The organism is Streptomyces sp. cf386, assembly GCF_900103585.1.
GTDB lineage: Bacteria > Actinomycetota > Actinomycetes > Streptomycetales > Streptomycetaceae > Streptomyces.
The window spans coordinates 122,312-179,100 of record NZ_FNHV01000017.1; the positions used below are offsets into that span (position 1 = coordinate 122,312).

Consider the following 56,789-nt stretch of genomic DNA (forward strand, 5'->3'; position numbering starts at 1 on the left):
TCATCGGCCGCGCCGACTGGATCGTATGGCCGACCGCGCACTGGACCCGCCTGCACCATTCGGACGCCTACGCGCGCGTGCCCGCAGCAGAGGAGGGCGTGCATGGGTAACCGTGGCAAGCCCCGCGGCGTGCCCAGCAGCCCCGCCGACAATCTGCTGCCCACCGGCGCCCGGCGCGCCGCCAGCCCCACGGGCGGTCGTACGCGCGCGGAGCGGCGCCAGCTCCAGCGCAAGGTCAAACGGCGCCGCAGGCGCTCGGCGATGAAGGAGATACCCCTTCTCGTCGGTGTCGCGGTCCTCATAGCACTCGTCCTGAAGACCTTCCTCGTCCAGGCCTTCGTGATCCCGTCCGGCTCCATGGAGCAGACGATCCAGGTCGGTGACCGCGTCCTGGTCGACAAGCTCACCCCTTGGTTCGGCTCCAAGCCGCAGCGCGGGGACGTCGTCGTCTTCAAGGACCCCGGCGGCTGGCTCCGGGACGAGCAGACGACGGTGAAGAAGGAGGACCCCGTCGTCGTCAAGCAGGTCAAGCAGGCGCTCACGTTCATCGGCCTGCTGCCGTCAGACGACGAGAAGGACCTCATCAAGCGCGTCGTCGGCGTCGGTGGCGACCGCGTCAAGTGCTGTGACACGCAGGGACGGGTCACCGTCAACGGCGTTCCCCTGAACGAGGACTACCTGTATCCCGGCAACGCCCCCTCCGATGCGCGATTCGACATCACCGTCCCGCAGGGACGGCTGTGGGTGATGGGCGACCACCGGGCCGACTCCGCCGACTCCCGCGTCCATCAGGACCAGGGCTACGGCGGCACGGTCTCCGAGGACGAGGTCGTCGGACGGGCCATGTGGATCGCCTGGCCCCTCGGTCACTGGACCTCCTTGGACGAACCGAAAACGTACGCTTCGGTCTCCGACTCGGCGACCGGGTCGACCGCCTCTGCCCAGCTGTCGCATAGGGTTGCTTCCGACGATTCGAACGGAACGATCCAGCTCCCGAGCCCTGCGGAACTCCCGCTCGTTATGGGAGTGGTGGGCCTGCACCGCGCATGGGGCAGGCAGCGGCACAGAGTAAGGAGTTGGCGTGGGGGATGTGGCGGTTGGCGCACGGTCCGGGCACGACGGCGAGGAGCACCGCGGACGCCCCGTGGACGCTGCCGACCTGGCCGCGGACAGCGCCGTGACCTCAGAGAATGACCCCGGAGCGGCCGGCGGCGGCGGAGCTTCGGGCGGGCGACCCCCGACCGACCCCCAGGAGTCGGGCGGGGCTTCCTCCAAGCCGAAGAAGCAGCGCTCCTTCTGGAAGGAGCTGCCCATCCTGATCGGCATCGCGCTCGTCCTCGCGCTGCTGATCAAGACGTTCCTGGTGCAGGCGTTCTCGATCCCCTCCGACTCGATGCAGAACACCCTCCAGCAGGGTGACCGTGTCCTCGTCGACAAGCTCACCCCCTGGTTCGGCTCGGAGCCCGAGCGCGGCGAGGTCGTCGTCTTCCACGACCCCGCCAACTGGCTGGCGGGAGAGCCCACCCCCGACCCGAACGCGCTGCAGACCTTCCTCAGCTGGATCGGCCTGATGCCGTCCGCCGAGGAGAAGGACCTCATCAAGCGCGTCATCGGCGTCGGCGGTGACACGATCGAGTGCGAAGGCACCGGCCCGCTGAAGGTCAACGGCAAGGCGCTGAGCGAGACGGACTACGTCTACGCCGGCAACACGCCGTGCAGCCAGGACGACCAGGGCGGCCAGTTCAAGGTGAAGGTCCCCGAGGGCTACATCTGGGTCATGGGCGACCACCGGCAGAACTCCCGTGACTCGCGCTACAACCAGTCCGACAAGAACCACGGCATGGTTCCCGTCGACGAGGTCGTCGGCCGTGCCATCGTGATCGCCTGGCCGGTCAACCGTTGGGACAACCTGCCGGTCCCGGGCACCTTCGAGCAGAACCTGAGCGCCCGTTCCGCCGCGCTGACGGTCGCACCGCAGGGACTCGCCCTGGCGGGTGCGGTGCCGCTGGTGCTGTGGCGCCGACAGCGGATCAAGGCGGCGCAGACCCGCTGACGCGCGAGGCGCCTCGGGGTGACCGCCCGAGGCGCGGTCCCGGGGTGGGCGAGGAGCTCACCTCCGGGAAGGCTCGGGAAGCTGCTCGGACGGGGCTTCGGCCAACGGCTGGGGAAAGCTTTGCCGAGCGTGTGACCTCGCGCGCTCGGGAGGGGCTGCCCGGTGTCGGTACCGCCGGGTAGGGTGCGGACCCATGGGTGGCGAGAGCACGATACGTACGGCGCCGCGCGACGGTGGCGCGAGCAGGGGCCCGGCGGGCAGCCGGACCGGACAGCGGTTGTCCGGGCTGGCCGTGGCGCTGGGCCTGGTGCTGTTCCTGGGCGGGTTCGCCTGGGGAGCGGTGATCTACCGGCCGTACACCGTGCCCACCAGTTCGATGGTGCCGACGATCGGCACGGGGGACCGGGTGCTGGCTCAGCGGGTCGACGGCGGTGAGGTGCGCCGTGGTGACGTCGTCGTCTTCACCGACAAGACCTGGGTGACCAATGCACCCGTCGTCAAGCGTGTGGTCGCCGTCGGCGGGGACACGGTCGCCTGCTGCACCGACGGCAAGCTGACCGTCAACGGCAAGCAGATCGACGAACCGTATCTCGCCGGGAACGGTCCGGCCGAGATCCGGAACTTCCCGACGGTGACGGTGCCGAAGAACCGGCTCTTCCTGCTCGGTGACGAGCGCAGCGGCTCCCTGGACTCCACGGCCCACCTGACGGACGCCGCGAGCGGAACCGTCGCACGCAGTGCCGTGTCGGCCCGGGTGGACGCCGTCGTATGGCCCATGAACGGCATGCTGCAGCGCCCCACCGGCTTCGAGGAACTCGGCGCACTGTCGGCGGCGGGGCCGCTGCGGACGATCGTCGCGCTGATCGTGGTGGGCGGTGTGCTGGTCATGGCCGGCGGGGCGTACGGTCCGATCGCAGGCAGGCTGGCCAAGCGCCCGGCGCCGCGGACGGAGCCCGCAGGTGCCCGCTGACTCGGTGGGCGTGGGGCCGTACGGCGAGACAGGGGTGGGGGAGGCCTCCTGCGGAGACTCGTACGACGGTGGGCTGCGCAAGGTCGCGCGTGTGGTGCTGCTCGACCCGCAGGACCGCATACTGCTGCTGCACGGCCATGAGCCTGGGGACCCGGCCGACGACTGGTGGTTCACCCCGGGCGGTGGCGTCGAGGGCGACGAGAGTCGTGCGGAAGCCGCGCTGCGGGAACTCGCCGAGGAGACCGGCATTACGGAGGTCGAACTCGGTCCCGTGCTGTGGCGCCGGATGTGCTCCTTCCCGTTCGCGGGCCGCCGCTGGGACCAGGACGAGTGGTACTACCTGGCCCGTACGACGCAGACGGAGACCAGGGCCGTGGCTCTCACCGAGCTGGAGCGGCGCAGTGTCGCCGGAGCGCGCTGGTGGACGTGTCAGGAACTTGCCCGGGCACATGAGACGGTGTATCCGACCAGACTCGCCGAGCTGCTGCGCACACTGCTCGACGAAGGTCCCCCCGCCGGGCCCGTGACCCTTGACCCCGAAATTGTCTAGGTGCTGACGGGACTGGCGCACAATGGTGGGATCGCACGGCTGAAGGGGAACATGCCATGAGCGCCGAGGACCTCGAGAAGTACGAGACCGAGATGGAGCTCAAGCTCTATCGGGAGTACCGCGATGTCGTCGGTCTGTTCAAGTATGTGATCGAGACCGAGCGGCGCTTCTACCTGACCAATGACTACGAGATGCAGGTGCACTCGGTTCAGGGTGAGGTGTTCTTCGAGGTGTCCATGGCGGATGCCTGGGTGTGGGACATGTACCGGCCGGCGCGGTTCGTGAAGCAGGTCCGGGTGCTCACATTCAAGGACGTGAACATCGAGGAGCTGAACAAGAGCGATCTGGAGCTTCCGGGTGGGTGAGCCGCGCTGAGCTTCACCCGCAGGGGTGAGGAAGATATCCACAATCGCGAACTTGTCCACCAAGATCCAATAGCTCGGTGAGCTGCCCTCAATGTTGGCGCCGGAGGTGGTGCCGACATGAGCACGAGCACGAGCACGAGCGGGAACACGCACGGGGGAAACGCGCGCAGCGCGCTGGGCAGGTACGGAGAGACGCTGGCCGTACGGCGGCTGGTCGAGGCCGGGATGACGGTCCTGGAGCGCAACTGGCGCTGCGGCAGGACGGGCGAGATCGACATCGTGGCGCGGGACGGCGACGTCCTGGTCGTCTGCGAGGTCAAGACACGCAGGACGGGTGCCTTCGAGCATCCGATGGCCGCGGTGACTCCGGAGAAGGCCGAACGCCTGCGGGACCTGGCGGAGCACTGGCTGCACGCCCATGGCGGGGCCCCACCGGGCGGCGTGCGCATCGACCTGGTGGGTGTCGTCCTGCCACAGCGCGGTGCCCCCGTGGTCGAGCACGCGCGGGGGGTGGCCTGACATGGGGTTCGCTCGTACATGCTCGGTGGCCCTCGTGGGCGTCGAGGGGGTTGTGGTCGAGGTTCAGGCGGATCTGGAGCCGGGGGTGGCGGCCTTCACCCTGGTGGGACTGCCGGACAAGAGCCTGTCGGAGAGTCGGGACCGAGTGCGGGCGGCCGTGGTGAACTCAGGCGGTGAGTGGCCGCAGAAGAAGCTCACCGTCGGACTCAGCCCGGCATCGGTGCCCAAGGCGGGCAGCGGCTTCGACCTGGCCGTCGCGTGTGCCGTCCTCGGCGCCGCCGAGCGGATCGATCCACGCGTCCTCGCCGACATCGTGATGATCGGAGAACTCGGGCTGGACGGACGGGTACGGCCGGTCCGGGGCATCCTGCCCGCCGTGCTGGCCGCGGCGGACGCCGGCTATGAGCAGGTGGTCGTCCCGGAGTGCGCCGCGGCCGAGGCCTCGCTGGTGCCGGGCGTGTCCGTGCTGGGCGTGCGCAGCCTGCGCCAGCTGATCGCCGTGCTCACCGACGGACCCGTACCCGACGAGGAACCTGACGAGCAGGGCCGCCCGGATCCGCTGCTGGCGGGTCTTCGCGTGCCGGGGACCGGTGCGGCAACGGGAATGCACAGCATGGGCCCCGCCCAGCCCGACCACGGGCACGACCTCGCCGACGTGGTCGGCCAGATCTCGGCGCGTACCGCAGTGGAGGTCTCCGCGGCGGGTGGGCATCACCTGTTCCTGGAGGGACCGCCCGGTGCAGGCAAGACGATGCTCGCCGAGCGACTGCCGGCCATCCTGCCCCGGCTCGGCAGGGAGGAGTCGCTGGAGGTCACGGCGGTGCACTCCGTGGCGGGGCTGCTGCCTCCGGGCAAGCCCCTGATCGACATCGCCCCCTACTGCGCCCCGCATCACTCGGCGACGATGCAGGCGCTGGTCGGCGGGGGCGCCGGCATCGCACGGCCCGGTGCGGTGTCGCTCTCCCACCGTGGCGTCCTCTTCCTGGACGAGACGCCCGAGTTCAACAGCCAGGCCCTCGACGCCCTGAGGCAGCCCCTGGAAGCCGGCCACGTCGTGATCGCGCGCAGTGCGGGTGTGGTGCGCTTCCCGGCGAAGTTCCTGATGGTGCTCGCGGCCAACCCCTGCCCCTGCGGCCGCTTCTCCCAGACCAACGATCTGTGCGAGTGCCCGCCCTCGTCGATCCGCCGCTATCAGGCCCGCCTTTCCGGGCCACTGCTCGACCGAGTCGACCTCCGGGTCGAGGTGGACCGTGTCACCCGCGCCCAGCTGACGGTGCGCGGCGCCCGGGGCGAGTCCACCGCGACGGTTGCCGATCGAGTGCGGGCGGCCCGGGAGCGCGCGATGGCCCGGCTCGCCGGCACCCCGTGGCGGTCCAACAGCGAGATCCCCGGACGCGAGCTGCGCAGCCGCTGGTATGCCGCGGTCGGCGCCATGGACGAGGCCGAACGGAACCTCGAACGCGGCGTACTGACCGCCCGCGGACTCGACCGCGTCCTGCGCGTCGCCTGGACCGTCGCCGACCTCGTCGGCCATGACCGGCCCGACGCGACGGACGTCGCCCTGGCACTGCAACTGCGCACCGGTGTGCCGCGAGGCGTGCCCATGGCCATCGAGGCGCTCACATGAACGGGACGGAGAATCCTGACGACGAACTACTCGATCGGGTCTTTCTCAGTCGGGTCGTCGAGCCCGGGGACGAGGTCGCCGGGCGGTGGGTGCGGGAGTACGGGGTGGGGGATGTCGCGCGGCGGTTGCGGGACGGGGCGGAGGCCTTGCCGGGGGTGAGTTACAAGCGGTGGGACGGGTTGCGGGCCCGGGCGTTACGGGCCGAGCCCGGTCGGGATCTCGCCGTGGCCCGGGAGGCCGGGGTGAGGTTTCTGCGCCCCGGGGACGTCGAGTGGCCGCAGCAGCTCGATGATCTGGGGGACGCCCGGCCCATCGGGTTGTGGGTGCGCGGTCGGGCCAGTCTGCGGATGTGGGCGTTGCGCTCCGTGGCCGTCGTCGGCGCGCGGGCGTGCACCGAGTACGGGGCTCACATGGCGGCCACCCTCGCCGGCGGGCTCGCCGAGCGGGGGTGGGTGGTCGTGTCCGGCGGCGCCTACGTTCTATAGCGTGAAAGCTGTTGTAGTAGGCGTGTGCTTTTACCTGAAGAGAGCGACGTGGCCGCCAACCCCGTTGGCTGGCATGTGTATCGGTACGACCTGGAACGTCCTGCACTGAGCCTTCCTGAGGGCTTATCCCCGTACGCGCCTGATCTGCGTACGTGGATCGAGAGGCTCGGCGGACGTCACGGACAGCGGTTCCTCCTCGGCCCCGACGGGCTTCCTGATCTCAGGGTGAACGCGTTCTTCGCGTCCCCCACCATGCGGAACCTGACGGACCTGACGAACCGGGACTACGCGTACTCCCTGGGTCTGTGGCTGAACTTCCTGCTGGTGCTGGGCCGGGGCTGGTGGGAGGCGACTGAAGACGACGCGACGGAGTTCCAGTTCTGGCGGCTGACCGACCCGGGGAACGATCAGCGGGTGCAGAAGTCGTCGTTCGCCAAGGACGTGGCGGGCTGCAAGAAGTTCTATAAGTGGGTGGGCAGGCGCTACCAGGTCGTCGACCCCTTCGACGAGTTGGAGTACGAGCGGGGCCGGCGGCAGGAGAACGTGAAGTGGCTCGACCCTGCAGCCATCCGTCGCTGGCGTGACCTGGGGCTACGGGGCCGCGGCCTGGACGGCCGTCGGGACTGTCGCTGGCGGGGCCGCAACGACCAGCGCGACGGCGTGTTCGTGGACGGCCTCTACGGCACCGGCCTGCGGCTCACCTCGTGGGGGAGCGTGGTCCTGCCCGAGCTGCCCCGCATGGCCCCGGGCCGGGGCTACTTCACCTGCTCACTGGCCGACGAGTGCGCCAAGGGCGGAAACGGCTACACCTACTGGATGCCCAGGACGGTGGCGGCTGGGGTGAACGCCTACCGCGAAGGCGCTCGCGCCCGCGCGGTTCGGCGGGCCCAGGAGTCGGGTCTCTACGAGGCGGTCCGCGGGATGCGGGTGGCCCGGCTGCCCCGGCGGGGAGGCGGAGTCGAGATCCCGAATGAGTCGGGCGGCATGGTCAGGAAGGCGTGGAATGACGTCCCGCCGCAGGTCAGGAAGCGGTTGTTCATCGAGACGCGGCAGGGTTTGGAGCCGCTGTCGCTGTGGTTGAACGAGGACGGACTGCCGCGCGACGAGCATGGCTGGCACCACACCTTCGAGGCGGCCAATACGCGCATTGAGGATCTTGGTCTGGAGAACTTCTCCTGCACCGCCCACATGCACCGCCATTCCTTTGCCCTGAAGTGGTACTCCGTCGGCAAGCTTCTCTGGAAGCAGCAACTGGGCCACCTGACGGAGGACGAGACCCGGGACTTCCGTGATCAGTTCGGCGATCACTGGCATCTGGTGCAGACCATGCTCGGTCATCTGAGTGTTGAGACGACGAAGGAGGTCTACCTGGGGCCCTTCAGGAATCTCCAGGTCGAGGTGCTGTTGGCTCACGCGGAAGGCTTCCCGGTGGCCCGCTTCATGGCCGACGCCTTCGCGCGACACCCCCGAGTCCGCACGGATCCGCTGGCGGTGACCCGGTGAGCCCCCGCGGCCGGCGGGCGAGCCTGCCCGCGAAAGGGGGGAAGACCGCCCACGGGCTGATGGACGGTCTGGTCGTCCGGTGCTTCGCCGAGGACGGCAGCGCTTCGCGGGACTATCACTTCGACGTGCTCCAGGCGGCCCCGGAACTCCGGCAGGGCCTGGCAGAGGCGTTCGCCCGGCGCACAGCCCCCGGGGCCGGCCTGACGTCCCTGGAATCGACGAACGCGGCCCACCGGGCGGCAGTGCTCTTCAGCCGCTATCTGGCCGGGCTGGCCTGGCCGCCGAGGCAGATGGCCCACCTCGTTCCAGAGCACCTGGAGGGATTCCTCGACGCTCGCAAGGACAAGACCAGGCGAGCCGGAGAAGAACTTGCCGGGCTCAAGCTGCTGCTCAAGCACGCCGAGGGCCTCGACGAGGCCGTGATCGCGAAGCTGAACGAGAGCCACCCCAGGCGGCAGAGGGGCAAAGAGCCGAAGGAGAGCTACAGCCAGAGGGATCTCAAACGCATCGCCGACGCCGCCCGCACCGACCTTCGCGCTGCGGCCTCCCGGATCCGCAAGAACCGCGAGATCCTGCACCGCTTCCGGCAAGGCGAACTGCCCGACCAGGACCGCCGCCTGGAGCTTTTGGACTGGGTCGATCGATTCGGAGACGTTCCCCGAAGGCACTGCACCACCGGCGCCCACGCCGGCCGGGACATCGCGAGGGCCTGGGTCTCCAAACGCGGTTCGGTGGACGACATCGTCTGCCAGCTCCATCTGTCCGGCATGGAGGTCACCGCCGGGATCATCCTGCTGACCGCGATGACGGGCGAGAACAAGAGCGTGATTCTCAAGACCACGGCCGTCCACCACCGGGCCGACGGCCACACCGGCCGGACACCGACCGCGATCCTGGAGACCAAGAAGCCCCGCCGCGGCCGACGGGCCCACATGAATCTCGCGCTGAGCGACCTGCCGGACTGGATCAGCATCCCCTCCGATCCTGAGCAGCTCTCTGCGCGCGACGAACTGCACACGCCGTTCGGGCTCTACGTCTTGCTGCACGAGTTGGCCTCGCGGTCGCGGGAAGTCGCGGGCACCGACCGACTGCTGATCGGCTGGAGCAGTGCCGGCGGCCGCGGGGCAGGCCGGGGACTGAGGCCGCAGGACCCGGACGGCTGGGTCCAGCGTTGGGCCGCCAGACACGACCTGGCCACGGACAAGGTCGACAAGGACGGCAAACCGGTTCAGCTGAACGTCACGCTGGAACTGCTGCGGCTCACCTACCTCGAACTCCACCAGAAGCCAGTCGCCCACACTGAGAAGACGCTGGCCACCGACTACTTGGCCCGCAACCGCGGCAATCTCACCGAATACCGCAAGGTCGTCGCCGCAGCGCTGGCCGGGGAGGTCGACAAGGCCAGAGCCCGTGGCGTGATGGCTGTCCTCACGCGGGCCGACCTGGAACGGGCGGAGACCGACGCGGAGACAGTCGCGGCCGAGTACGGCATCGACGCGACGACCCTCAAACAGATGATCGCGGGTCAGCTGGACACCGTGATGAACGCCTGCGTCGATCACCGCGGCGGCCCGCATGCTCCGGTCGGCGAGCCATGCCGGGCCTCGTTCATGATCTGCCTGGGCTGCCCTTGCGCCCGCGCGCTGCCCCGCCACCTGCCCATCCAGGTGCTGGTCCACGACCGGCTGGCCGACCGGCGGGCCGAGATAACCCCCCTGGAGTGGACTCAGAGGTTCGCGCTGCCGCACACCCAGCTTGCCGACCTGCTGTCCCGGCACGACGAAGCGGACCTCGAAGACGCCCGGGCAGACGTCACCGACACCGACCGTGACCTGGTGGCACGGTTCCTCAGCAGAGAGCTCGATATCCGATGATCGCTACGTCCCCGTTGCCCGTCGATGCGGACGTGGTCCCCGAGGGCACCGAGTGGCCTGGCCCCGACGCACTGGTGCTGCTGCACAGGGACTTGAGGGCCGAGACTGATCTGGGTCGCCTGTCACGCTTCGCAGACGACCGCTGGGACGTCGATCCTGCCGTCTTCGAGGAGCACATCAGCAGCAGAAGCCTGAACTTCGCTCGAATTCCTGCGGCGTTTCGGCAGGACACGAAGCACTACTTCTGGCAGTTGCTGAACCACTCCAGCCCCGGGATCATGCGGCGCGCGAACGGCGGCCGGCCCGCCATCGCCACCATCCTGTCGGCCTTCAGCCCTTTCAAGGCCTTTCTGGTCTGGCTGCGTCGCCACGACGTGACGTCCTTCGATCAGATCACGCCGCAGCTGCTGGATGCCTACCTGATCGCGGTGGACGAGGCGACGATCAGCATGGATCGCAAATACAGGCGGGTGGCCGAAGTACGGCGTCTTTGGTCAACTCGCGGAGTTCTTCCCGCGCGCATGCGGATGCCAGCCACCCCGCCATGGGGCGGGGCGGACTCCCGAGAGCTCTTCGGGCGGATGCGCGCGGAACGGGAGAACCGAACCCCCCGCATCGGTGAACTGACCATGCAGCACCTGCTGATCTGGGCGGTTCGGTTCATCGAGGACTTCGCGCCGGACATCCTGGCCGCACACGCCGAATACCTTGAACTGCACAGTCAGGACATCGAGCACCGGCGGCTCAAAGAGAAGGTCGAACGGTCGCCGCAGGGCGAGCTCCCCAGCCGGATGTCTGCATACCTGGACCAGCTCCGTGAGCATGGCGGGATGCTGCCGGGAAGAGTCGCGGACGACGGCACCCTGGTGATCGACTGGCGGCACGTCGCCAGGATCCTTTCCTGCGCGGACTCCATCCGGAAGCGTTCAAGCGGCCGGATGGCGATCGATTCGGGCATACCCGTCGCTGACGGCGCCTACCTCGACCCGCCCATCACCGGCCGTCTCGACGGTCGGCCCTGGCGGCAGACCCGCATCACCTACCTCGAGGCTCCGAAGCTCGCGCGGTTGCTGAGCACGGCCTGCTTCATCGCCGTCGCCTACCTAAGCGGCGCTCGCCCGGGAGAAGTGCTGAATCTGCACCGCGGCTGCGTCGAATACGACAAGGAAGGCGACCTGTGGTTGATGCGTGGCCTCTTCTTCAAGAACGCCGTCGACTCGGACGGCAACAAACTGCCCGCAGGCGCCCTCCGCCGTGATCCCTGGGTCATCGTCAAGATCGTGGCCCAGGCCGTCAACGTGCTCGAAAAGCTCCACCCACACCCGCTGCTGTTCCCCAGCAAGATCGAGCCCCACCATCGCCGCTCCAGCTCCACCAAGCGCCATGGCAACGCTCGCACCGACTCGTCCATCGCTCTTGACCTTGCCGCGTTCGTCACCTGGGTCAACGACGAGTGCCGACGGCAGGGCCGCACCGACCACATTCCCCCCGAGGACAACCAGCGGCGCCTCGCAGCCTCACGCTTCCGAAGGACACTGGCCTGGTTCATCAGGCGGCGGCCACGCGGACTGGTGGCCGCCTCGATTCAGTACGGGCACGTCCACACCCGCCTCCTCCAGGGCTATGCGGGCTCCTACGAATCCGGATTCCCGGACGAGTACGCATTCGAAGACTGGCTCTACCGCATCGAGATCCTCTCTGAGGACGCCCAGGCCCTCGATGAAGGCGAACACGTCAGCGGCCCCGCCTCCGACGCCTACCGCCACCGCATCCACGCAGCCACCCGGCAGTTCGCCGGGCACGTCCTCACCAGTGACCGTCAAGCCCTGGATCTGCTGGGCAATCCACTCCTTCAGATCCACCACGGCAAGGGCATGACCTGCGTCCTCGATCCCGCCCAGGCCGCCTGCCGCCTCCGCGGAACCATCGACGACCCGCTCGTCACCCCGGACCTCGACGACTGCCGACCCCAGTGCCGCTGCATCGCCCGCACTGACCGGGACATGCAGGAGGTTCGCCAGGACTACCGCGACCTCGTCGACATGACAGACGACCCGCTGGCCCCATCCATCCGGCACGAACGCGAATTACACGAGCTGGAGCGACTGCGGCGCATCATCACCGCACACGAGACGGAGGAGATCGACCGGTGACCATTACCCGACCCGGCGATGCCGACCCGGTCCGCGACGCGATCCTTGCCGCGATGGACCGGCTCCTCGCCGGCACCCCCTTGCGCTCCACCGGCCGTCTCAGCGTCTCCCAGCTCGCGATCGAAGCCGGCGTCAAACGCTGGCACCTCACCCACCAGCACCTCGACCTCAAAGAACTCTTCCAAGCCCGAGTGAAAGCCCAGGACAGTACCCCCGAGGCCTTCAGCAAGAAGCTCAGCGAGCACGAAGCGCTCAAGAAGAAGTACGACGAACTCCGCCAACACTGTGCTGACCTAGAAGAGCGACTGCGTGTCTATGCCGCTGCGGTCAACCTCCTGGCTCTGGAGAACGCTGCCCTCACCGGCCGCGAGCCGGACGCTCACGTGATCCCCCTGCCCCGGGCACAGGCCACCCTCGGGCCGCGTGAACGCCACAACAGATGACACAAAGGTCCTTATGAGACCGACAATCAGCAGACCAACCGGCTGTTGCTCGCTCTTCCTCATCCAGGGCCGCCCTGACCTGAGGAGATCTCTCTCAGATCGGAAGGTCACCAACAGGTAAAAGATGCGAGATAACCTACGGGGTCGACGGAGCCGCTCACCGGGGTGCCCTGGGAGCCGGTGGGGCCACCGTCGCCGTGCTCGCCTGCGGGGTCGACCGACCCTATCCGCGCGGGCACACCCAGCTGATCAACCGGATCGCGGAACAGGGACTCGTCATCGGTGAGCTGCCGCCCGGCGATCACCCGACGCCCAGCAGATTCATCGTGCGGAACCGGGTGATCGCGGCGCTCACGCGAGGCACGGTCGTCGTCGAGGCCGCCCATCGCAGCGGCTCGCTCGTCACCGCGCGGGCGGCACAACGGCTGGGGCGTCACACGATGGGGGTGCCCGGCCCGGCCACGAGCGGGCTCTCCGCAGGTGCGCACGAGCTCCTGCGCGGGGATGCCGTGCTGGTCACCGACGCCGCGGAGGTCGTCGAACTCGTGGGCGACATAGGAGAGCTGGCGCCCGAGCGGCGTGGCCCGGTCCTCCCGCGCGATCTGCTGGAACCGCGGGCACGCAGAGTCCTGGCCGCACTGCCGGGTCGCCGTGCGGCGCGGGCGGACGAGGTGGCGCGCGAGGCGCAGACCACCGAGGACGACGCGATCGCGAGACTGTACGAACTCCGCTCACTTGGTTACGTCGAACGACACGGCGACGGCTGGAAGTTGACACGCCAGGCGATGATGTCCGTTCGGGCCGGTCGGAGTCGATGCTGACCGAGCGTGTTCGGCCGTACGGGGGAACACGGACGCCCTTGTGAATTCCCCCAGTTGGGGTGTTCGGGTGATCACGTAGAGCGATCGCCGTGCCCCGGTGGGGCGTCCAGCGGAACGTATCTGCGTACGGCTTGTGCTCCGCCCTTCGCGCACCGCGACAGCGCAGTCACGCTACGCTCACGAGGATTCCTGCGCAGACCGGCACCTCGACCCCGCAACAGCACCAGACCGACATCAGACCGACATCAGACGACAGCTCACCCAGGCACCCCCCACTTCACGCCCCACTTCACGGCAGAACGGCACTAGGCAACGAATGCCCCAGCACACCTCCGGGTCCGACCGGGCGGCGGTCCCCCCAGCCGCCCGTGACGGTGGCAGCGTGCGGCCGCCCGCACCCTCGACACTCGACGAGCTGTGGCGGTCGTACAAGGCGACGGGGGACGAGCGACTGCGCGAGCAGCTGATCCTGCACTACTCGCCGCTCGTCAAGTACGTGGCGGGCCGGGTGAGCGTCGGTCTGCCGCCCAATGTGGAGCAGGCGGACTTCGTGTCGTCGGGGGTGTTCGGGCTGATCGACGCGATCGAGAAGTTCGACATCGACCGCGAGATCAAGTTCGAGACCTACGCGATCACGCGGATCCGGGGCGCGATGATCGACGAGCTGCGGGCGCTGGACTGGATTCCGCGGTCGGTGCGGCAGAAGGCACGGAACGTGGAGCGGGCGTACGCCACGCTGGAGGCGCGGTTGCGGCGGACGCCGACCGAGGCCGAGGTGGCCGTCGAGATGGGGATCGCGGTGGACGAACTCCACGCGGTCTTCAGTCAGTTGTCGCTGGCGAACGTGGTGGCGCTGGAGGAGCTGCTGCATGTCGGCGGCGAGGGCGGCGACGGGCTGAGCGTCATGGACACGCTGGAGGACACCGCCGCGGACAATCCGGTGGAGGTGGCCGAGGACCGGGAGCTGCGGAGGTTCCTGGCGCGGGCGATCAACACTCTGCCCGAGCGGGAGAAGACCGTGGTGACGCTGTACTACTACGAGGGGCTCACGCTCGCCGAGATCGGAAACGTGCTGGGCGTGACCGAGAGCCGGGTCAGCCAGATCCACACCAAGTCGGTGCTGCAGTTGCGGGCGAAGCTGGCCGGCTTCGGTCGTTGACCTGGCGGGACGTGTGAGGGGATCCGTGGAGAGACTCCCGTCGGCGCTGGCACGTCCGTAGAGTGGTTGACGTGCCAAGGATTCGAGCGGCCTCCGTGGCCGAGCACCGGTCGATGCAGCGAGCCGCCCTGCTGGACGCGGCTCGATCCCTGTTGTCCGAGGGCGGGACGGAGGCGCTGACCTTCCCGGCTCTCGCCGAGCGGACGGGGCTTGCGCGGTCGTCCGTGTACGAGTACTTCCGGTCGCGGGCCGCCGTGGTCGAGGAGCTGTGCGAGGTCGACTTTCCTGTGTGGGCCGCTGAGGTTTCGGCAGCGATGGAGCGGGAGTCCACAGCCGACGGCAAGGTCGAGGCGTATGTGCGGCGGCAGCTCGCGCTGGTGGGGGACCGGCGGCATCGGGCCGTGGTGGCGATCTCCGCGAGTGAGCTGGATGCCGGAGCTCGGGAGAAGATCCGGGCGGCGCACGGTGGGCTCGTCGCGATGATCGTCGAGGCGCTGGGAGAGATGGGGCACGCGGAGCCCCGACTGGCGGCGATGTTGCTGCAGGGTGTCGTGGATGCGGCTGTGCGGCGGATCGAGTTGGGGGCGGCGGAGGAGCCTGCGGCGATCACCGAGGCGGCTGTTTCGATGGCGCTCAGGGGTGTTCGCGGCTGAGGGGCGTTCGGGAGCCCTGTGTGGGCCGGCGTCTGGGCGGGTGTCGTTTGCCCGCGCTTACCGGGTGCCTCTTCCTGAGGGCTGGAGCCGCCCCGGCGGCACGCCTGCCCGCAGCTGCGCGAGCCACCGTCACGAGGGCAACGGAACCCCCAGAACCGGAAGCAACCTCGACGGCCCCTTCCGCAGCAGCGACGGTGGCAGGAGGGACAGCGGATCCAGGTAGGTCTCGCCTCTCAGCAAGCCCCAGTGCACACACGTGCCGGGGCAGTGCGAGCCCGTCGCCTCCACCGTGCCCAGCACCTCTCCTGCCGCCACCTCGGCACCCTTCGCCACCGCCGCCCGCACCGGCTCATACGTCGTCCGCAACGGCGGATCCCCCGTCCCGGTCAGCTCCACCGACACGACGCCCTTGCCCGCGACCCGGCCCGCGAAGGACACCCGCCCCGCCGCCACCGCCCGTACCGGCGCCCCAGCCGGAGCCGCCAGGTCAACGCCGCGGTGGCCGCGGCCGTACGGCGTCGCCGGGGGCTCCCAGCCACGCAGGACCGGGGGGCGTACACCGACGGGCCAGGCGCGGCCCACGGCCGGAACCGGTCCGTCCGTCCCTGTAGGGGCGGTCGGGGAGGCAGGGTCGGGAGCGGCCGGGGAGTCAGCCGTCGGTAACGCTTCGGTCGCGGCGTCGGCCCAGGTCAGTGGGGCCATTACCGAGAGCGTCAGGCCCAGCAGCAACGCCAGGGCACCTCGCACGCATCGCATCTCTCGCATGCCGCCAACCGTCCCGCACACCCGCCGATCATGGCCGGGACCTGTGGATAACTCCCGGGTTGTGGACAGCGACGTCATCCGGCGCCTCGCGGGTCCCGTACACTTCTTTTGGCGATCCGGGTCACCGGGTCGACTTCGCACGCCCCGACACGACCACCGGAAACGGTCCGTGTCAGCGCCCCTCGGTCCTTCGTGGCACGGCGCATGTGGGCGTCAGGCGTGGGAGCCGTCCGGCTTCCGCGGCACAACCGAGAAATTCAAGGAGAACGGCCATGGCCGTCGTCACGATGCGGGAGCTGCTGGAAAGCGGCGTCCACTTCGGTCACCAGACCCGTCGCTGGAACCCGAAGATGAAGCGCTTCATCTTCACCGAGCGCAACGGCATCTACATCATCGACCTGCTCCAGTCGCTGTCGTACATCGACCGCGCCTACGAGTTCGTCAAGGAGACCGTCGCCCACGGCGGCACGGTCATGTTCGTCGGCACGAAGAAGCAGGCGCAGGAGGCCATCGCCGAGCAGGCCACCCGCGTCGGCATGCCCTTCGTCAACCAGCGCTGGCTGGGCGGCATGCTCACCAACTTCTCGACCGTCTACAAGCGTCTGCAGCGCCTCAAGGAGCTCGAGCAGATCGACTTCGAGGACGTCGCTGCTTCCGGTCTGACCAAGAAGGAGCTTCTCGTGCTCTCGCGCGAGAAGGCCAAGCTGGAGAAGACCCTCGGTGGTATCCGCGAGATGCAGAAGGTGCCCAGCGCCGTCTGGATCGTGGACACCAAGAAGGAGCACATCGCGGTCGGTGAGGCCCGGAAGCTCAACATCCCGGTCGTCGCCATCCTCGACACCAACTGCGACCCCGACGAGGTCGACTACAAGATCCCGGGCAACGACGACGCGATCCGCTCCGTCACCCTGCTCACCCGCGTGATCGCCGACGCCGTCGCCGAGGGCCTCATCGCCCGTTCCGGCGTGGCGACGGAGGGCAAGGGCGAGAAGGCCGCGGGCGAGCCGCTCGCCGAGTGGGAGCGCGACCTGCTCGAGGGCGAGAAGAAGGCCGACGAGGCTCCTGCCGCTGCTGAGGCCCCGGCCGCCGCCGAGGCCCCCGTCGAGGCCCCCGCTGAGGCTGCTGCCGAGGCGCCGGCCGCTGAGGCTCCGGCCGCCGAGGGCGAGCAGGCCTGACACTGTCGGTGTGGACGGCGGGAGCAGTGACATGAGGTCCGCTCCCGCCGTTCACCCGTAGGTCGACGGAAGGTCAGCGGCTCCGGCTACTCCAGGGGCCGTAGACCCCGTAGATCTTCGATCTTCCAGACTTCGAGAAAGATTCACAGACTCATGGCGAACTACACCGCCGCTGACGTCAAGAAGCTCCGTGAGCTCACCGGCGCCGGCATGATGGACTGCAAGAAGGCGCTGGACGAGGCCGAGGGCAACGTCGAGAAGGCTGTCGAGGCGCTCCGGATCAAGGGCCAGAAGGGCGTCGCCAAGCGCGAGGGCCGCTCCGCCGAGAACGGCGCCGTGGTCTCCATCATCGCCGACGACAACGCCTCCGGTGTCCTCGTCGAGCTGAAGTGCGAGACCGACTTCGTCGCCAAGGGTGACAAGTTCCAGGCCGTCGCCACCGCGATCGCCGAGCACGTCGCCAAGACCTCCCCGGCCGACCTCGACGCCCTGCTCGCGTCCGAGATCGAGGCCGGCAAGACCGTCCAGGCGTTCGTGGACGAGGCCAACGCCAACCTCGGCGAGAAGATCGTCCTGGACCGCTTCGCGCAGTACGCCGACGGCTTCGTGACCGCGTACATGCACCGCACGATGCCCGACCTGCCCCCGCAGATCGGTGTCCTGGTCGAGCTCGACAAGCCCAACGCCGAGGTCGCCAAGGGCATCGCCCAGCACATCGCCGCCTTCGCGCCGAAGTACCTCTCCAAGGAGGACGTGCCGGCCGAGGTCGTCGAGTCCGAGCGCCGCGTCGCCGAGGAGACCACCCGCGCCGAGGGCAAGCCCGAGGCCGCCCTGCCGAAGATCGTCGAGGGTCGCCTCAACGGCTTCTTCAAGGACGCCACGCTGCTCGGTCAGCCGTACGCGCTCGACAACAAGAAGTCCGTCCAGAAGATCCTGGACGAGGCCGGTGTCACCCTGAAGCGCTTCACGCGCATCAAGGTCGGCATCTGAGTCCGTGCCGCGACCGGCGCCCCGCCCCTATAAGGTCGAGGGCAGTCGTTGGCGGACGCCGTCACCGCGCACGCGCGCGTGACGGACGACAACAGATCTGACGAGGAGGCCATTGCCGCGCATGGGATGCGAAACACACCCCAACCGGCAATGGCCTTCTTCGTATGTGCACCACGTAACAAAGGCGGGATCTCGATGACCACCAAGGCCCAGAAGAGCGACGACGGCAAAGTACGCGGCCGGTTTCTGCTGAAGCTGTCCGGAGAGGCCTTCTCCGGTGGCGGGGGCCTCGGCGTCGACCCGGACGTGGTGCACAAGATCGCCCGCGAGATCGCGGCCGTCGTGCGCGACGGCGCAGAGGTCGCGGTCGTCATCGGCGGCGGCAATTTCTTCCGCGGTGCCGAGCTCCAGCAGCGCGGCATGGACCGGGCCCGCTCCGACTACATGGGCATGCTCGGCACCGTGATGAACTGCCTCGCCCTCCAGGACTTCCTGGAGAAGGAGGGCATCGACAGCCGGGTCCAGACGGCCATCACCATGGGCCAGGTCGCCGAGCCCTACATCCCGCTGCGCGCCGTACGGCACCTGGAGAAGGGCCGTGTGGTCATCTTCGGCGCCGGTATGGGCATGCCGTACTTCTCCACCGACACCACCGCCGCGCAGCGCGCCCTGGAGATCGACGCCGAGGCGCTGCTGATGGGCAAGAACGGTGTCGACGGGGTCTACGACTCCGACCCCAAGACCAACCCCGACGCGGTCAAGTTCGACTCCCTCGGCTACGGCGAGGTCATCACCCGGGACCTCAAGGTCGCCGACGCGACGGCGATCACCCTGTGCCGCGACAACAAGCTCCCGATCCTCGTCTTCGAGCTTCTGGCGGAGGGCAATATCGCCCGCGCCGTCAATGGTGAGAAGATCGGCACGCTTGTGGGTGAGCAGGGCAGTCAGGGCTGACGCCCGAGAACAACCCCGTCCGGGGGACGGACGGGACGGACCCTGACCGGGGGATGGACAATGTCCTGCCGGTCGGGAACCGTGCAGGAAGAAGACGCGACGCAGCCGGCCGCCGCCCCCACCCTGGAACCGCAGCCGGGCCTTTACTCAAGACACGCAGGAGCAAGTGGTGATCGAAGAGACCCTCCTCGAGGCCGAGGAGAAGATGGAGAAGGCCGTCGTGGTCGCCAAGGAGGACTTCGCCGCGATTCGCACCGGTCGTGCGCACCCGGCGATGTTCAACAAGATCGTGGCCGACTACTACGGCGCGCCGACGCCGATCAACCAGCTGGCTTCGTTCTCCGTGCCGGAGCCGCGCATGGCGGTAGTGACCCCGTTCGACAAGACGGCCCTGCGCAACATCGAGCAGGCGATCCGGGACTCCGACCTGGGCGTCAACCCGAGCAACGACGGCAACATCATCCGAGTGGTGTTTCCGGAGCTGACCGAGGAGCGCCGCCGCGACTACATCAAGGTCGCCAAGAGCAAGGCCGAGGACTCGCGCGTTTCCATCCGCTCCGTCCGCCGCAAGGCCAAGGACGCCATCGACAAGCTGATCAAGGACGGCGAGATCGGTGAGGACGAGGGCCGCCGTGCGGAGAAGGAGCTCGACGACACCACGCACAAGTACGTCGCCCAGGTGGACGAGCTCCTGAAGCACAAGGAAGCGGAGCTGCTCGAGGTCTGATGAACGACTCTTCCTGGGGGGCGCCGCCACAAGCCGGGCATGCCGGACACACCGGGCAGGCCGGGTACTGGGGGACCGCCGCCGAGCGTGGACCTGTCCAGGGGGCTGCCCCGGCGGGTCCCGCGTACGATGCGCCTGAGGCGCACCAGACTCGCCCCATGCCCATCGTGCCCGACGGACCCGCTGTACCTCGATACGGCGACGACCAGGATGACGACCGGGGGGCCGCTCGGCTGAGCGGCCCCTTGTTCCGCGAACAGCAGCCGCACGCGCGGCAGTACGACACGCCGCAGGCGCGGCCCTACGAGGCGGCGCCGCAGAATCCGGAGCCCATGCCCGACGCCCCGCAGCCGGCGCCCCAGCCGCAGAAGAAGAGCGCGGGGCGCGACCTGGGTGCGGCCATAGGGGTCGGTGTCGGGCTCGGTGTGGTGATCGTCGCTTCGCTGTTCGTCGTCAAGGCCGTGTTCGTCGGCGTGGTCGCGGTCGCCGTCGTCGTGGGCCTGTGGGAGCTGACCAAGCGGCTCGAGGAGCGCAAGGGCATCAAGGCGCCCCTCGTACCGCTCGCGCTCGGCGGCGCGGCCATGGTGGTCGCCGGATACGTCCGGGGCGCCGAGGGTGCCTGGGTGTCGATGGCGCTGACCGCGCTGGCCGTACTGGTCTGGCGGATGACGGAACCTCCGGAGGGCTACCTCAAGGACGTCACCGCGGGCGTCTTCGCGGCGTTCTATGTGCCGTTCCTGGCGACGTTCGTCGCGATGATGCTCACCGCCGAGGACGGGGCGTTCCGTGTCCTGACCTTCCTGCTCCTGACGGTCGTCAGCGACACCGGCGCTTATGCCGTCGGCTGGCGCTTCGGCAAGCACAAGCTCGCCCCGCGCATCAGCCCCGGCAAGACCCGCGAGGGCCTGCTCGGCGCGGTGAGCTTCGCGATGGTGGCGGGCGCGCTGTGCATGCACTTCCTGATCGACGACGGCACCTGGTGGCAGGGCCTGCTGCTGGGCCTCGCGGTCGCGGCCAGCGCCACGCTGGGCGACCTCGGCGAGTCGATGATCAAGCGGGACCTGGGCATCAAGGACATGGGCACCTTGCTGCCGGGTCATGGTGGGATCATGGACCGGCTGGACTCCCTGTTGCCGACGGCGCCCGTGGTGTGGCTGCTGTTGGTGCTCTTCGTGGGGTCGGGCTGACGGATCGACCAACGCCAAGGAGCCTCCGCTCTTGCAGAGCGGAGGTTCCTTGGTGTGTGGGACGATTCCCGTGTACGACATCGAATCCACTGAAACAAACTCAAAGGCCGTCAAAGGCACTCAAAGGGGACTCGAAGGGGGTCATCATGACCGCCATCCGAGAAGTCATCGACGTCGACTGCACGCCGGACGAGGTCTACGCGTATGTCACCGACCCGTCCCACCTGTCGGAATGGCAGCTGAGCGCCGTATCCGCGGAGCAACTCGACGAGGGGCCCGTCCACGCCGGCTCCCAGGTGCGGGTAACCCGGCGCATCGGCAACCGCCAGATTCCGATGACCGTGCAGTTCGACGAACTCGACCCACCGCACAGCTGGGATCTGCACGGCATCGACGGTCCCGTCAGGCCCCGCACCCACGGTGAGATCGAGCCGCTCGACGACGGGCGCCGCTCCCGCGTGACGATCGACATCGACTTCGAAGGGCACGGCCTCGGCAAGGTCCTGGTGCCCCTCGTCGTACGCCCACAGGTCCGCAAGGAACTGCCGCGCGACGAGCAACTCCTCAAGGACAGGCTGGAGCGCACGACCGACTAGGCGCCTGCACGTCCGGCACCTACGACGCGCAGACGTCCCTGAATTCCTCGGCCGCGGCGTCGATCCTGCCCGCGTCCGGGTGGGTGTCGCCGTGCAGGATGGCCTTGTTGTAGTCCTCGATCGCCCGGTTCAGCTCGTCGACGGCCTTGCCCACCCTGTCGTCGTCCGTCGTGATATCGATGTCCACCTCGTCGATCCGCTTGCCGGTGAGGCCGTCGGCGATCACGTCGGCCATCGCATCGGCCTGGCGCAGGCAGCCCCGCGCCTTGTCGGCGGAGTCGCAGCCGGTGACAAGCCCGGCGGTGAGTACGACGGCGGCCAGGGCGGTGGCGAGGGTGGCGGTACGGCGTCGGCGATCGGCGGCCATGGAACGGCTCCTTCCAGGAGAGCTGCGGTTGCGGCCAACGATTCCGTTTCACGACCGTTCGTCACGAGGGAGTGATCTCCCTGATCCGGGGTGGAGCGGGCTACACCAGTGGAAAGGCTATTCGCTGCCCGAACCACTGGGGTGCCGCTGCCTCATCCCCTGCTCTATTTCGGCAATGCGCGCTCGCACGATCGGGTCCTGCGTCAAGCGAGGCGGAAGCTTGGTCGAGCTGTTGAACTTGGCGCTCAGTAGCTGCTCGCGGGTGAGATGAATGGTTTGCGAGAAGTCCGCATGTCCTACGGTCGCCGAGGTGATGCTGGCGCCCAGCACGATCGCTCGTCCGACCCTGGCTCCGCTCAAGTCCACCTCGTCAAGGAGCGCTTCGCTCAAGTCCGCTTGGTCGAAACTGACGCCGTCCAGATACGCCCCCCGCAGATCGGCCCCGAAAAGCGAAGCCCGCTCCAGGCAGGAATCCGCCAGATTCGCGCCGGCCAGCCTGGCTTTCAGGAGATCGGCTCCACGCAGGTTCGTACGGCTCAAATTCAGGCGGGCCTCCCCTTCGGTGCCCTCCGGGCGGCGCCCGAGAACTGTCAACGCGGCCTGGACGTCTTCTTCCGGAGACGGCCGAGTCTCGTTCGGGTTCGAACCATCAGGAGCCACTGCGATCTGTGAAGCCGAATCCCTGATGAAGGCCGCGAGGACCTCCACGATCGTTGCGTGATCCTTCTCGCTGTCACGCATGATCCGCTCCAGCGAGTAGATGCCCCCGAGACGCTGGGTGAGGCTGCCGGATGACAGAAGTTTGATCGCCTCGACATAGCGTTCTGTGACCTGTCCCTCACGGGTGAGCTCGGCCTGCTCGCGATCCTTCTCGCGCGTGTGCTCGAAAAGCTTCTCGGTGTGCCGATGGCTCTTGTGCGTGTAGTACAGGCCGAGCGCGGCGAGAGCCCCGGCTCCCATGGCGACGAGCATCGTGCGGAAGCCGGTGATGACGACGCCATCGGCAGGCTGGAGATTCCTCGTGCGGAGGTGGGCGCCGTCGATCCACCAAGGGCCGCGCCAGAGGAGCAGCGCGTAGCCCACGATCACGAGGCACAGAACCGCACCCAGGGTGATCCGCTTCGTCTTGGGCTTCATGCGGGCAGCATGGCCCGAGGCGCCGTACCTCAACCGTCAACCGCCGGTACCCAGAGCAGAAGTTGAGGTTCCGGGGAGCGGCGTTGCAGAGAGGGGGCGGAGAAGGGCAAAGGGTGCCTGTGGCTCGTAGCGCGGGTCACCCGATTGGATCTGCGACACTGGTACGGCCATGCCTAAGCCCGGAGAACTCACATTCGTCGCCCCCCGCGGAGCCAAGAAGCCACCGCGGCACCTTGCCGATCTCACGCCCGGTGAGCGCAAGGACGCCGTTGCCGCGATCGGCGAGAAGCCGTTTCGTGCCAAGCAGCTCTCGCAGCACTACTTCGCGCGGTATGCGCACGACCCGGAGCAGTGGACCGACATCCCTGCCGGGTCGCGTGCCAAGCTGCGGGAGGAGCTCCTCCCGGAGCTCATGACCGTCGTACGGCATCTGTCGACCGACCAGGGCGACACGCGCAAGACGCTGTGGCGGCTGTTCGACGGGACGCTCGTCGAGTCGGTGCTGATGCGGTATCCGGACCGGGTGACCATGTGCATCAGCTCGCAGGCGGGGTGCGGGATGAACTGCCCGTTCTGTGCGACCGGGCAGGCGGGTCTGGACCGGAATCTGTCGACCGCCGAGATCGTCCACCAGATCGTGGACGGGATGCGGGCGCTGCGGGACGGCGAAGTGCCTGGTGGGGCGGCTCGGCTCTCCAACATCGTCTTCATGGGCATGGGTGAGCCGCTCGCCAACTACAACCGCGTCGTGGGCGCCATTCGGCGGCTGACCGACCCGGAGCCGGACGGGCTGGGGCTGTCCCAGCGCGGGATCACCGTCTCGACCGTCGGCCTCGTCCCGGCCATCCACCGGTTCGCCGACGAGGGCTTCAAGTGCCGGCTCGCGATCTCGCTGCACGCCCCCGACGACGAGCTGCGTGACACCCTCGTGCCCGTGAACACGCGGTGGAAGGTGCGCGAGGTGCTGGACGCCGGGTTCGAATACGTCGAGAAGTCGGGCCGCCGGCTGTCCATCGAGTACGCGCTCATCCGGGACATCAACGACCAGGCCTGGCGTGGTGACCGGCTCGGGCGGCTGCTCAAGGGCAAGCCCGTGCATGTGAACCTGATCCCGCTGAACCCGACTCCCGGGTCGAAGTGGACCGCCTCCCGGCCCGAGGACGAGAAGGCGTTCGTCGAGGCCATCGCCGCGCACGGTGTGCCGGTGACGATCCGGGACACCCGTGGTCAGGAGATCGACGGGGCCTGCGGTCAGCTGGCGGCCACCGAGCGGTAATCTGGGCGCGTACACCCGTACGTACATCTTCATATTCCGACAGGGGAGCGCCACAGCGCTGAGAGTGCGGCAACCAGGCCCGCAGACCCTCTGAACCTCGCCCAGGTCATTCTGGGTAGGAAGTTCGGTCATCACTCAAGCTGTTGCGCCCTGCCCAGGAGCCGGAAAAGGACTCCTGGGCAGGGCCGCGTCTCTTCCTGGTCCATCCCAGGAGGAATTCAGTGAGCACCACCAGGAAGTGGGCGGCCGTGGCCGTCGGGCTCGGCCTCGTCACGCTGTCCGCGTGCGGATCGTCGTCCGAGGACGAGGGCTCCGGCGGCGGGTCCAAGACCGTCACGCTCGTCAGCCACGATTCTTTCGCCGTCTCGAAGAACGTCCTCGCCGCCTTCGAGAAGCAGTCCGGGTACCAGGTCAAGGTCCTGGAGGACGGCGATGCCGGGCAGGCGGTCAACAAGGCCATCCTCACCAAGGACAACCCGCAGGGCGACGTCTTCTTCGGCGTCGACAACACCCTGCTCTCGCGGGCGCTCGACAACGGACTGTTCGAGTCGTACGAGCCCAAGGGATCCGACCTGATCCTGCCCGAGTACCGCGTCGACCAGGACAAGCACCGGGTCACGCCCATCGACACCGGCGACATCTGCGTCAACTACGACAAGGCGTACTTCAGCGAGCACAAGCTCACCCCGCCCAGCTCGTTCGACGACCTCATCAAGCCCGAGTACAAGAACCTCCTCGTCACGGAGAACGCCTCCACCTCCTCGCCCGGCCTCGGCTTCCTGCTCGGCACCGCCGCGAAGTACGGCGACGACGGCTGGCAGGACTACTGGAAGAAGCTGAAGGCCAACGGCGTCAAGGTCGTCGACGGCTGGGAGCAGGCCTACAACGAGGAGTTCTCCGGCTCCGCAGGCGGCAAGAAGGCCAAGGCGGACCGGCCGCTCGTCGTCTCGTACGCCTCCTCGCCGCCCGCCGAGGTGATCTACGGCGACCCGAAGCCGACGACCGCGCCGACGGGTGTCGCGACCGGTACGTGCTTCCGGCAGGTCGAATACGCGGGCCTGCTCAGCAACGCCAAGAACGCCGAGGGCGGCAAGGCGCTGCTCGACTTCATGCTCACCAAGACGTTCCAGGACGACATGCCGCTCAACATGTTCGTCTACCCGGTGCGCGAGGCCGCCCAGGTCCCGCCGGAGTTCACGAAGTACGGCCCCCAGGCCGAGAACCCCGAGACCATGGACCCGGCGAAGATCGCCGCCAACCGTGACGACTGGGTCAAGTCGTGGACCTCGCTCGTACTGAAGTAGCCCCGGGCAAGGGCCGTACGAACGCCTTCAAGGGCGGCGCGGCGCGGCTCGGCCTCGTCGCCGTGCCCGTCGCGTTCTTCGCGGTCTTCTTCGCCTACCCCGTCGCCGCGATCGTCGCGCGCGGTCTGAAGGTCGACGGGGTTTGGCAGTTCGGGCGTATCGCGGACGTGCTCGGGCAGTCCGACATCCGGCACGTCCTGTGGTTCACCACCTGGCAGGCGCTGGCCTCCACCGTGCTGACCCTGCTGATCGCGTTGCCGGGCGCCTATGTCTTCGCCCGCTTCGACTTCCCCGGCAAGCAGATCCTGCGGGCCGTGGTGACCGTCCCCTTCGTGCTGCCGACGGTCGTCGTGGGTACGGCGTTCCTCGCGCTCGTCGGCCGGGGCGGACTCCTCGACGAGCTGTGGGGCGTACGCCTCGACACCACCGTGTGGGCCATCCTGCTCGCGCACGTCTTCTTCAACTACGCCGTCGTCGTACGGACCGTCGGCGGGCTCTGGTCGCAGCTCGATCCGCGGCAGGAGGAGGCCGCGCGGATGCTGGGGGCGTCGCCGCTGAAGGCCTGGCGTCAGGTCACCCTGCCGGCCCTCGCCCCCGCGGTGGCCGCCGCCGCGCTCATGGTCTTCCTGTTCACCTTCACCTCGTTCGGTGTGGTGCAGATCCTCGGCGGCCCGACCTTCTCGACCCTCGAAGTGGAGATCTACCGGCAGACCTCCGAGATCTTCGACCTGTCCACGGCCGCCGTCCTGACGATCATCCAGTTCCTGGCGGTGGCCGCCATCCTCGCCGTGCACGCCTGGACGGTACGGCGCCGGGAGAGCGCCCTTCGCCTGGTGGACGCGTCGGTGACCGCGAGGCGGCCGCGCGGTGCGGGGCAGTGGGCGCTGCTGGCCGGCGTCCTGGCCGTCATCGTCGTACTCCTGCTGCTGCCGCTGGCCGTGCTGGTGCAGCGCTCGCTGGACGCCCCCGACTTCGGCTACTACCGGGCGTTGACCAGCGCCGAAGGCGGCGTCTTCCTCGTCGCTCCGATCGAGGCGATCGGCAATTCGCTGCAGTATGCCGTCGTCGCCACCCTCATCGCCGTGCTGATCGGCGGTCTGGCCGCGGCGGCGCTGACCCGACGCGACGCGGGCCGGTTCGTGCGCGGCTTCGACGCGCTGCTGATGCTGCCGCTCGGGGTGTCCGCGGTGACGGTCGGGTTCGGGTTCCTGATCGCCCTGGACGAGCCGCCGCTGGACCTGCGCAGCACCTGGATCCTGGTGCCGCTGGCCCAGGCGCTGGTCGGGGTGCCCTTCGTCGTACGGACCATGCTGCCCGTGCTGCGGGCCGTGGACCAGCGGCTGCGCGAGGCCGCCTCGGTGCTGGGGGCGTCGCCCTGGCGGGTCTGGCGTGAGGTGGATCTGCCGATGGTGCGCCGCGCGCTGCTGATCGCGGCCGGGTTCGCCTTCGCGGTGTCGCTCGGGGAGTTCGGGGCGACCGTGTTCATCGCGCGGCCCGACAATCCGACGCTGCCGGTCGCCGTGGCGCGGCTGCTGGGGCGGGCCGGCGAGCTCAACTACGGCCAGGCGATGGCCCTTTCGACGGTGCTGATGGTGGTGTGCGCGGTGGCGTTGCTGGTGTTGGAGCGGCTTCGTACGGATCGGACGGGGGAGTTCTAGATGCTGTTGAGTCTGGCGGGTGCGACCGTACGTTTCGGAGGGCGGGCCGTCCTGGACCGAGTCGACCTCGATGTCGCCGAGCACGAGATCGTGTGCGTGCTCGGGCCGAGCGGCAGCGGCAAGTCGACGCTGCTGCGGGCGGTGGCGGGGCTGCAACCCCTCGATGCGGGGGCGGTGTCGCTCGACCGGCGGGACCAGGCGGGGGTGCCCGCGCACAAGCGGGGCGTCGGCCTGATGTTCCAGGACCATCAGCTGTTCCCGCAGCGGGACGTCGGCGGCAACGTGGCCTTCGGGGCGCGCATGCACGGCGCCTCGAAGGGCGAACAGGCCGAGCGGGTGCGGGAGTTGCTCGATCTGGTCGGACTGCCGGGCGCCGCCCGCCGTGCCGTCGCCTCTCTCTCCGGCGGGGAGCAGCAGCGGGTCGCGCTGGCCCGCGCGCTCGCGCCCCGGCCACGGCTGCTGATGCTGGACGAGCCGCTGGGCCAGCTCGACCGTTCACTGCGGGAGCGGCTCGTCGTCGAACTCCGCGAATTGTTCGGGCGGTTGGGCACCACCGTGCTCGCCGTGACCCACGACCAGGGCGAGGCCTTCGCGCTCGCCGACCGGGTCGTGGTAATGCGGGACGGGCGGATCGCCCAGACCGGGACGCCGCTGGACGTGTGGCAGCGGCCCGTGGACGAGTTCGTGGCGCGCTTCCTCGGGTTCGACAACGTGGTCGAGGGCACGGTCGCCGGGGAGGCCGCCGACACGCCCTGGGGCAAGCTGCCGGTGGGCGAGGGCGCCGCGCAGGGTACCCGGACGCTCCTGGTCCGGCCGGCCGGCGTGCGGCTCGTGGCCCCCGACGCCGGGCTGCGCTGCACGGTCGCGGCGCGGACCTTCAGGGGCACGCATGTCGCCGTGCACCTCCAGCCGGGGGACGCGCCCCGCCTGGAGGCGGCGTGTGCGCTGCGGGACGCGCCGGAGGTCGGTGACGCGGTCGGGGTGGAGTTCGACGCGGCGGAAATTGTCGTGCTCGGCTGATCGCCCGGCCCATAGGGTGCGAGCCATGACGCTGCTCGCACATGATCGCTACTGCGACGAGATCGCCCACCAGGTCCGCCTGTTGAGGGCCGTGGTGACCTCCGGTGCCGACCTGTCGGCCACCGTGCCGACCTGCCCGGACTGGACGCTGGAACAGCTCGTACGGCACACGGGCGGCGCCCTGCGCTGGGTGGAGCTGATGGTGCGGACGCGGGCGCAGGAGGAGATCCCGGAGGAGCAGGTGCCGGGTGCCGAAGGCCCCGAGGGCGAGGGCGACCCCGCCGCCCTGGACGCCTGGCTCGCGGACACCGGCGAGATGCTCGTCGGTGCGCTGCGGGAGGCCGGGCCGGACGCCAAGGTGTGGGGCTGGGCCGGGGTTCTCAACGCGGGGTTCTGGGCCCGCCGTATGACCCACGAGATCACGATCCACCGCGCGGACGCCACGCTCGCCGCGAAGCTGCCCTACGACGTCGCGCCGGACATCGCCGCCGACGCGATCGACGAGTGGCTGGAGATCGTCGAGTGGGCGCAGCGGACGCTGCCGGACGACCCGTCGAGGGAGCTGCAACGCTCGGGGAGTATCCATCTGCACGCGACCGACAACACTCCCGAGCTGAACGCCGAGTGGGTCATCGACCTCACCGGTGACGCCATCGTCTGGCGGCGCGGCCACGAGAAGGCGACGGTCGCCCTGCGCGGCCCCCTCACCGCCGTACTGCTCGCCTTCTACCGTCGACTGCCGCTGGACAGCCCGGAGCTGGAGGTGCTCGGCGAGCGGGAGCTGCTGGAGTTCTGGCTGGAGCGGGCCACCTTCGGCTGACGCCGGCCGGGCAAGGCGAAGGCCCGCCCCCGGTGACGGGGACGGGCCCAAGGGCGTTGCTCTACGGGCGCGTCAGCGGTCGCTGCTCGCCCCGCGGCGGCGCATGCCGAAGAAGACGGCGCCTCCGCCGAGCGCGACCAGACCGATCGCGATGCCGGCGATCAGGCCGGTGTTGGAGTTCGCACCGGTCTCGGCGAGGCCGGAGTCACCGGTCGCCGGGGACGGGACGTTGCTCTCCGTGTCCGCGGGGGCGGTGCTCTCGCTCTCCGAGGGCGTCGGGGTCGGAGTGTCGGTCTCCTCGGCCGGGGTCGAGGGGGTGGCCGACGGCGTCGGGGCGTCGGAGGGAGCGGGCGGCTCCTCCTCCTTCTTGCAGGCCGTGGACGGCGTCGTCAGGTTCGGCTTGATGTCCTCGTCGACGTAGCCGGCGGCCTTGACGTGGACGCGGTACTCCGCGTCCGGCTTCCAGTTCTCGGCGAAGGTGATGGTGACACCCTCGCGCGAGCCCTTGACCACCTGCTCGCCGATCTTCTTCAGGTCGGCGCCGTTGTTCTGCAGGTACACGCTGATGGTCGCCGGGATCCCGCTGGGGTCCACGTCGGTGACCGTGATGACGCCCTTGTCGCCGTCGCACTTGGCTTCGGCGGAGAATTCACTGATGTTGCACGCGAGCGCGTTGCCCGCGAAGCCGAGTGCGAGCGCCGCCGAGGCGGAGGCGACACCCAGAGCGCGCACGGAACGTGCGACAGTACGGCGGTTTATGGACACGTTTGTCCTTACGAGTTGCACCACAGAGGGGGGTTGAAGAGGTTGGCGATGTGTCATCACCGTCCCCAGGAGTCTCACAGGTTTATAAGCGTGACATAAGCAGTGTCAACGTGTATGCAGCCTACGGACGTTGGCTTTGCACTCTTATTAACCACCGAGACGTTTCAACGCCTCCGGTACCTCCTCGATCCGGTCAACCAGGGCGATACGGGACTCCATCGAGCGGTCCCGCGCGAGCGACTGGAGCAGCGGCCAGGTAGGCAGCTTCTCCGTCCAGTGCGCGCGGTCGACCAGGACCATCGGGGTGGGTTCACCGCGCGACTCGTAGTAGTTCGGCGTCGCGTTGTCGAAGATCTCCTGTACGGTGCCGGCGGCGCCCGGCAGGAAGACGACGCCCGCGTTCGAGCGGGCCAGGAGGCCGTCCTCGCGGGTGGCGTTGGCGAAGTACTTGGCGATGTGGGAGGCGAAGGGGTTCGGCGGCTCGTGGCCGTAGAACCAGGTCGGGATGCCCACGGAACGGCCGCCCTTGGGCCAGCGGGTACGCACCTCGAAGGCCGCCGCCGCCCAGTCGGTGATGGAGGGCGTGAACCCCGGCGCCTTCGCCAGGACTTGGAAGGCGTCGGCGAGCATCTCGTCGTCGTACGGGGCGGCGTACGCGCCGAGGTTCGCCGCCTCCATCGCGCCCGGGCCGCCGCCGGTGGCGACCGTGAAACCGGCGCGGGTCAGCTCCCGGCCGAGCCGCGCGGCGCCCGCGTACGCCTCCGTGCCGCGGCGCATCGCGTGGCCGCCCATGACGCCGACCACCCGGGCGCCGGAGAGGAGTTCGTCGAGCGCGTCGGAGACGGAGTCGTCGTGGACCGCGCGGAGCATGGAGGCGTATATGTCGCCGTCCGCCTTGGTCTGCTGGAACCACGCGTACGCGCGGGCGTCGGGCGTGGTCTCGTAGCCGTCCGCCAGGGATGCGAAGAGCTCGTCGGGGGAGTAGACCAGGCCGCGGTACGGGTCGAAGGGCAGGCCCGGGACGGGCGGGAAGACCAGGGCTCCGTCCTTGCCGATCTTCGCGGCGGCTTCCTCGCGCATCGGGCAGCCGAGGAAGACGGCGCCCGCCGTGTCCGTGCCGAGCAGTTCGCGCGTACGGTCCGTCAGATCGACGGCCTGGACCCGGAATCCGGCGAGGCTGCCGCGCGCCGAGACGGTCGCGTCGAACTCCTCGAGCGTCTCGATCTCACGGTCGTTGTGGTGGGCCGCATGGGCGGGCATCGTCTGCACGCGCCCATGCTAGGCACCGTCCGAGGGGGCGCGGGCGTCAGCCCTCGATGGCCGACGGGTCCATCCAGACGACCTCCCAGGTGTGGCCGTCGAGGTCGTCGAACGCGCGGCCGTACATGAAGCCCATGTCCTGGATCTTGGCCGAGGCGGTGCCGCCGGCGGCGACGGCCTTCTCGACCAGGTCGTCGACCTTGTCACGGCTCTCGGCGCTCAGACAGACCAGCACCTCGCTGGTCTTCGTGGCGTCCGCGATCTCCTTGTCGGTGAAGGTCGCGTAGAACGGCCGGGTGAGCAGCATCGCGACGATGGTGTCGCTGATCACGACGGAGGCGGCGTTCTCGTCGCTGAACTGCGGGTTGATCGAGTAACCGAGCTCCGTGAAGAACTTCTTCGAGGCGTCGAGGTCGTTCACGGGCAGGTTCACGAAGATCATCTGCTGGTACGCGGGCGCGGTCATCGGGGTCTCTCCCATCGGGGTGTCTGCTGTTCGGTGGGGTAGACCGGGGTGCTGTGCGGAACTCATCGCCGGGCGGGAGATTTATTTCTCACGAGTTTTTCGGCGACGAGTGCTTGGCGAAGGCCGGTTGGCGAAGGCCCCTTGCCCACGGGCGCTCGACGGCCTCAGCTCGCCAGGGGCAGGGCCGCCAGCTCGGCCACCATCAGGGTGAGCGGGCCGAAGAAGGCCAGCAGGACGCCGATGCGCAGGGCGGCCGCGCTGCGCAGCATCGAGGTGGGGGCGCCGAGGCGGAGCAGCGCGGTCGTCGTGAGGGCGCGGGCCTGCTTGGCCTCCACAGCGGCCGTCAGGAGGGTGGCCACGGTGCAGCCGGTGACCAGGGTGACGCCGACGGTGGTGAGGGGGCCGAAGGCGGAGGTGGCGTCGGGGTCGGAGAGGGTGGCCATGGCGTACGCGCCCGAGGCCGCGGCGCAGACGATGCCGAGGGGGCGGCCGATGCGGACGGCTTCCGCCATGAGCACCCGGCCGGCCAGGAGGCGCAGGGCGCCCGGGCGCACGGCCTGGAGCAGGCGACCGCAGAGGTGGGTGAGGCCGGGGGCCGCCAGGGTGAGGCCCAGGGCGGTGGCCAGCCAGCCGAGCAGGACGCCGGCGGGGCCGGTGGGGAGGGCGGCGGGCATGGCGAGGGTGGTGCCGGTGTCGGTCGCCGCGTGGACCGCGTAGGCCTCCACGGTCAGGCCCGCGGCGATCACCGCGACGCCCCAGGGGAGGCCGGTGGGGGGTTTGCGGGGGGCCGGGATGTGGGTCACCGGGTCCGGCGTTTGCGGGGTGCCGTCCTTCTGCGGGACGAGCACCGCCCCGACGGCACGACTGTTCGCGGACGGCTCGGCGGGATTGCCTTCGCCGTCCTCCGGGGTGCCGTGCGCAGCCGCGCCGCTCCGTCCGCCCTTCCTCAACTGGGCCGCGAGCCTGCTGCCGTACTGCCGTGCCGTGCCCGGTGTGTCCGGGTGCTTCTCCTTCGGGCGCAGGGCGAACGCCACCGTCAGGGAGGCGATCGCCGGTACCGGGGTGAGGAGGGTCAGGGTGGCCGGGAGGGGGAGGGGGGCGTCCGCGGCCAGGAACTCGGCGGCCGCCCCGTCGAAGGGCATCCCGGTGAGGTCGCCCCGCAGGTGGAGGAAGAACAGCAGGGCCACCATCGAGCCGAGCGTGCAGGACAGGGCCGTGGTCGCCGCCGAGACGGCCATCAGGCGGGCCGGGCCCAGGCCGATCGCCGACAGGCCGGGGCGCGGTTTGGTGCCGGGGTCGGTGCGGGCCACCGCCAGCGCGAAGTGGATCGTCGCGGCCAGCGGCGGTAGGCACCAGGCCAGACGGAGCAGCGACGAGCCGGGGGAGTCGGGGTGGGACAGGGCGTAGCCGAGGGCGCACAGCAGCAGGAAGCCCGTGCCCGCCGACGCCGCCGCCACCAGCAGGCGGCGCAGTTGTACGGCGGGTTGGGCGCCGCGGGTCAGACGGAGAGCGAGCACGCGGCCCGGCCTTCCGTCTCCCCCGGCGGGGGCAGGTGCACCGTGTTCACGCGCCGTCCGTCCAGGAGCGTGACCTTGCGGTCGGCGAGGGGCGCCGCGTCCGCGTCGTAGGTGCTCAGGACGACCGTGATGCCGTGTGAGCGGGCCGCCGTCGTCAGGGTGCGCAGGACCTGGGTGCGGTCGCTGCGGTGCAGGGGTGCCGCCGGCTCGTCGGCGAACAGGACCGTGGGCGAGGGGGCCAGAGCCCGGGCGATGCAGACGCGCTGGCGTTCGGCCTGGACCAGCTGATGCGGGCGCTTGCGGGCCACCTCGCCGACGTCCAGGCGCTCCAGCCACTCCAGCGCGGCCGTCTTGGCTCGCCGACGGCTGGTGCCGCGCAGCATCAGGGGGAGGGCGGCGTTCTCCCAGACGTTCAACTCGGGGACGAGTGACGGGGCCGGGTCGACCCAGCTGAAACGGTCGCGGCGGAGCCGTTCGCGGTCCGTCGGGCCCATCTTGTGCACCGGCACGCTGTTGAACCAGACCTCGCCGCGCCGCACCGGGAGCAGGCCGGACAGACACTGCAGGAGGGACGTCTTGCCGCTGCCGCGCGGACCGATGACGGCGAGGACCTCACCCTCCTGGACGCCGAGCGAGACGCCGCCCAGCGCGGGTGAGCCGTCGTTGTAGGTGAAGTGCAGGGCGCGCGCCCAGAGCACGTCGTTGTCCGGCGGGGCCACCATGACGTACACCTCGCTTCTGATCCGTTTCCGTACCCGATCCCCCGTGCGGGGGAACGAAGGCTCGGCCGATCGGTCACAGGCACGCTAGGCAGCCGTCACCCGGACCCCGGACAGCACACGGCCCCGGGCCGCCGTTTCTCACTCGAACGGGCGGCTCCGGGGCCGGTGTTGATCATCCATACGGAAGATCAACTTCCGTATGTCGGCTTCCGCCGGTCGGTGGGGGCGTCAGAGCTTCGTCCACGCCTCCGCCAGCGTCGCGCGCAGGATCTGCTCGATCTCGTCGAACGTCTCCTGGTTGGAGATCAGCGGCGGGGCGAGCTGGACGACCGGGTCACCACGGTCGTCGGCACGGCAGTACAGGCCGTTCTCGTACAGCTTCTTGGAGAGGAAGCCGTACAGGACGCGCTCGGTCTCCTCGTCGTTGAAGGACTCCTTGGTGGCCTTGTCCTTCACCAGCTCGATGCCGTAGAAGAAGCCGTTGCCGCGGACGTCGCCGACGATCGGCAGGTCGTACAGCTTCTCCAGGGTGCCCCGGAACGCGGCCTCGTTGTCGAGGACGTGCTGGTTGAGGCCCTCGCGCTCGAACAGGTCGAGGTTGGCGATGCCGACGGCCGCGGAGACCGGGTGGCCGCCGAAGGTGTAGCCGTGCAGGAAGGTGTTGTCGCCCTTGTAGAAGGGCTCGGCGATGCGGTCCGAGACGATGCAGGCGCCGATCGGGGAGTAGCCCGACGTCATGCCCTTGGCGCAGGTGATCATGTCCGGGACGTAACCGAACTTGTCGCAGGCGAACATCGTGCCGAGGCGGCCGAAGGCGCAGATGACCTCGTCCGACACCAGCAGGACGTCGTACTGGTCGCAGATCTCGCGCACCCGCTGGAAGTAGCCGGGCGGGGGCGGGAAGCAGCCGCCCGCGTTCTGCACCGGCTCCAGGAAGACCGCGGCGACCGTGTCCGGGCCCTCGAAGAGGATCTGCTGCTCGATCTGGTCGGCGGCCCAGCGGCCGAAGGCCTCCGGGTCGTCGCCGTGGATCGGGGCGCGGTAGATGTTGGTGTTCGGGACCTTGTGCGCGCCCGGGACGAGGGGCTCGAACGGCGCCTTCAGGGCGGGCAGACCCGTGATGGACAGGGCGCCCTGCGGGGTGCCGTGGTAGGCGACGGCACGCGAGATCACCTTGTGCTTGGTGGGCTTGCCGACCAGCTTGAAGTACTGCTTGGCGAGCTTCCAGGCGGTCTCCACCGCCTCACCGCCGCCGGTGGTGAAGAAGACCTTGTTGAGGTCGCCCGGCGCGTGGTCCGCGATGCGCTCGGCGAGTTCCACGGCCTTCGGGTGGGCGTAGGACCAGATCGGGAAGAACGCCAGCTCCTGCGCCTGCTTGAAGGCGGTCTCGGCCAGCTCGACCCGGCCGTGCCCGGCCTGGACCACGAACAGGCCGGCGAGACCGTCCAGGTAGCGCTTGCCCTTGTCGTCGTAGATGTAGGTGCCCTCGCCCCGGACGATGGTCGGGACGGGGGCCTTCTCGTACGAGGACATACGCGTGAAGTGCATCCACAGGTGGTCGTACGCGGTCCTGCTGAGGTCCTGAGGGCTGTTGGTGCTCACGGTTATCGGGTCCTCACGGTTATCGGGTTCCCCACATGTAGGTCTGCTTCTTGAGCTTGAGGTAGACGAAACTCTCCGTCGAGCGCACTCCGGGGAGGGCCCGGATGCGTTTGTTGATGACGTCCAGGAGGTGGTCGTCGTCCTCGCAGACGACCTCCACCATCAGGTCGAAGGACCCGGCGGTCATCACCACGTACTCGCATTCGGACATGGCCGTCAACGCGTCGGCCACGGATTCCGCATCGCCCTCGACGCGCACACCGACCATCGCCTGCCGGCGGAAGCCCACGGTGAGCGGGTCCGTGACGGCGACGATCTGCATGACGCCCTGGTCGAGCAGCTTCTGGACGCGCTGGCGCACGGCTGCCTCGGACAGGCCCACGGCCTTGCCGATGGCGGCGTACGGCCGGCGGCCGTCCTCCTGAAGTTGTTCGATGATGGCGAGGGAGACGGCGTCCAACTGGGGACCTCCGCCCTTGGACTCGCGGGAGTCCCTGTGCTCTGCGCTTCGACTGGCCACGACGTCACTGTGCACGACGTCTCGATAGTTCCGCAAGGTCGAGGCAATGAAATTCGTTGTTTACGTGACTGAGACCTGCGGATTTCGCAGAAGTGGTGGCAGTGGGGGTGTTGAAAACGTGGGGCAGCCGATTAGGGTGGGTGTCTCAGAGAGTGGACAGTCACAAGCAGTGAAAACCTGACAGGAGGCCGGCAGTGAGCACCGAGCTGCGTCGTCTGCGCAACTACATCGATGGTGAGTTCCGGGACGCCGCCGACGGACGGACCACCGAGGTGGTCAACCCCGCGACGGGCGAGGCGTACGCGACCGCGCCGCTGTCCGGACAGGCGGACGTCGACGCCGCGATGGAGGCCGCCGCCAGGGCCTTCCCCGCCTGGCGTGACGCGACCCCCGCCGAGCGCCAGAAGGCGCTGCTGAAGATCGCGGACGCCTTCGAGGAGCGCGCCGAGGAGCTGATCGCCGCCGAGGTGGAGAACACCGGCAAGCCGATCGGGCTCACCCGGTCGGAGGAGATCCCGCCGATGGTCGACCAGATCCGCTTCTTCGCCGGTGCGGCGCGGATGCTGGAGGGCCGGTCGGCCGGTGAGTACATGGAGGGGCTGACCTCGATCATCCGCCGTGAGCCGATCGGCGTCTGCGCGCAGGTCGCGCCCTGGAACTACCCGATGATGATGGCCGTGTGGAAGTTCGCGCCGGCCCTCGCGGCGGGCAACACGGTCGTGCTGAAGCCGTCGGACACGACCCCGGCGTCGACCGTTCTGATCGCCGACATCATCGGCTCGGTCCTGCCCAAGGGCGTCTTCAACGTCATCACCGGCGACCGGGACACCGGCCGCCTGATGGTCGAGCACCCGACCCCGGCGATGGCCTCCATCACCGGCTCGGTGCGGGCCGGTATGTCGGTCGCCGAGTCCGCGTCCAAGGACCTCAAGCGGGTTCACCTGGAGCTGGGCGGCAAGGCGCCGGTCGTCGTGTTCGAGGACACCGACATCGCCAAGGCCGTCGAGGACATCTCGGTCGCGGGCTTCTTCAACGCCGGTCAGGACTGTACGGCCGCCTGTCGCGTCCTGGTCCACGAGGCCATCCACGACGAGTTCGTCGCCGCGCTCGCCAAGGCCGCCGCCGACACCAAGACCGGTCAGCCGGACGACGAGGACGTGCTGTTCGGCCCGCTCAACAACCCCAACCAGCTCAAGCAGGTCGAGGGCTTCATCGAGCGGCTGCCGGCGCACGCGCGCGTGGAGGCCGGTGGCAAGCGGGTCGGTGAGAAGGGCTACTTCTTCGCGCCGACCGTGGTCTCCGGCGTCAAGCAGGACGACGAGATCATCCAGAAGGAGGTCTTCGGGCCGGTCATCACCGTGCAGTCCTTCTCGGACGAGGCGCAGGCCGTCGAGTGGGCGAACGGTGTCGAGTACGCGCTCGCTTCGTCGGTGTGGACCAAGGACCACGGGCGGGCGATGCGGATGTCCAAGGCGCTGGACTTCGGGTGCGTGTGGATCAACACGCACATTCCGCTGGTCGCGGAGATGCCGCATGGCGGGTTCAAGAAGTCGGGGTACGGCAAGGACCTTTCGGCGTACGGGTTTGACGACTACACGCGGATCAAGCACGTCATGACGTCGCTGGACGCGTAAGCGGTCGGATTTCGGCTGCGGGTGCGTGGGGGCTGGTCGCGCAGTTCCCCGCGCCCCTTCAGCGGCGTGATCGACAGGGTGTCTGGTGGGGGCCGTTCTGCTCGACGGGGAGTCCATTGCCTGGCCCGGGGCCACGGCGGCATGCTTCCGCAATGGCCCTCCCCTCGATGAACTCCCCGTTCTCCCGTCGGAACCTGTTGCGCGCACTCGGTGGGGGCGTGCTGGTCGGTGGGCTTGCCGGATGTGGTGTGCGGCCCGCGTACGTGTCGCCCGGCGACCGGGCCGCCACCGACGTCTCCGCCACCGACAAGCGGCTGACCTGGGCGAACTGGCCGCTGTACATCGACACCGACGACGAGGACGAGACGCGGCGGCCGACGCTGGAGGTCTTCGAGAAACGCACCGGCATCTCGGTCGAATACGTCGAGGAGATCAACGACAACGACGAGTTCTTCGGCAAGGTCAGCCCGGCCCTGATGAACCATCAGCGCACCGGCCGCGACCTCATCGTCATCAGCGACTGGATGTGCGCCCGGTTCGTACGGCTGGGCTGGGTGCAGGAGATGGACCGGGCGCGGCAGCCGAACGTGACGAAGTACCTGGACCCGCAGCTGCGGTCACCGGCCTTCGATCCCGGACGCGCGTACACGGTGCCGTGGCAGTCCGGCATCACCGGCATCGCGTACAACCACCGCAGGCTGGGCCGCGAGATACGGCACGTCTCCGACCTGTGGGCGAGCGACCTGAAGGGCCGGGTCACGCTGCTCTCCGGCCTGGACGAGGCCTTCGCGCTGCTCATGCAGGGCAACGGCGTCGACATCACCAAGTGGACGGCGGACGACTTCCACACGATCTGCGACCAGGTCGAGAAGCAGGTGCGCGGCGGCCAGATCCGCCGCTTCACCGGCAACGACTACATCAAGGACCTGTCGAGCGGCGATGTCCTGGCCTGCCAGGCGTACTCCGGCGACGTCATCCAACTCCAGGCCGACGACCCCGACATCCGCTTCGTCGTCCCCGAAGAGGGCGCCGAACTCTGGTCGGAGTCCCTGATGATCCCCAACCTGGCCCGCCACAAGGCCAACGCCGAGCGGCTGATCGACTACTACTACGAGCCCGAGGTCGCCGCGGAGCTGGCCGCCTGGGTCAACTACGTCTGCCCGGTCCCGGCCGCCCAGGACGTCCTCGCCTCCGCCAAGGACGAGGAGACCGCCGCCCTGGCCGAGGATCCGCTGATCTTTCCGGACAAGGCGATGCGGGGGCGCCTGGCGATCGCGCGGGACATCACGGCCGGGGAGCGGGTGGGGTTCGCCAAGCGGTGGAACGTGATCGCGGGGTTGTAGGGGTTGTAGGGGTACGGCGGTCACGTCCCGGCAGCGTCGTCCTCCGAGAGCAGTGCGTTCACGCGTTGCAGCAACATCGGTGACACCCACCTCGACCGTGACGGCATGCGCCGCTTCGCCCTCGGAATGGAACAGACCTTTCCCGACTCGCGAAGTGGTCGGCCGCACGCCCCGGCCGAACCGCCGGTCGCGGTCAACGACGACGGACCGCGGAACATGCTGCTCGTACAGAACCTGCGCGACGTGCCGACACCGCACCAGGGCGGGAAGTTGAGCGGACGGCCCTGCGGTTCTGCGTTCTTGATGAAATTTGGTGTGCAGATATGTTGACCCTTGTTCGAGATCGCCTCTACTTTGCGGGAGCCACAGAGCCGCCGGCCTGCACCTGGGGTTGCGCGGACGGAACTACCCAGAAGGGGATGTCGTGCCACGAAAGAACCATCGCCGAACAGCTTGCCTGGGGGCCTTGCTGGCCGGCGCCACGGCATTCGGCGGAGCCCTCACCTCCCCGGCGTCCGCCGCTCCCGCAGCCGCCTCCCGCCATGCCCCGCCGCCGCCCGTCAGCGACTTCCGCGGGGTCAACTGGGCCGACCCGCGCGACAACTACGCCGATGACGCGGTCGTACCCTCGGGCCTGTCCACCTCCGACAGCTACGCCACGACCTACGCCAAGTCCAGGGCGATCATCGGCGGGTTCGCCAAGCTCGGCGCCAACACGGTGCGTCTGCCGGTCAATCCGACGTCCGTGAACGGCCCGTTCTGGAAGTCGTACCGGGGTGCGATCGACGCCGCCACAGCCAGGGGCTTCAAGGTCATCCTGGGCTACTGGGAGGCCGACAACGCCAAGGACGGCAAGATAGACGACCAGGCGTCCTGGGACCGGATGTGGGCGCGGATCACCTCCGCCTACGGGCGTAACTCCAAGGCGTACTTCGAGCCGATGAACGAGCCGTTCGGCTACACCGCCCAGGAGTGGACCGACATCGCCGCGAAGTGGGTGAACACCCACCGGGACGTGCCCCGCGACCGGATCCTCATCAGCGGTTACAAGTACAGCGAGGACGTCAAGCCGGTCTGCGCCGACAGCCGACTCGACGGCACCCGGATCGCCCTGCACAACTACGGCTTCTGGCACACCGACTGGACCAGCGTCGACCAATGGAAGGCGGACTTCAAGGAGCGCATCGGCACCTGCGCCTCGCGCACCATCCTCGACGAGTTCGGCGCGACCATGACCTCCGGCCTGGACTACAACGGCCCGGTCAACGGCTCCAGCGAGGTCGCCTACATCCAGGCCGCGACCGACACCATCCGGGAGTTGGGCCTGGGCTCGGTCTACTGGCCCGGCCTGCGCAACGGTGACACCTACTCCCTCACCACCCTCCAGGGCACCGGCACCCGCCTCAGCCTGACGGTGAACAACCAGAGCGGGCTCGACCGCCTGCACTGGGCCTGGAAGCAGTGACAGCGGCGCGACAGCCGTGACGCCCCGCTAGAGGAACGGCCCCCGCCGATGCACCGCCGTCCGCCCCACCGTCGCCGCCAGCTTGCGCAACCGGCGCCAGTCCATGCGGGGGCCGCGCGGGGGGACTCCGGGGCGTTTGCGGGGGACGCGGACGCGTAGGGCGCCGGGGGTGATGCGGCAGTGGACCGGGGCGGGCAGGACCATGGCCTCGCCGTCGATGCCGGCCTCGATCTCCGCGCGGTCGGCCTCGATGACCACGTCGGGCGCGGTGAGGATGGTGAGGCCGCGCGGCGCGGGGTCGATGATCAGCGCGGCGGCCTCGGCCGCGCTGTCCACCCTGATGCCGAGCACTCCGAGGACGCCGGCGTCGAGGCGGTCGCGGCGGCCGAGTCCGAAGGGATCGTCGGTGCGGTAGGGGTTGTTGCTGACCAGCACGGCGTGCGGGGCGTCGAGCGTCGTGCCCGCCGCGCGTGCGGTCAGCAGCGGGCCCTGCTGGCGGCTGAGCAGGTCGGGCAGCAGCTCCAGGGTGGTGCCGATCTTGTCGTCGCGGTAGGAGGGGCTCTGCACGATGGCCGCGTACGCCCCGAAGGACGCGTTGTTGACGAAGGGGCGGCCGCTCGCGAACCCGAGGTCGACGCGGAGTTCCACGCCGTCGGTGAGCGCGTCGAGGCAGGCGGCGGGGTCGTCGCGGTCGAGGCCGAGGTCCATGGCGAAGTGGTTGCGGGTGCCGGCGCTGATCACCAGGAACGGGATGTCGTACGCGGCGGCGATGGCCGCGACCAGCGCCTGGGTGCCGTCCCCGCCCGCGACACCCAGTAGATCCGCGCCCTGCGCCACGGCCTCGCGGGCCAGGGCGGTGACGTCCTGGTGCTCGTCCGCGTCGAGGAGGATGACATGGGCGCCGAGCTGCTCGGCCCGCTCCTTGAGCGCGAAGCGGACCACCTTGCCGCCGCCCGAGCGCGGGTTCATGATCAGATACGGCCGCTTCGGTGGCGCCGCCTTCCGCTCCCGCATCACCCGCACTCGCGTGCTGCCCGTGCCCCGCAGCGCGTACCGGCCGCTCCACACGGCCAGCGTCCATAGCGCCACGGACACCAGCAGCGCCCAGAAGAGGGTCGCCGCGAACAGGGCGACAAGGGCGGCCGGCACCACCACGGCCAGCACGGCCGCCGCCCAGCGCAGCGGGCCGCGCAGGGTCAGCGTCCACCACACCGCGACCGCGCTGAGGCACAGCCCCGCGGCGCCGGCCACCAGCAGCAGCACACCGCCGACCCCGCCGTAGGCGAGCGGCACGAGCACCGCGAGCCCCGCCGCGGCCAACGCCGTACGCGCCGCCCACCGCTGACCTCGGTAGGCCCGCTCGCTCAAGTCCCAGCTCATGATCTCTCCGTTCGCCGCGGACATCGTAGAGCGGGCGCGTTACGGGCGCGTCCGGCGCGGGCCGCACATCGGCGATCAGGGAGGGGAGCACGGGGAATCTACTTTTGAACATGTTCAACGCTGCCGTACGCTACCCCCATGAGCGACAGAGCCGCCCTGCTCAAGGGCATCCGCGTCTGGCTGGCCCTTTTCGTCGTCTGCCTGGTGCTCAGTGGCGCCACGGCCTTCCCCCTCGTCCACGAACTGCGCTGGACCGAGGACCTGTTGCGCGCCCTGTCCGTGCCGGAGCACCTGCCCGGCCTCATGGACTGGGTCGAGCGCGTCCGGCGCGGGCTCGACACCGCCGACGCCGACTACCCCTTCCTGCTCTACGGCACCGACTGGCTGGCCTTCGCCCACCTCGTCATCGCGGTCGCCTTCTACGGCCCCTACCGCGACCCGGTCCGCAACATCTGGGTCGTCGAGTTCGGGATGATCGCCTGCGCCGGCATCATCCCGCTGGCCCTGATCTGCGGGCCGATCCGCGGCATCCCCTTCTGGTGGTCGGTGATCGACATGTCCTTCGGCGTCTTCGGGGTGATCCCGCTCTACGTCGTACGGAAGAAGATCAAGCGGCTGGAGGCGCTGACCGAGCGGTCGGCACCTCCAGCCGCTGCCGCCGTCGTCAGCGGTTGAACGCCGGGAAGGCGAAGCGTCGGGCGATGGCCTCGCCGTCGCCCCTCGCGTCGGTCGAGTTGACGGAGTAGACGACGGTCCGGGACAGATTGCGGGTCGCCGCGACGACCGTGTGGTAGCCGGGGCGGGATCCCGTCTTGGCCCAGACCGTTTGGCCGTTCAGCTCGAACGGCGTGAACGGCGCGGCCATCGTGGCGTCCACCGCCTTCGGCACCGCGAACATCTCCTTCAGCTGCGGCTCGGGGACGACACGCCCCTCGAACACGCCCACCAGCAGCCGTTCGAGGTCCGCGGTCGTCGAGATCATGTCTCCGGCCGCCCATCGGTCGGACATGTTCCAGTCGGTCACGTCCACCAGCTTTCCGTCGATCCACTCGTAGCCGCGGTTGTGCGGACCGTGGACGCGGGGGTCGGGGCCGTCGGGGAACGACGTGTGCCGCATGCCGAGCGGGCGGAAGATCCGTACGGCCGCCTGGTGGGCGTACGAGTCGCCGGTGACCCTCTCGATCAGCATGGCCAGCACGGTGTAGTGGATGTTGCCGTAGACCTGCCGCTCGCCGGGCGCGTACTCGGGGTCCGGCCCCTTGGCGACGGACGCGGCGACGACTTCGGCCGGGGTCAGGGTCTCGAAGCGGTGCGGGTACATCTCCTCGGTGGTGTCGCCGAGCGACGCCCCCGGCCGCAGTCCGCTGGTGAAGTTCAGCAACTGCCGTACGGTGATGGGCGCGAAGTCCTCGGTGAGCAGGCCGGGCAGGTACTGCTGCACCGTGCCGTCGAGGGAGATCCGCCCCTCGGCGGCGAGTTGCAGCGCGATCGCCGCGGTCACGACCTTCGTCGTCGAACCGGCCCGGAAGCGGGCGTTCTCCAGCGCCGGGGCCCCGGTTCTCAGGTCGCGCACCCCGGCCGACCCGTGCCAGCTCCCCTTGCCGCCGACGCGGATCAGCGCGGCCGTCGCGTCCTTGTCGGGCAGTCCGGCGAGCGCCGCGCACAGGGCCTTGACGTCGGGACCGTCCTCCGGGGCGGTCTCGATCGCCTGCGCGGAGCACGACGATGACGACGCGGGGCGCGCGGAGGCCGTGCCCGCCAGCGGCAGTGCGGTCAGGGTCAGGACCAGCGCGGAGGTGAGGAGGGTGGGAAGCGGGCGTACGTGCATCTGCTGCTCCTGGAGGTGGGTGGGGATGTCCGGTGGAAGTTCCGTGATCATCCTCAGGGCGTTCGGGCCTCCGCCGGATCGTCGGTGAGGAGGGGCTGCGACCCTGGCGAAGCCCGGAGCAAGTGCCGTACAGAACAAGGGTGTTGTCAGGGATCGCCCTTACGGGCGTCGGTCCGGGAGCGGTCTGCGACAGTCCTCGCCACCGGTTGCCGAAAAAGTGTTATCGACCCCCTCTTCACTGCGTCTCCACTCGCGTCCCGTCATCCCCCACACCCGGGAGAACTCCCATGCCCCGCCCGCCCCGGAAGCGGAATGTGACCTCCGACATAGCCAACAGTGCAGGTCAGGCTGAGAAGGTGCGTACGGGCAGCAAATGACCCGGGAGAGGACGTACGTGGACGAGGCAGCCGGCAGGCAGTGGCGCGCCACCATCGCGGCGGCGCAGGCCGGTGACCGGCAGGCGCTGGACGAACTGGTCGAGGGCTGGCTTCCGCTCGTCTACAACGTGGTCGGGCGCGCCCTGAACGGCCACGCCGACGTCGACGACGTCGTCCAGGAGACCATGCTGCGCGCCGTCGACAACCTCGGCTCGCTGCGCGACCCGGACAGCTTCCGCTCCTGGCTCGTCGCCATCGCCATGCGCCAGATACGGGACCGCGCGCGCCGCAGACAGCCCGCCCCCCTCGATGAGTCGGCCGCGCGCGAGGCCACCGACTTCGCCGAACTCACCGTGCTGCGGCTGCAGTTGGAGGGGCAGCGCCGCGAGGTCGCGGAGGCGGTGCGCTGGCTGGACGACGAGGACCGGCAGCTGCTGTCGCTGTGGTGGCTGGAGGTCGCGGGCGAGCTGACCCGGCGTGAACTGGCCGCCGCGGCCGGCATCAGCCGGCAGCACGCCGCGGTCCGCGTCCAGCGGGTGAAGGAACGGCTGGAGACCGCGCGCGGCATCGTCCGGGCCCTGGACGGCGCCTGCCCCGGCCTGCGCGATCTGACCGGCCGCTGGAACGGCCGACCCGACTCGGTCTGGCGCAAGCGACTGGCCCGGCACATCAGGGGCTGCGGCTACTGCGGCGACACCCGCGAGGCCGTCGTACCGGCGGAACGCCTCCTCGTCGGCATCGCCCTCGTCCCGATCCCCGTCGGCTTCACCCTCTCCCTGGCCTTCGGCGGCAAGACGGCGGTCGCGGCGACGGCCACGGCGACCTCCGTCGGCTGGTCCGCCAAGGTGATGGCCGCGATCACCCAGCCCGCCGTCGCGGTGACGGCCGGCGCGACGTTCGTCGCGGGCGGCGCCTACGTCGTCACCCAGACCCCGGACGCCCCGCCCCCGCGTGCGTCCGCCCCGACGGCGGCCAGCACGGCCCGCCCGCCGTCGTCACCCACGCCGTCCGTGTCACCGTCGGCGACGCCCTCACCGTCGCCGTCACAGACGCGCAAGGTCGAGCTGTACGGCACGGTCGTCGACGCCGTCGACCAGGCCCCCGACCCGAACACCGAACCGGCCGCCCTGCCGCGCCGCCCCGAGTCCGGCATCACCAGCACCGGCGGCGCGCACGCCGTGATGAACCACCGCGGCGACAGCGTCACACTCACCGGCCAGGGCTATGTCCTCGTCCGCTGGCAGATCTCGCCGCAGTACCGGTCGGGCAGCCTCGTCATGCCGGCCTGGACCGGCCTGAAGGGCAGGCTCTTCCACGTCGCCTCGGGCGGCGGCCGCCGCATGGACGACCAGGTCAGCAGCACCGACACCTCCGCCACCGGCATGGGCAACTCGACCACCGGCTACGCCGTCCCGCCGTCCGGCACCCAGCAGATGTGGCAGAACGAGTGGTTCTACGTCGACGGCAGCGTCACCCTCGTCCAGAACGAACGCGGCGCCGACTACGGCCTGAGCGTGTTCCCGTCGAACTGGAAGGCCGTGAACGAGGACATCAACTACGGCCCACCCGACGGCGCGACCCGCTACGGCCTCGTCCGCGACACCGGCAAGGACGACACACCTGTTCCGCAGTACGTCACCCGCGCGACCCCCGTGGACGCGGCGACCGTGCCTCAGAAGTCCCGGGTGCAGCGCTCCTGAACGACGACCCGTGCGTGCCTAGGCCTTGTCCGCCTGGGCGGTGCGCAGTCCGAGGAGGACCTCCACGCGGTTCGTCGTGATCGAGTCGACGCCGATGTCCAGCAGGCGACGCATGGAGCGGCGGGTGTCCGGGGTCCAGACGGAGAGCAGGTAGCCGTCGTGGTGGACGCGCTCGGCGAGGGCGTGGTCGACCAGGCCGAAGCGGTAGTTGAGCCAGTGCGGGCGTATCGCGTCCAGCAGCGCGGGGCGCGGCGGCGCCAACGTCGTCCAGGTCAGGGCGATCTCGGCGGCCGGGTCGGCGGCGCGTACGGCGAGCATCTCCCGGGCGCCCGCGCAGTAGTACACGCGGTCCTGCGCCCCGCACTCGCGCACCACGCCCACGATCCGGCGTGCCGCCCGCACATCGGGTGTGCCCGGCAGGTCGAGCATCACCCGGCTCCCGTCGCACACCGCCAACGCCTCCTCCAACGTCGGCACCCCACCCGCCGTCAGCCCGCGCACCTCGGCCGCCGACAGCGCGTTCAGCGGCCGGTCGTGCTCCCAGAGCCGCTTCAGCGTCTCGTCGTGCAACAGCACGGGCACGCCGTCCTTGGCGAGCCGTACGTCGATCTCCACCGCGTCCGTGCCGAGTCGGAGCGCGGAGCGCAGCGAGTCGAGCGTGTTCTCGCGGACGCGGTAGGGGGTGCCGCGGTGGGCGACGGCGGTCACGTTCTGCATGGGCACATTCTGGTGGGAGCGGGGGCCGACGGGGAGGCGGGGAGCGGCGGTGGGCTCAGCGTGCGAGCCAGTCCGCGGTGTATGTGTCGATCTCGGCCGCGATCCGCGCCTTGCCGGGCTCGTCGAGGAAGGACGCGTCCACGGCGTTCTTGGCGAGGCCGGCCAGTCCGCGCTCGTCGAGGTCGAGGAGGCGGGCGGCGACCGCGTACTCGTTGTTGAGGTCGGTGCCGAACATCGGCGGGTCGTCGGAGTTGATGGTGACGACGATCCCGGCCTCCACGAACTCCTTGACCGGGTGCTCCTCGATCGTGCGGACCGCGCGCGTGGCGATGTTGGAGGTCGGGCACACCTCCAGCGGGATCCGGTGCTCGGCGAGGTGCGCCAGCAGCTTCGGGTCCTGTGCCGAGCTCGTGCCGTGCCCGATGCGCTCGGCGCGCAGGTGGGTGAGGGCGTCCCACACCGTCTCCGGGCCGGTGGTCTCACCGGCGTGCGGCACGGAGTGCAGTCCGGCGGCGATCGCCCGGTCGAAGTACGGCTTGAACTGCGGCCTCGGTACGCCGATCTCGGGCCCGCCGAGCCCGAAGGAGACCAGGCCCTCCGGGCGCAGCCGGTCGTCGGTGGCGAGCCGCACGGTCTCCTCGGCGGACTCCAGGCCGGCCTCGCCGGGGATGTCGAAGCACCAGCGCAGCATGGTCCCGAACTCGGCCTCGGCCGCCTTGCGGGCGTCCTCGATCGCGTCCATGAACGCGCCCTCGTCGATGCCGCGGCGGGTCGAGGAGAACGGGGTGATGGTCAGCTCGGCGTAGCGCACCTGCTGCCGGGCCAGGTCACGGGCCACCTCGAACGTCAGCAGCCGTACGTCCTCCGGGGTGCGGACCAGATCCACGACGGACAGGTACACGTCGATGAAGTGGGCGAAGTCCGTGAACGTGAAGTAGTCGGCCAGTGCCTCCGGGTCGGTGGGGACCTTCGAGTCGGGGTGGCGGGCGGCGAGTGCGGCGACGATGCGGGGGGAGGCGGAGCCCACGTGGTGGACGTGCAGTTCGGCCTTGGGCAGTCCGGCGATGAAGGCGTGCAGGTCGCGCGAGGCGCGGGCATCGACGAGATGGTCGGTCAAGGTTCCTCCCCGGGAACGGCGTCCGCGGCCGGGAGTGTGGGCGGCGGGCGGGCGCGTGTGATCGGCTGATCGGTGACTCAGGGATCATCGTAGGCCGGGACCGCTGGGGCTCGGACAGGGCCTTAGCATGACGGGACGTACGACAGAGGGGGGCCCGCGCATGTCCGACGACGTGGAGACGGGGAAGGGGCCGGGGGCGCCGGAGACGCGGGGAACGCCGGAGGTATCGGGGGGATCGGCGGTGCGGGGCGGCGGCAGCGTGGCTGCTGGGGGTTCGGGGGATGCGGGGAATTCGTTGGAGGGGCCGAAGGTGTCGTTCGGGAAGGGCGACGAGAGGCCCTCGACGTCTTTGTCTTTGAACAAGGCAGGGGTTGCGGGGCCGAGTGGTGCGGGGGAGGGCCAGGGCGGTGCCGTGCCGCGTGGTTCCGAGGCACCTCCTGAGCGGGATCCGTGGGCGCCTCCGGCCGAGGAGGCGCGGGCGGCGGATTCCTCCGCGTACGCCGGGCGGCCTGGGCACACTCCCGCCTCGAACGACCCCCAGACCTGGCCCGCTCCGTCCGTGCACGACCGGGAGACGGTTGGGGCGGTGCCGCCCATGGGCGTGCCGTCCGAGCCGCGGGACGCCGTGCCGCCGGGTGCGCCGTGGATGAACCCCTCGGCCGGGGCGGGGCCTGCGACGCCGCCGGGTGGTTCGGTGACGAACCCGTTCGCGCCGCCGGGGCCCACGGCTCCCATGTCCTCCGTACCGCTCGGCCCACCGGTCAATCCCTTCGCGCCTCCGGCCGCCGGGTCCGGCGGCCCCTATGCCGCCCATGGGGAGCATGTGCCCCCGCCGCCCATCGCGCCCGACGGGCCGGGGCGGGTGCCGTACGGCTATCCCGGCGGGCACGGTTACCCGCATCTGCCGGGTCCGGGTCCGGGGCCGGGTGCGGCGGGCTACTACGGGTGGCCCGGTATGCATGCCATGCCGAGCAATGGGATGGGTACGGCCGGGCTGGTGCTCGGGATCATCTCGGCCGTGATCTTCTGCCTGTGGCCGGTGGCGATCGTTGTGGGTGTGCTGGCGGTGATCTTCGGTGGGATCGGTATGGGCAAGGCGCGGCGGGGTGAGGCGACGAACCGGGGGCAGGCACTCGCCGGGGTTATCTGCGGGGCGGCGGGCCTGGTCCTCAGCTTCGTGATGCTGGCGTTCGTGATCGCGACGGCGTAGGCGGTGCTGGGTGTGTCTTCGCCCCCGCCGCCCTTACCCGTCCCATCCCTGGGGGCTGCGCCCCCAGACCCCCGCTATCGGCCCTGAAGGGGCCTCGTCCTCAAACGCCGGAGGGGCTGAACTACTCAGCCCCTCCGGCGTTTGAGGAGCGGGGGTCCAGGGGGCGAAACCCCCTACCCCCGCAACCGCTCCCGCGCCTCCATCAACGCAAACCCCAACAAATTAGGCCCCCGCCACCGCTGAGGATCCCCCGCCCCCTCATCCCCCGCAGCCAGCCCGATCCCCCACACCCGATCCACCGGACTCGCCTCCACCAGCACCCGATCCCCCGTACCCACCAGAAACCCCCGCAGCCCCGCATCCGCACCGAACTTGTGGACCGACCCCTCGACGACGATCCGGAATCGCTCCCGCTCCCACACCCCGTCGTCGAACCCCCGCACCAGCCGCCCGGCCTTCTTCGCCACCGACGGATGCCCGGCGTCCAACACCCGCCGCTCCGCCTCCGCGTCCCCGAACAGCCGCGCCTTCTCGGCCATCATCCAGTGCTCGGCGGTCGCGTACGACACGCCGTCCACCGTGAACGGCGACGGCCACCACTGGCTCAGACAGCTCGCGCCCACCCGGCCGTCGGGCAGCGGCCGGTGCCCCCAGAAGTGCAGATACTTGACCCTCGCCCCCGCGCGGACCTCCCTGACCAGGACATCCCAAGAATCGATCTTCGTCATGCTCCCGAGCATGGCACGCACCACCGACATTCCGTCCCCCGTTTATCCGGCCGACTCGACACCTGGTCGACAGATTCCGTCGCGTAACCAAAAGGCAACAACGGAATCACTTGTTGGAGTCCATCTGCTCTGTCAGGATCGGCACTCAAATCGAGCCCGAGCCACGCCGGCCCCATCACGGGGACACGGAGGAGAGCGACATGCAGAACCCGGGCACCGCCACCCCGGAACGATTCCCGGCCCAGGACCGCTTCGCTGACGGCGCGCAGTACATCGCGGGCCGACCGGCGAAGGGGACCTCCGGTCGTACGCACGCCGTCGTCGACCCCGCCACCGGCGAGGAGGTGTACACCTACGACCTGGCCGGCGTCGATGACGTCGACGCCGCCGTCGCCGCCGCGCGCGAGGCCTTCCCCGCCTGGGCGGCCGCCACCCCCGGCGAGCGCTCCGACGCGCTGCACCGCTTCGCCGCCGTCCTCGCCGACCGCGCCGAGGAATTCGCCCGCGCGGAGTCCCTGCAGTGCGGCAAGCCGCTGAAGCTGACCCGCGAGTTCGACGTCCCGGGGACCATCGACAACACGGCCTTCTTCGCCGGTGCCGCCCGGCACCTTCAGGGGCAGTCCGCGGGGGAGTACTCCGGCGACCACACCTCGTACGTGCGCCGCGAACCCATCGGCGTCGTCGGCTCCATCGCCCCCTGGAACTACCCCCTCCAGATGGCCGCCTGGAAGATCCTCCCGGCGATCGCCGCGGGCAACACGATCGTGCTCAAGCCCGCCGAGCTCACCCCGCTCACCTCACTCCTCTTCGCCCAGGCCGCCACCGATGCCGGGATCCCCGACGGGGTCATCAACATCGTCACCGGGACCGGGAAGGAGGCGGGCGAGCGTCTCGTCGGCCACCCCGACGTGGCCATGACCTCCTTCACCGGCTCCACGGCGGTCGGCAAGCGCGTCGCCGAGATCGCCACCGCGACCGTCAAGCGGATCCACCTGGAGCTGGGCGGCAAGGCGCCCTTCGTCGTCTTCGACGACGCCGACCTCGAAGCCGCCGCCCACGGTGCCGTCGCGGGCTCGCTCATCAACACCGGGCAGGACTGCACGGCCGCCACGCGCGCGTATGTGCAGCGACCGCTGTACGACGCGTTCGTCGAGCGGACGGCGGCCCTGATGGAGAGCGTCCGGCTCGGTGATCCGTTCGCGCCGGGCACCGATCTCGGGCCGCTGATCTCCCACGTCCAGCGGGACCGGGTCGCGGGGTTCGTCGACCGTGCGCGTGCCTACGCGCGCGTGGTGACCGGGGGCGAGGCTCCCCAGGGGGAGCTCAAGAACGGCGCTTACTATCGCCCGACCTTGATCGCCGGCGCCGCGCAGGACAGCGAGATCGTCCAGTCCGAGATCTTCGGCCCGGTACTCGTCGTTCTGCCGTTCGAGAGTGACGATGAGGGAATTCGGCTGGCCAACGACACCCCGTACGGCCTCGCCGCCTCCGCCTGGAGCAGGGACGTCTACCGGGCGAACCGCGCCACCCGCGAGATCAAGGCGGGCTGTGTGTGGGTCAACGACCACATCCCGATCATCAGCGAGATGCCGCACGGCGGCTACAAGGCGTCCGGCTTCGGCAAGGACATGTCCGCGTACTCCTTCGAGGAGTACACCCAGATCAAGCACGTGATGTTCGACAACACCGCGGTCGCCAGAAAGGACTGGCACCGCACCGTCTTCGGGGACCGATAGCCAGATCAGACGGGCACGGCCGGCCGCCCGACCCGCGCCCGGCCGCTCCCCCCTCCCGAAAGGGCAGCAAGCGCATGGAGCAGTACGAGCCCGACCGCCTGTCCCCGGCCCAAGTGGCCGCCATGCGGCGCAGCCTCCGCAACGGCCGGGCCGCCATGACCCGCCGTTCCCTGCTGCGCGCGTCCGCCGGCGGCGCGTTCGCGGTCGGCGGCCTCGGGGCGCTGAGCGCCTGCGGCATCCCCGCGGCGGGCAACACCCAGGGCGGTGTCTCCGCGGAGGACCACTCGGCCGAGGAGAAGGTCGTCAACTTCTCCAACTGGACCGAGTACATCGACGTGGACGACAGCGAGAAGCACCATCCCACGCTCGAACAGTTCAAGAAGCGGACCGGGATCTCGGTCAAGTACACCGAGGACATCAACGACAACGTCGAGTTCTTCGGCAAGATCAAGCCGCAGCTCGCGGCAGGTCAGGACACCGGCCGCGACATCATCGTCCTCACCGACTGGCTCGCGGCCCGCCTGATCCGCCTCGGCTGGGTCCAGAAACTGGACGCGTCCAACCTCCCGCACGCCTACGCCAACCTGTCGGCGCAGTTCCGCGATCCCGACTGGGACCCCGGTCGCGCCTACTCGTACGTCTGGCAGGGCATCTCGACCGTCATCGCCTACAACAAGAAGGCGCTCGACGGCGTCGAGGTCAAGTCGCTCTCCGACCTGCTCGACAACCCCAAGCTCAAGGGGCGGGTCGGCTTCCTGTCGGAGATGCGGGACAGCATAGGCATGACCCTGCTGGACATGGGCAAGGACCCGGCGAGCTTCACCGCCGACGACTTCGACGCGGCGATCGCCCGCGTCCAGAAGGCCGTCGACAAGGGCCAGATCCGCCGCTTCACCGGCAACGACTACACCTCCGACCTGACCAGCGGCGACTTCGCGGCCTGTATCGCCTGGGCCGGTGACGTGGTCCAGCTGAAGGCGGATAGCCCGGACATCGACTTCCTGATCCCGGACAGCGGCTACATCACGTCGACCGACAACCTGCTGATCCCCAACAAGGCCCGTCACAAGACGAACGCCGAGCGGCTCATCGACTTCTACTACGAGCCGAGGCCGGCCGCCGAACTGGCCGCGTACATCAACTACGTGACGCCCGTCGACGGTGTGCAGGCCGAGCTGGAGAAGATCGACAAGGACGCGGCGAACAACCCGCTGATCATCCCCGACAAGGCCATGGCCGCGAAATCCCACCCCTTCCGCTCGCTGAGCTCGAAGGAAGAGACCGAGTTCGAACAGAAGTTCGCGAAGCTGACTGGGGCGTGATCACCGTGACGACGACGAACAAGGCCGACCACGGCGGCGACGTCCGCCTGTCCGGCATCAGCAAGACCTACGGCTCCTTCACCGCCGTACACCCGCTCGACCTGACCGTCCCGCAGGGCTCCTTCTTCGCCCTGCTCGGCGCCTCCGGCTGCGGCAAGACCACCACCCTGCGCATGATCGCCGGCCTGGAGGAGCCCAGCGGCGGCACCGTCCACCTCGGCGAGCAGGACGTGACCGCGCTGCCGCCGTACAAGCGGCCGGTGAACACGGTCTTCCAGTCCTACGCCCTCTTCCCGCACCTCGACATCTTCGAGAACGTCGCCTTTGGCCTCCGCCGCCGCGGCATCAAGTCGGTGAAGAAGCAGGTCGGGGACATGCTCGACCTCGTGCAGCTGGGGGAGCAGGCCCGCAAGAAGCCGCACCAGCTCTCCGGCGGTCAGCAGCAGCGTGTCGCCGTGGCCCGCGCGCTGATCAACCACCCCAAGGTGCTCCTCCTCGACGAGCCCCTCGGCGCCCTCGACCTCAAGCTGCGCCGGCAGATGCAGCTGGAGCTCAAGCGCATCCAGACCGAGGTCGGCATCACCTTCGTCCACGTCACGCACGACCAGGAGGAGGCCATGACGATGGCCGACACGGTCGCCGTGATGAACGCGGGCCGCGTCGAGCAGCTCGGCTCGCCGACCGATCTCTACGAGAACCCGCGCACGACGTTCGTCGCCAACTTCCTCGGCACCTCGAACTTCATCGAGGCCGAGGTCGACTCCAAGAGCGGCGACGAGATCGTGCTGAAGGCGGGCGGCGGCAAGCTCGTCCTGCCCGAGGCCCGGTGCAGCGCGGCCACGACGACCGGCGGCAAGGTGCTGGTCGGAGTCCGCCCCGAGAAGATCTCCCTCACGCATGCCGACGAGGCGGGCGAGATCCCCGAGGGCCGCAACCGCATCACCGGCAGGATCGCGGACTCCTCCTTCATCGGCGTCTCCACGCAGTACGTCATCGACAGCCCGGTCTGCCCCGAGTTCGAGGTCTACGCCCAGAACATCGACCGCGACGACCGGCTCGTGCCCGGCGCCGAGGTCGTCCTGCACTGGAACCCGGCGCACACCTTCGGCCTCGACGCCGCGCAGTCCCTGCTCGCTGGGACGACGGGCTCCGCGGGCATCCAGGAAGAGGCGGCGGTCTGATGGCGACCCTCACCGAGGCGCCTCCGCCTCTCTCCCCGACGGCTCCCGAGAAGAAGCCCCCGCGCAAACGCGGCCGCCTCGTCCCGTACTGGCTCCTGCTCCCCGGCATCCTCTGGCTGCTGATCTTCTTCGCGCTGCCGATGATCTACCAGGCCTCCACGTCCGTGCAGACGGGCTCCCTGGAGGAGGGCTACAAGGTCACCTGGCACTTCGCCACCTACTGGGACGCCCTGTCCGAGTACTACCCGCAGTTCCTGCGCTCCGTGCTCTACGCCGGCTCGGCGACCGTCCTGTGCCTGATCCTCGGCTACCCGCTGGCGTACCTCATCGCCTTCCGCGCGGGCCGCTGGCGGAACCTGATCATGATCCTGGTGATCGCGCCGTTCTTCACCAGCTTCCTGATCCGCACCCTCGCCTGGAAGACGATCCTCGCGGACGGCGGCCCGGTCGTCGGCGCCCTCAACACGCTGCACGTCCTGGACGTCACGAGCTGGCTCGGTATGACCGAGGGCGACCGCGTGCTGGCCACGCCGCTCGCGGTGGTGTGCGGTCTGACGTACAACTTCCTGCCGTTCATGGTCCTGCCGCTCTACACCTCGCTGGAGCGCATCGACCCACGGCTGCACGAGGCGGCGAACGACCTGTACGCCAAGCCGATCACCACCTTCCGCAAGGTCACCTTCCCGCTGTCGATGCCCGGCGTCGTCTCCGGCACACTGCTGACCTTCATCCCGGCGGCCGGCGACTACGTCAACGCGGATCTGCTCGGCTCCACCGACACCCGCATGGTCGGCAACGTCATCCAGACGCAGTTCCTGCGCATTCTGGACTATCCGACGGCCGCAGCTCTTTCCTTCATCCTCATGGCCGCCATCCTCGTCATGGTGACGGTCTACATCCGCAGGTCCGGCACGGAGGATCTGGTTTAAATGGCCTTCGTCAACTGGCTCAAGCGCAATCTCGTCGTGATCGCGGGACTGCTGACGCTCGGATATCTCCTGCTGCCCAACGTCGTCGTGACGGTGTTCTCCTTCAATAATCCGAAGGGGCGCTTCAACTACGAATGGCAGCAGTTCTCCCTGGACGCCTGGAAGGACCCGTGCGGTGTCGCCGACATGTGCGGCTCGCTGTCGGTCAGCCTCCAGATCGCCTTCTGGGCGACCCTCGGCGCCACGCTGCTGGGCACGATGATCGCCTTCGCGCTGGTCCGCTACCGCTTCCGCGCGCGGGGCGCCGTGAACTCGCTGATCTTCCTGCCGATGGCGATGCCCGAGGTCGTGATGGCGGCCTCGCTGCTCACCCTGTTCCTCAACATGGGCGCCCAGCTCGGCTTCTGGACGATCCTCATCGCCCACATCATGTTCTGCCTCAGCTTCGTCGTGACGGCGGTGAAGGCGCGCGTGATGTCGATGGACCCGAGGCTGGAGCAGGCCGCGCAGGATCTGTACGCCGGCCCGTTCCAGACGTTCGTCCGGGTCACCCTGCCGATCGCCGCCCCGGGAATCGCGGCGGGCGCGATGCTCGCCTTCGCCCTCTCTTTCGACGATTTCATCATCACCAATTTCAACGCGGGCTCCACCGTCACCTTCCCGATGTTCGTCTGGGGCTCGGCCCAGCGCGGAACGCCCGTTCAGATCAATGTCATCGGTACGGCCATGTTCGTCATCGCCGTACTGTTCGTCCTGGCCTCCATGGCCATCGGAAACCGCAGAAACAAGCAGAAGGCATAAGCCGAAAGGCGCAAGCCAAAAGGCACAAGCCCGGGGAAAACCCCTGTAGGGAGTTGAAATCATGGCCCCAAGCGCCATGAGTCGTGGCAACAACTGGACGAAATCCCTTTCCGAAGCCCAGCCGGTCCCGTACTGGCTGGAAGACCCCGGCAAGCCCCACCCCGAGCCCGCCCTCACCACCGCCGAGACCTGCGACCTGCTGGTCGTCGGCGGCGGCTACAGCGGACTGTGGACCGCGCTCATCGCGAAGGAGCGCGATCCGCAGCGGGACGTGGTGCTGCTCGAAGGCCGCGAGGTGGGCTGGGCCGCCTCGGGCCGCAACGGCGGCTTCTGTGCCGCCTCCCTCACCCACGGTCTGCCCAACGGGCTCGCCCGCTGGCCGGACGAGATCCAGCGACTCCAGGAGCTGGGCGCCCGCAACCTCGACGAGATCGAGAAGGCGGTCGCCCGCTACTCCCTGGACTGCGACTTCGAGCGCACCGGCGAGATCGACGTCGCCACCGAGACGTACCAGGCGCGGGAACTGCGCGACTGGTACGAGGAGTTGAGCGAGAAGGGTCTCGCCGAGGGCATCGAGTTCCTCGACGCCGACGCGGTGCGGGCACAGGTCGACTCACCGACATTCCAGGGGGGTCTGTACGACCGCCGGGGCGTCGCCATGGTCAACCCGGCCAAGCTGGCATGGGGCCTGAAGCAGGCGTGCCTGGACCTCGGCGTCCGCATCCACGAGCACACCCCCGCCCTCACCCTGAAGCCGTACGGCGCCGGCATGGTCGTACGCACCCCCTACGGCCAGGTCCGCGCCCGCAAGGTCGCCCTCGGCACGAACATCTTCCCGAGCCTGGTCAAGCGGGTCCGCGCCTACACGGTCCCGGTCTACGACTACGCCCTGATGACCGAGCCGCTCACGTTGGAGCAGCTGGCGGCGATCGGCTGGAAGAACAGGCAGGGCCTCGGCGACTCGGCGAACCAGTTCCACTACTTCCGCCTCTCCGCCGACAACCGCATCCTGTGGGGCGGTTACGACGCCATCTACCCGTACGGCGGCCGGGTGCGCGCCGAGTACGACGACCGCCCGGAGACGTACGCCAAGCTCGCCGGGCACTTCTTCACCTGCTTCCCGCAGCTGGAGGGCATCCGCTTCACGCACGCGTGGGGCGGCGCGATCGACACCTGCTCGCGCTTCTCGGCGTTCTACGGCACGGCCCATCAGGGCAGGGTGGCGTACGCGGTGGGCTTCACGGGACTCGGCGTCGGGGCCACCCGGTTCGGCGCGGACGTGATGCTGGACCTGCTGGCGGGGGAGAGCACGGAGCGG

53 protein-coding genes, 2 pseudogenes and 1 riboswitch (2 of these 56 running past the window's edge) are annotated in these 56,789 nt (G+C 69.4%); of the genes and pseudogenes, 40 read left to right on the forward strand and 15 right to left on the reverse strand.

All coding sequences use genetic code 11. The features are described 5' to 3' along the window. The 16 genes and pseudogenes from lepB (BLU79_RS35450) to BLU79_RS35525 all read left to right on the forward strand — a co-directional run. Positions 1-110, forward strand: partial view of a signal peptidase I gene (lepB, locus tag BLU79_RS35450; protein WP_093910096.1) — the final stretch only. The gene continues 610 nt to the left of window position 1, outside the view; the window shows 110 of its 720 coding nt (coding positions 611-720); its start codon lies beyond the left edge, outside the window; it ends in the stop codon at positions 108-110. Beyond that, positions 103-1,194 (forward strand): signal peptidase I, encoded by a 1,092-nt coding sequence (gene lepB / locus BLU79_RS35455; RefSeq protein WP_093910097.1) that lies wholly within the window; start codon positions 103-105, stop codon positions 1,192-1,194. Before lepB (BLU79_RS35450) ends, lepB (BLU79_RS35455) begins: the two co-directional genes overlap by 8 nt. After that, positions 1,082-2,053 (forward strand): signal peptidase I, encoded by a 972-nt coding sequence (gene lepB / locus BLU79_RS35460; protein ID WP_093910098.1) that lies wholly within the window; start codon positions 1,082-1,084, stop codon positions 2,051-2,053. Before lepB (BLU79_RS35455) ends, lepB (BLU79_RS35460) begins: the two co-directional genes overlap by 113 nt. A gap of 193 nt (positions 2,054-2,246) precedes the next feature. Beyond that, positions 2,247-3,023 (forward strand): signal peptidase I, encoded by a 777-nt coding sequence (gene lepB / locus BLU79_RS35465; protein ID WP_093910099.1) that lies wholly within the window; start codon positions 2,247-2,249, stop codon positions 3,021-3,023. Positions 3,024-3,057: 34 nt separating this feature from the next. Further along, on the forward strand, positions 3,058-3,573 hold the full coding sequence (locus BLU79_RS35470; RefSeq protein WP_093910161.1) for an NUDIX hydrolase: 516 nt from the start codon (positions 3,058-3,060) through the stop codon (positions 3,571-3,573). Positions 3,574-3,629: 56 nt separating this feature from the next. Beyond that, a complete protein-coding gene (locus tag BLU79_RS35475) occupies positions 3,630-3,938 on the forward strand; it encodes a DUF2469 domain-containing protein (RefSeq protein ID WP_003965949.1) in 309 nt (102 codons plus the stop codon). Between the two features lie 117 nt (positions 3,939-4,055). After that, a complete protein-coding gene (locus BLU79_RS35480; RefSeq protein WP_093910100.1) occupies positions 4,056-4,457 on the forward strand; it encodes a YraN family protein in 402 nt (133 codons plus the stop codon). Position 4,458: 1 nt separating this feature from the next. After that, entirely contained in the window at positions 4,459-6,084 is a 1,626-nt protein-coding gene (locus BLU79_RS35485) for a YifB family Mg chelatase-like AAA ATPase (protein WP_093910101.1), read from the forward strand. Continuing rightward, positions 6,081-6,560, forward strand: a pseudogene (locus tag BLU79_RS35490) (DNA-processing protein DprA); the annotation flags it as partial. The gene BLU79_RS35485 and the pseudogene BLU79_RS35490, both read left to right, overlap by 4 nt. A 261-nt stretch (positions 6,561-6,821) precedes the next feature. Then, positions 6,822-8,072: an integrase gene (locus BLU79_RS48650; RefSeq protein WP_218137810.1), complete on the forward strand. Its 1,251-nt coding sequence runs from the start codon at positions 6,822-6,824 to the stop codon at positions 8,070-8,072. Then, complete coding sequence (locus BLU79_RS35500; RefSeq protein WP_218137811.1) at positions 8,069-9,946, forward strand: hypothetical protein; 1,878 nt, start codon at positions 8,069-8,071, stop codon at positions 9,944-9,946. The genes BLU79_RS48650 and BLU79_RS35500 overlap by 4 nt, the downstream gene beginning before the upstream one ends. Next, complete coding sequence (locus BLU79_RS49395) at positions 9,943-12,099, forward strand: hypothetical protein (RefSeq protein WP_093910103.1); 2,157 nt, start codon at positions 9,943-9,945, stop codon at positions 12,097-12,099. The genes BLU79_RS35500 and BLU79_RS49395 overlap by 4 nt, the downstream gene beginning before the upstream one ends. Then, entirely contained in the window at positions 12,096-12,542 is a 447-nt protein-coding gene (locus BLU79_RS35510) for a hypothetical protein (RefSeq protein WP_218137812.1), read from the forward strand. Before BLU79_RS49395 ends, BLU79_RS35510 begins: the two co-directional genes overlap by 4 nt. A 137-nt stretch (positions 12,543-12,679) precedes the next feature. Continuing rightward, positions 12,680-13,363, forward strand: a pseudogene (locus tag BLU79_RS35515) (DNA-processing protein DprA); the annotation flags it as partial. 316 nt (positions 13,364-13,679) lie between these two features. Then, the gene (gene whiG, locus BLU79_RS35520; RefSeq protein ID WP_030952229.1) at positions 13,680-14,522 is read left to right on the forward strand and encodes an RNA polymerase sigma factor WhiG; all 843 of its coding nucleotides are present in this window, start codon (positions 13,680-13,682) and stop codon (positions 14,520-14,522) included. A gap of 95 nt (positions 14,523-14,617) precedes the next feature. Beyond that, the gene (locus tag BLU79_RS35525; protein WP_093910104.1) at positions 14,618-15,175 is read left to right on the forward strand and encodes a TetR/AcrR family transcriptional regulator; all 558 of its coding nucleotides are present in this window, start codon (positions 14,618-14,620) and stop codon (positions 15,173-15,175) included. Positions 15,176-15,304: 129 nt separating this feature from the next. Here the strand turns inward: BLU79_RS35525 and BLU79_RS35530 are convergent, their stop codons facing one another. Continuing rightward, a complete protein-coding gene (locus BLU79_RS35530; RefSeq protein ID WP_256333582.1) occupies positions 15,305-15,940 on the reverse strand; it encodes a M23 family metallopeptidase in 636 nt (211 codons plus the stop codon). Between the two features lie 272 nt (positions 15,941-16,212). Here BLU79_RS35530 and rpsB point away from each other — a divergent pair, with 272 nt between their 5' ends. The 6 genes from rpsB to BLU79_RS35560 all read left to right on the forward strand — a co-directional run bounded on the left by rpsB (position 16,213) and on the right by BLU79_RS35560 (position 21,569). Beyond that, on the forward strand, positions 16,213-17,115 hold the full coding sequence (gene rpsB / locus BLU79_RS35535) for a 30S ribosomal protein S2 (protein ID WP_093910105.1): 903 nt from the start codon (positions 16,213-16,215) through the stop codon (positions 17,113-17,115). A gap of 153 nt (positions 17,116-17,268) precedes the next feature. Then, the gene (tsf, locus tag BLU79_RS35540) at positions 17,269-18,105 is read left to right on the forward strand and encodes a translation elongation factor Ts (RefSeq protein ID WP_093910106.1); all 837 of its coding nucleotides are present in this window, start codon (positions 17,269-17,271) and stop codon (positions 18,103-18,105) included. A 195-nt stretch (positions 18,106-18,300) separates the two neighbouring features. Next, the gene (pyrH, locus tag BLU79_RS35545) at positions 18,301-19,059 is read left to right on the forward strand and encodes a UMP kinase (protein ID WP_093910107.1); all 759 of its coding nucleotides are present in this window, start codon (positions 18,301-18,303) and stop codon (positions 19,057-19,059) included. Positions 19,060-19,228: 169 nt separating this feature from the next. After that, positions 19,229-19,786, forward strand: a complete 558-nt coding sequence (frr, locus tag BLU79_RS35550; protein WP_062723265.1) for a ribosome recycling factor — start codon at positions 19,229-19,231, stop codon at positions 19,784-19,786. Then, positions 19,786-20,973 (forward strand): phosphatidate cytidylyltransferase, encoded by a 1,188-nt coding sequence (locus tag BLU79_RS35555; protein WP_093910108.1) that lies wholly within the window; start codon positions 19,786-19,788, stop codon positions 20,971-20,973. The genes frr and BLU79_RS35555 overlap by 1 nt, the downstream gene beginning before the upstream one ends. Positions 20,974-21,119: 146 nt before the next feature. Continuing rightward, positions 21,120-21,569, forward strand: coding sequence for an SRPBCC family protein (locus tag BLU79_RS35560; RefSeq protein ID WP_093910109.1), 450 nt, complete (start codon positions 21,120-21,122; stop codon positions 21,567-21,569). Between the two features lie 19 nt (positions 21,570-21,588). Here BLU79_RS35560 and BLU79_RS35565 read toward each other — a convergent pair whose 3' ends face one another. Together BLU79_RS35565 and BLU79_RS35570 are read right to left on the reverse strand one after the other, a co-directional pair. After that, positions 21,589-21,936: a hypothetical protein gene (locus tag BLU79_RS35565; RefSeq protein ID WP_093910110.1), complete on the reverse strand. Its 348-nt coding sequence runs from the start codon at positions 21,934-21,936 to the stop codon at positions 21,589-21,591. Positions 21,937-22,053: 117 nt separating this feature from the next. After that, positions 22,054-23,073, reverse strand: a complete 1,020-nt coding sequence (locus BLU79_RS35570) for a pentapeptide repeat-containing protein (RefSeq protein ID WP_093910111.1) — start codon at positions 23,071-23,073, stop codon at positions 22,054-22,056. A 169-nt stretch (positions 23,074-23,242) separates the two neighbouring features. On the opposite strand from BLU79_RS35570, the gene rlmN reads away from it, so the two are divergent. The 5 genes from rlmN (at position 23,243) to BLU79_RS35595 (ending at position 29,151) form a co-directional block, all read left to right on the forward strand. Then, on the forward strand, positions 23,243-24,349 hold the full coding sequence (rlmN, locus tag BLU79_RS35575) for a dual-specificity RNA methyltransferase RlmN (RefSeq protein ID WP_093910112.1): 1,107 nt from the start codon (positions 23,243-23,245) through the stop codon (positions 24,347-24,349). A 31-nt stretch (positions 24,350-24,380) separates the two neighbouring features. Continuing rightward, a riboswitch (TPP riboswitch) is annotated at positions 24,381-24,489 on the forward strand. A gap of 81 nt (positions 24,490-24,570) precedes the next feature. Further along, positions 24,571-25,653 carry a thiamine ABC transporter substrate-binding protein gene (locus BLU79_RS35580; RefSeq protein ID WP_093910165.1) on the forward strand — a complete coding sequence of 361 codons (1,083 nt, stop codon included), beginning with the start codon at positions 24,571-24,573 and terminating at the stop codon, positions 25,651-25,653. Further along, positions 25,629-27,311 carry an ABC transporter permease gene (locus BLU79_RS35585; protein WP_093910113.1) on the forward strand — a complete coding sequence of 561 codons (1,683 nt, stop codon included), beginning with the start codon at positions 25,629-25,631 and terminating at the stop codon, positions 27,309-27,311. The genes BLU79_RS35580 and BLU79_RS35585 overlap by 25 nt, the downstream gene beginning before the upstream one ends. Next, positions 27,312-28,331 (forward strand): ABC transporter ATP-binding protein, encoded by a 1,020-nt coding sequence (locus BLU79_RS35590; RefSeq protein ID WP_093910114.1) that lies wholly within the window; start codon positions 27,312-27,314, stop codon positions 28,329-28,331. Between the two features lie 25 nt (positions 28,332-28,356). Next, positions 28,357-29,151, forward strand: a complete 795-nt coding sequence (locus BLU79_RS35595; protein ID WP_093910115.1) for a maleylpyruvate isomerase family mycothiol-dependent enzyme — start codon at positions 28,357-28,359, stop codon at positions 29,149-29,151. A gap of 72 nt (positions 29,152-29,223) precedes the next feature. Here the strand turns inward: BLU79_RS35595 and BLU79_RS35600 are convergent, their stop codons facing one another. From BLU79_RS35600 to BLU79_RS35630, 7 genes are all read right to left on the reverse strand, one after another. Then, positions 29,224-29,883 (reverse strand): LAETG motif-containing sortase-dependent surface protein, encoded by a 660-nt coding sequence (locus tag BLU79_RS35600; protein WP_256333583.1) that lies wholly within the window; start codon positions 29,881-29,883, stop codon positions 29,224-29,226. A gap of 180 nt (positions 29,884-30,063) precedes the next feature. Continuing rightward, complete coding sequence (locus BLU79_RS35605) at positions 30,064-31,185, reverse strand: LOG family protein (protein WP_093910117.1); 1,122 nt, start codon at positions 31,183-31,185, stop codon at positions 30,064-30,066. 37 nt (positions 31,186-31,222) lie between these two features. Continuing rightward, the gene (locus BLU79_RS35610; RefSeq protein WP_093910118.1) at positions 31,223-31,642 is read right to left on the reverse strand and encodes a VOC family protein; all 420 of its coding nucleotides are present in this window, start codon (positions 31,640-31,642) and stop codon (positions 31,223-31,225) included. Between the two features lie 164 nt (positions 31,643-31,806). Then, positions 31,807-33,159 carry a hypothetical protein gene (locus tag BLU79_RS35615; RefSeq protein WP_093910119.1) on the reverse strand — a complete coding sequence of 451 codons (1,353 nt, stop codon included), beginning with the start codon at positions 33,157-33,159 and terminating at the stop codon, positions 31,807-31,809. Beyond that, complete coding sequence (locus tag BLU79_RS35620; protein WP_093910166.1) at positions 33,141-33,881, reverse strand: ABC transporter ATP-binding protein; 741 nt, start codon at positions 33,879-33,881, stop codon at positions 33,141-33,143. Before BLU79_RS35620 ends, BLU79_RS35615 begins: the two co-directional genes overlap by 19 nt. A 228-nt stretch (positions 33,882-34,109) precedes the next feature. Next, positions 34,110-35,483, reverse strand: a complete 1,374-nt coding sequence (locus BLU79_RS35625; RefSeq protein WP_093910120.1) for an aspartate aminotransferase family protein — start codon at positions 35,481-35,483, stop codon at positions 34,110-34,112. Positions 35,484-35,502: 19 nt separating this feature from the next. Then, positions 35,503-36,018: an Lrp/AsnC family transcriptional regulator gene (locus BLU79_RS35630; RefSeq protein ID WP_093910121.1), complete on the reverse strand. Its 516-nt coding sequence runs from the start codon at positions 36,016-36,018 to the stop codon at positions 35,503-35,505. Between the two features lie 179 nt (positions 36,019-36,197). Here BLU79_RS35630 and BLU79_RS35635 point away from each other — a divergent pair, with 179 nt between their 5' ends. The 4 genes from BLU79_RS35635 (at position 36,198) to BLU79_RS35645 (ending at position 40,445) form a co-directional block, all read left to right on the forward strand. Then, entirely contained in the window at positions 36,198-37,637 is a 1,440-nt protein-coding gene (locus BLU79_RS35635) for a gamma-aminobutyraldehyde dehydrogenase (protein ID WP_093910122.1), read from the forward strand. A 152-nt stretch (positions 37,638-37,789) separates the two neighbouring features. Beyond that, positions 37,790-38,980, forward strand: a complete 1,191-nt coding sequence (locus BLU79_RS35640; RefSeq protein ID WP_093910123.1) for a polyamine ABC transporter substrate-binding protein — start codon at positions 37,790-37,792, stop codon at positions 38,978-38,980. A gap of 105 nt (positions 38,981-39,085) precedes the next feature. Further along, positions 39,086-39,310 carry an alpha/beta hydrolase family protein gene (locus BLU79_RS49400; protein ID WP_107489329.1) on the forward strand — a complete coding sequence of 75 codons (225 nt, stop codon included), beginning with the start codon at positions 39,086-39,088 and terminating at the stop codon, positions 39,308-39,310. Positions 39,311-39,404: 94 nt separating this feature from the next. Further along, entirely contained in the window at positions 39,405-40,445 is a 1,041-nt protein-coding gene (locus BLU79_RS35645; RefSeq protein WP_093910124.1) for a glycoside hydrolase family 5 protein, read from the forward strand. 27 nt (positions 40,446-40,472) lie between these two features. Here BLU79_RS35645 and BLU79_RS35650 read toward each other — a convergent pair whose 3' ends face one another. Beyond that, positions 40,473-41,825 carry a diacylglycerol/lipid kinase family protein gene (locus tag BLU79_RS35650; RefSeq protein WP_093910167.1) on the reverse strand — a complete coding sequence of 451 codons (1,353 nt, stop codon included), beginning with the start codon at positions 41,823-41,825 and terminating at the stop codon, positions 40,473-40,475. A gap of 138 nt (positions 41,826-41,963) precedes the next feature. Between BLU79_RS35650 and BLU79_RS35655 the strand changes: the two genes are divergently transcribed. Beyond that, positions 41,964-42,500 carry a hypothetical protein gene (locus BLU79_RS35655; RefSeq protein WP_093910125.1) on the forward strand — a complete coding sequence of 179 codons (537 nt, stop codon included), beginning with the start codon at positions 41,964-41,966 and terminating at the stop codon, positions 42,498-42,500. Here the strand turns inward: BLU79_RS35655 and BLU79_RS35660 are convergent. After that, positions 42,490-43,653 carry a serine hydrolase domain-containing protein gene (locus BLU79_RS35660; RefSeq protein ID WP_093910168.1) on the reverse strand — a complete coding sequence of 388 codons (1,164 nt, stop codon included), beginning with the start codon at positions 43,651-43,653 and terminating at the stop codon, positions 42,490-42,492. The genes BLU79_RS35655 and BLU79_RS35660 overlap by 11 nt on opposite strands. A gap of 373 nt (positions 43,654-44,026) precedes the next feature. Between BLU79_RS35660 and BLU79_RS35665 the strand changes: the two genes are divergently transcribed. Next, complete coding sequence (locus BLU79_RS35665; RefSeq protein WP_093910126.1) at positions 44,027-45,730, forward strand: RNA polymerase sigma factor; 1,704 nt, start codon at positions 44,027-44,029, stop codon at positions 45,728-45,730. An 18-nt stretch (positions 45,731-45,748) separates the two neighbouring features. Here the strand turns inward: BLU79_RS35665 and BLU79_RS35670 are convergent, their stop codons facing one another. Next, positions 45,749-46,447, reverse strand: a complete 699-nt coding sequence (locus BLU79_RS35670; RefSeq protein WP_093910127.1) for a glycerophosphodiester phosphodiesterase — start codon at positions 46,445-46,447, stop codon at positions 45,749-45,751. Between the two features lie 55 nt (positions 46,448-46,502). After that, positions 46,503-47,564, reverse strand: coding sequence for an adenosine deaminase (locus BLU79_RS35675; RefSeq protein WP_093910128.1), 1,062 nt, complete (start codon positions 47,562-47,564; stop codon positions 46,503-46,505). Between the two features lie 412 nt (positions 47,565-47,976). Between BLU79_RS35675 and BLU79_RS49405 the strand changes: the two genes are divergently transcribed. Continuing rightward, positions 47,977-48,774, forward strand: coding sequence for a DUF4190 domain-containing protein (locus BLU79_RS49405; protein ID WP_256333584.1), 798 nt, complete (start codon positions 47,977-47,979; stop codon positions 48,772-48,774). 173 nt (positions 48,775-48,947) lie between these two features. Here BLU79_RS49405 and BLU79_RS35685 read toward each other — a convergent pair whose 3' ends face one another. Next, positions 48,948-49,532, reverse strand: a complete 585-nt coding sequence (locus tag BLU79_RS35685) for an NADAR family protein (RefSeq protein WP_093910129.1) — start codon at positions 49,530-49,532, stop codon at positions 48,948-48,950. Between the two features lie 170 nt (positions 49,533-49,702). On the opposite strand from BLU79_RS35685, the gene BLU79_RS35690 reads away from it, so the two are divergent. The 6 genes from BLU79_RS35690 to BLU79_RS35715 form a co-directional block, all read left to right on the forward strand. Continuing rightward, the gene (locus BLU79_RS35690) at positions 49,703-51,238 is read left to right on the forward strand and encodes a gamma-aminobutyraldehyde dehydrogenase (RefSeq protein ID WP_093910130.1); all 1,536 of its coding nucleotides are present in this window, start codon (positions 49,703-49,705) and stop codon (positions 51,236-51,238) included. Between the two features lie 74 nt (positions 51,239-51,312). Then, complete coding sequence (locus BLU79_RS35695; RefSeq protein ID WP_093910131.1) at positions 51,313-52,560, forward strand: ABC transporter substrate-binding protein; 1,248 nt, start codon at positions 51,313-51,315, stop codon at positions 52,558-52,560. Beyond that, on the forward strand, positions 52,557-53,741 hold the full coding sequence (locus tag BLU79_RS35700; protein WP_371132006.1) for an ABC transporter ATP-binding protein: 1,185 nt from the start codon (positions 52,557-52,559) through the stop codon (positions 53,739-53,741). Before BLU79_RS35695 ends, BLU79_RS35700 begins: the two co-directional genes overlap by 4 nt. After that, on the forward strand, positions 53,741-54,670 hold the full coding sequence (locus tag BLU79_RS35705; protein ID WP_093910132.1) for an ABC transporter permease: 930 nt from the start codon (positions 53,741-53,743) through the stop codon (positions 54,668-54,670). The genes BLU79_RS35700 and BLU79_RS35705 overlap by 1 nt, the downstream gene beginning before the upstream one ends. Further along, positions 54,671-55,471, forward strand: coding sequence for an ABC transporter permease (locus BLU79_RS35710; protein WP_093910133.1), 801 nt, complete (start codon positions 54,671-54,673; stop codon positions 55,469-55,471). 61 nt (positions 55,472-55,532) lie between these two features. Beyond that, positions 55,533-56,789, forward strand: the 5' portion of a protein-coding gene (locus BLU79_RS35715; protein ID WP_093910134.1) for an NAD(P)/FAD-dependent oxidoreductase. 171 nt of this gene lie beyond the right edge of the window; the window shows 1,257 of its 1,428 coding nt (coding positions 1-1,257); the start codon lies at positions 55,533-55,535; its stop codon lies beyond the right edge, outside the window.

What these genes read in the sequence shown, in the direction of transcription:
- rlmN (WP_093910112.1), top strand. Translation starts at nt 23,243, where the DNA reads ATGCCTAAGCCCGGAGAACTCACATTCGTCGCCCCCCGCGGAGCCAAG.
- BLU79_RS48650 (WP_218137810.1), top strand. Translation starts at nt 6,822, where the DNA reads ATGCGGAACCTGACGGACCTGACGAACCGGGACTACGCGTACTCCCTG.
- BLU79_RS35565 (WP_093910110.1), bottom strand. Translation starts at nt 21,936, where the DNA reads ATGGCCGCCGATCGCCGACGCCGTACCGCCACCCTCGCCACCGCCCTG.
- BLU79_RS35530 (WP_256333582.1), bottom strand. Translation starts at nt 15,940, where the DNA reads ATGCGAGAGATGCGATGCGTGCGAGGTGCCCTGGCGTTGCTGCTGGGC.
- BLU79_RS35640 (WP_093910123.1), top strand. Translation starts at nt 37,790, where the DNA reads ATGGCCCTCCCCTCGATGAACTCCCCGTTCTCCCGTCGGAACCTGTTG.
- BLU79_RS35665 (WP_093910126.1), top strand. Translation starts at nt 44,027, where the DNA reads ATGACCCGGGAGAGGACGTACGTGGACGAGGCAGCCGGCAGGCAGTGG.
- BLU79_RS35655 (WP_093910125.1), top strand. Translation starts at nt 41,964, where the DNA reads ATGAGCGACAGAGCCGCCCTGCTCAAGGGCATCCGCGTCTGGCTGGCC.
- lepB (WP_093910097.1), top strand. Translation starts at nt 103, where the DNA reads ATGGGTAACCGTGGCAAGCCCCGCGGCGTGCCCAGCAGCCCCGCCGAC.
- whiG (WP_030952229.1), top strand. Translation starts at nt 13,680, where the DNA reads ATGCCCCAGCACACCTCCGGGTCCGACCGGGCGGCGGTCCCCCCAGCC.
- BLU79_RS35650 (WP_093910167.1), bottom strand. Translation starts at nt 41,825, where the DNA reads ATGAGCTGGGACTTGAGCGAGCGGGCCTACCGAGGTCAGCGGTGGGCG.
- BLU79_RS35710 (WP_093910133.1), top strand. Translation starts at nt 54,671, where the DNA reads ATGGCCTTCGTCAACTGGCTCAAGCGCAATCTCGTCGTGATCGCGGGA.
- BLU79_RS49395 (WP_093910103.1), top strand. Translation starts at nt 9,943, where the DNA reads ATGATCGCTACGTCCCCGTTGCCCGTCGATGCGGACGTGGTCCCCGAG.
- BLU79_RS35475 (WP_003965949.1), top strand. Translation starts at nt 3,630, where the DNA reads ATGAGCGCCGAGGACCTCGAGAAGTACGAGACCGAGATGGAGCTCAAG.
- BLU79_RS35660 (WP_093910168.1), bottom strand. Translation starts at nt 43,653, where the DNA reads ATGCACGTACGCCCGCTTCCCACCCTCCTCACCTCCGCGCTGGTCCTG.
- BLU79_RS35570 (WP_093910111.1), bottom strand. Translation starts at nt 23,073, where the DNA reads ATGAAGCCCAAGACGAAGCGGATCACCCTGGGTGCGGTTCTGTGCCTC.
- BLU79_RS35485 (WP_093910101.1), top strand. Translation starts at nt 4,459, where the DNA reads ATGGGGTTCGCTCGTACATGCTCGGTGGCCCTCGTGGGCGTCGAGGGG.
- BLU79_RS35705 (WP_093910132.1), top strand. Translation starts at nt 53,741, where the DNA reads ATGGCGACCCTCACCGAGGCGCCTCCGCCTCTCTCCCCGACGGCTCCC.
- BLU79_RS35610 (WP_093910118.1), bottom strand. Translation starts at nt 31,642, where the DNA reads ATGACCGCGCCCGCGTACCAGCAGATGATCTTCGTGAACCTGCCCGTG.
- BLU79_RS49400 (WP_107489329.1), top strand. Translation starts at nt 39,086, where the DNA reads ATGCGCCGCTTCGCCCTCGGAATGGAACAGACCTTTCCCGACTCGCGA.
- BLU79_RS35480 (WP_093910100.1), top strand. Translation starts at nt 4,056, where the DNA reads ATGAGCACGAGCACGAGCACGAGCGGGAACACGCACGGGGGAAACGCG.
- BLU79_RS35685 (WP_093910129.1), bottom strand. Translation starts at nt 49,532, where the DNA reads ATGTCGGTGGTGCGTGCCATGCTCGGGAGCATGACGAAGATCGATTCT.
- BLU79_RS35555 (WP_093910108.1), top strand. Translation starts at nt 19,786, where the DNA reads ATGAACGACTCTTCCTGGGGGGCGCCGCCACAAGCCGGGCATGCCGGA.
- BLU79_RS35620 (WP_093910166.1), bottom strand. Translation starts at nt 33,881, where the DNA reads ATGGTGGCCCCGCCGGACAACGACGTGCTCTGGGCGCGCGCCCTGCAC.
- BLU79_RS35590 (WP_093910114.1), top strand. Translation starts at nt 27,312, where the DNA reads ATGCTGTTGAGTCTGGCGGGTGCGACCGTACGTTTCGGAGGGCGGGCC.
- rpsB (WP_093910105.1), top strand. Translation starts at nt 16,213, where the DNA reads ATGGCCGTCGTCACGATGCGGGAGCTGCTGGAAAGCGGCGTCCACTTC.
- tsf (WP_093910106.1), top strand. Translation starts at nt 17,269, where the DNA reads ATGGCGAACTACACCGCCGCTGACGTCAAGAAGCTCCGTGAGCTCACC.
- BLU79_RS35560 (WP_093910109.1), top strand. Translation starts at nt 21,120, where the DNA reads ATGACCGCCATCCGAGAAGTCATCGACGTCGACTGCACGCCGGACGAG.
- BLU79_RS35695 (WP_093910131.1), top strand. Translation starts at nt 51,313, where the DNA reads ATGGAGCAGTACGAGCCCGACCGCCTGTCCCCGGCCCAAGTGGCCGCC.
- BLU79_RS35690 (WP_093910130.1), top strand. Translation starts at nt 49,703, where the DNA reads ATGCAGAACCCGGGCACCGCCACCCCGGAACGATTCCCGGCCCAGGAC.
- pyrH (WP_093910107.1), top strand. Translation starts at nt 18,301, where the DNA reads ATGACCACCAAGGCCCAGAAGAGCGACGACGGCAAAGTACGCGGCCGG.
- lepB (WP_093910099.1), top strand. Translation starts at nt 2,247, where the DNA reads ATGGGTGGCGAGAGCACGATACGTACGGCGCCGCGCGACGGTGGCGCG.
- BLU79_RS35670 (WP_093910127.1), bottom strand. Translation starts at nt 46,447, where the DNA reads ATGCAGAACGTGACCGCCGTCGCCCACCGCGGCACCCCCTACCGCGTC.
- BLU79_RS35595 (WP_093910115.1), top strand. Translation starts at nt 28,357, where the DNA reads ATGACGCTGCTCGCACATGATCGCTACTGCGACGAGATCGCCCACCAG.